The following is a 54,723-nucleotide window of genomic DNA, read 5'->3' as shown; positions in this document are numbered from 1 at the left end:
GATCGAAGAGCTGCGCCTGGTGGGCAACGACAACTCGCTGAACATCAGCGATGAAATTGCCCGTCTGCAGGACAAGAGCAGCACCCTGACCGAGAGCATCTTCGGCAACCTGACCAGCTGGCAGATCGCCCGCCTGGCCCGTCACCCGCGCCGTCCGTACACCCTCGACTACATCGACCACATCTTCACCGAGTTCGAGGAGCTGCACGGCGACCGTCACTTTGCCGACGACGCCGCGATTGTCGGTGGCACCGCGCGCCTGAACGACAAGCCGGTCATGGTCATCGGTCACCAGAAGGGCCGTGAAGTACGCGAGAAGGTACGCCGCAACTTCGGCATGCCGCGTCCTGAAGGCTACCGCAAGGCCTGCCGCCTGATGGAAATGGCCGAGCGCTTCAAGATGCCGATCCTGACCTTCATCGATACCCCGGGCGCCTACCCGGGCATCGACGCCGAAGAGCGCAACCAGAGCGAGGCCATCGCCTGGAACCTGCGTGTGATGGCGCGCCTGAAGACGCCGATCATCGCCACCGTGATTGGTGAGGGTGGTTCCGGCGGCGCACTGGCCATCGGCGTGTGCGACCAGCTGAACATGTTGCAGTACTCCACCTACTCGGTGATTTCGCCGGAAGGTTGCGCCTCGATCCTGTGGAAGACCGCCGACCGCGCGGCTGATGCCGCCGAGGCCATGGGTGTCACCGCCGAGCGCCTGAAGAGCCTGAACATCGTCGACAAGGTCATCCCGGAGCCGCTGGGCGGCGCCCACCGTGATCCGGCGAAGATGGCGGCAAGCGTTCGCGCCGACCTGATCGAACAGCTGGACATGCTCGGCAAGCTCGACAACGACGCGCTGCTCAAGCGCCGTTACGATCGCCTGATGAGCTACGGCCTCTGATCGTAGTCTGACGCCCTCGATCGCGGGGCAAGCCCGCTCCCACGTTCTGTAGCGTGGGAGCGGGCTTGCCCCGCGATGCGATTTGAAGAGGGACTACTATGCTCGACCTCACTGCGCAACTCTCTCCCTGGCTCAACGCCCCGGCCTGGTACGTCGCCTTCTCCGGCGGCCTGGACTCCACCGTCCTTCTGCACCAGCTCGCCGATTACACCCGCAACCATTCAACGCCGCCCCTGCGCGCCATCCATGTCCATCACGGCCTGCAAGCCGCCGCCGATGCCTGGCCCGATCACTGCCGAGCGGTGTGTGCCGCCCTGGGTGTCGAACTCGATGTGGTCCCTGTCAAGGTCGCCCCTGGCGCCAGCCTCGAACAGTCGGCCCGCAACGCCCGCTACGGCGCCTTCGAAAAACGGCTGGGCGTAGGCGAAGTGCTGTTCACCGGCCAGCACCGTGACGATCAGGCCGAAACCCTGCTGTTTCGCCTGCTGCGCGGCGCCGGCCTGCGTGGGTTGTCCGCCATGCCGCAACAGCGGCCGCTGGGCCAGGGCAGCCTGGTGCGGCCGCTGCTGAGGCTGTCGCGCCAGCAGTTGCAGGCTTACGCCGACAGACACGGGCTGGTATGGGTCGATGATCCTTCCAACAGCGATACCACCTTCGCCCGCAACTTCCTCCGTGGCGAGGTCTTCCCGATGCTGCGCCAGCGCTGGCCCCAGGCCGAAGCCAATCTGGCGCGCAGCGCCGAACACCTGGGCGAGGCACTGGGCTTGCTGGATGAGCTGGCCGCCAGCGACCTGGCGAGTGCCTGCGACAATGCGCCGCTGTCCTGGCTGGGGTTGGATTCACTCAGCCTCGAGGCGCTCACCGCACTGTCCCCGGCGCGTCAACGCAACGCCTTGCAGTTCTGGCTCAGCCAGCGCACCCGCCTGCCCGACAGCCGCCACTGGGCCGGCTGGAACGATCTGCGCGACGCGGCGGCCGATGCCTGTCCGGTCTGGTGTCTGACCGACGGCGAACTGCATCGCAGCCATGGGCGTATCTGGTGGCTGAGTGGCGATTGGCTGGCTGTGGTGTCGGGTGATTACCCCTGGCTGGACGGTGCGCAACCGTTGCGCCTGCCGGGCAATGGCAGTGTCCGCCTGATGTCGGACTCGCCGGGTAAAGGCCTAAATATCCGCTACCGCCAGGGCGGCGAGATCATGCAATTGCCCGGCCGCGGTCGGCGCGATCTCAAGCGCCTGCTCAATGAACTGCAGGTCCCGCACTTCGTGCGCCCGCGCCTGCCGCTGCTGTATCGCGGCGAGCAGTTGCTGGCGGTGGCCAACCTGCCCGAGCTGGCGCAGGCGGATTGCCAGTTGCACTGGCAGCCGCCGACGAACGTGCAAGGTTTGAGCTGAAGGGTACATTCAGGTAGACTACCCTCCCTTCTTGATACAGCTTCTGTGGGTTGCGCAAAAACACAGGAGTTGCCGATTACCAAGCAGTTTTTTGCTGGGCTGATTTCTTAAAATGACGAGCGAGCTCCATGCCGGGGATACCCCTGGTCTGTACAGACGCGGCAGTTTTTCGAGATGCACTGTGATTGACGCAGGTGATCGGGGGCTTCGGCCTTCCTTCGCTTTCTCCGGCGGCGCTGGCCGCCTTAACGCAGACTTCTAGGGTTTTTCATGACGCGCTACATATTCGTCACGGGCGGTGTTGTTTCTTCATTGGGGAAAGGCATTGCCTCGGCTTCCCTGGCGGCCATCCTGGAAGCGCGGGGGCTCAAAGTCACCATGCTCAAGCTGGACCCGTACATCAACGTCGACCCGGGCACCATGAGCCCGTTCCAGCACGGTGAAGTATTCGTCACCCATGACGGCGCCGAGACCGACCTCGACCTGGGCCACTACGAGCGGTTCATCCGCACCACGATGACCCAGAACAACAACTTCACCACCGGCCGTATCTACGAGCACGTGCTGCGCAAGGAGCGTCGTGGTGATTACCTGGGCGCGACCATCCAGGTCATCCCGCACATCACCGACGAGATCAAGCGCCGCATCATCAAGGGCGCCGGCGATGCCGACGTCGCGCTGGTCGAGATCGGCGGCACCGTGGGTGACATCGAGTCGCAACCGTTCCTCGAGGCGATCCGCCAGCTGCGCGTCGAAGTGGGCTCCAAGCGCGCCATGCTGATGCACCTGACCCTGGTCCCGTACATCGCCACCGCCGGCGAGACCAAGACCAAGCCGACCCAGCACTCGGTCAAGGAGCTGCGCTCCATCGGCCTGCAGCCGGACGTGCTGATCTGCCGCTCCGACCACCCGGTCGATGCCTCGTCGCGTCGCAAGATCGCGTTGTTCACCAACGTCGAAGAACGTGCGGTGATCTCGCTGGAAGACGTCGACACCATCTACAAGATCCCAGGCGTCCTGCACGCCCAGGGCCTGGACGACTTCGTCGTCGAGCGCTTTGGCCTGCAGTGCAACAGCGCCGACCTGTCCGAGTGGGACAAGGTCGTCGATGCCAAGCTCAACCCTGAGCAGGAAGTGACCATCGCCATGGTCGGCAAGTACATGGAGCTGCTGGACGCGTACAAGTCGCTGATCGAAGCGATGAGCCACGCCGGCATCACCAACCGTACCAAGGTCAACCTGCGCTACATCGACTCCGAAGACATCGAGAACCAGGGCACCAGCCTGCTCGAAGGCGCCGATGCCATCCTGGTCCCGGGCGGTTTCGGCCTGCGTGGCGTGGAAGGCAAGATCACTGCGGTGCAGTACGCCCGTGAGAACAAGGTCCCGTACCTGGGCATCTGCCTTGGCATGCAGGTGGCCGTGATCGAGTTCGCCCGTAACGTCATGGGCTGGAAAGACGCCAACTCCACCGAGTTCGACCGCAACAGCGGCCACCCGGTCGTCGGCCTGATCACCGAGTGGGCCGATGCCACCGGCGCGGTCGAGACCCGTACCGAAGCCTCCGACCTGGGCGGCACCATGCGCCTGGGTGCCCAGGACTGCCAGCTGGCGGCCGGCTCCAAGGTTCACGACTGCTACGGCAAGGACGTGATCACCGAGCGTCACCGTCACCGCTACGAGGTCAACAACAACCTGCTGCCGCAGCTGGTCGACGCTGGCCTGGTGGTTTCCGGCCGTTCTGAGGACGGCGCGCTGGTCGAAGTGGTCGAGTCCAAGGAGCACCCATGGTTCGTCGCTTGCCAGTTCCACCCGGAATTCACCTCGACCCCGCGTGACGGCCACCCGCTGTTCAGCGGCTTCGTCAAGGCTGCCCTGGCACAGAAGAACAAGGCCTGATCCATGACTCAGAAGATCATTCGCGTCGGTAACATCGAGATCGCCAACGACAAGCCGTTCGTCCTGTTCGGCGGCATGAACGTCCTGGAGTCCCGTGACCTGGCCCTGAAGGTCTGCGAGGAGTACGTACGGGTGACCGAGAAGCTCGGCATCCCGTACGTGTTCAAGGCCAGCTTCGACAAGGCCAACCGTTCGTCGGTCAACTCGTACCGCGGCCCCGGCATGGAAGAAGGCCTGAAGATCTTCGAAGAGATCAAGCAGACCTTCAACGTGCCGGTGATCACCGACGTGCACGAACCCTACCAGTGCGAGCCGGTGGCCAAGGTCTGCGACATCATCCAGCTGCCGGCCTTCCTGTCGCGCCAGACCGACCTGGTCGTGGCGATGGCCAAGACCGGTGCCGTGATCAACATCAAGAAGGCGCAGTTCCTGGCGCCCCACGAGATGAAGCACATCCTCGCCAAGTGCGTCGAGGCCGGTAACGATCAGCTCATCCTCTGCGAGCGCGGTTCGAGCTTCGGCTACAACAACCTGGTCGTGGACATGCTCGGCTTCGGCATCATGAAAGAGTTCGAGTACCCGGTGTTCTTCGACGTGACCCACTCGCTGCAGACGCCGGGTGGTCGCGCCGACTCCGCCGGCGGCCGTCGCGCCCAGGTCACCGACCTGGCCAAGGCCGGTATGAGCCAGGGCCTGGCAGGCCTGTTCCTCGAGGCCCATCCGGATCCGGACAACGCCAAGTGCGACGGTCCGTGCGCCCTGCGCCTGGACAAGCTGGAGCCGTTCCTGGCCCAGCTCAAGCAACTGGACGACCTGGTGAAAAGTTTTCCGACGGTAGAAACCGCGTAAAGCTCGTTTCTCGGGTAAAGTACCGCCCGTTCCACCCCTGACCTGTCGGTCAGGGGCTCCCTTCGCCAGGCCTGCCCGTGCCATGTCGCCTGGTGAACGGCAAGAATTCCCAAAAGCTGCGTTGTTTTCGTCAATTCTGGAGTGCTTACAACAATGGCAAAGATCGTCGACATCAAAGGTCGTGAAGTTCTCGATTCGCGTGGCAACCCCACCGTGGAAGCCGATGTACTGCTCGACAACGGCATCATCGGCAGCGCCTGCGCGCCGTCGGGTGCCTCCACTGGCTCGCGCGAAGCGCTGGAGCTGCGTGATGGCGACAAGAGCCGTTACCTGGGCAAGGGCGTGCTGAAGGCCGTCGGCAACATCAACGGCCCGATCCGCGACCTGCTGCTGGGCAAGGACCCGGCCGACCAGAAAGCCCTGGACCGCGCCATGATCGAGCTGGACGGTACCGAGAACAAGGCCAAGCTGGGCGCCAACGCCATCCTGGCCGTGTCCCTGGCCGCCGCCAAGGCCGCCGCCCAGGACCTGGACCTGCCGCTGTACGCCCACATCGCCAACCTCAATGGCACCCCGGGCCAGTACTCCATGCCGGTGCCGATGATGAACATCATCAACGGCGGCGAGCACGCCGACAACAACGTCGACATCCAGGAGTTCATGGTGCAGCCGGTTGGCGCCAAGACCTTCTCCGACGGCCTGCGCATGGGCACCGAGATCTTCCACCACCTCAAGGCCGTGCTGAAGGCCCGTGGCCTGAACACCGCCGTCGGTGACGAAGGTGGCTTCGCGCCGAACCTGGCTTCCAACGAAGACGCCTTGGCAGCCATTGCCGAAGCCGTCGAGAAGGCCGGCTACAAGCTGGGCACCGACGTGACCCTGGCCCTGGACTGCGCGGCTTCCGAGTTCTATGAAGACGGCAAGTACAACCTGTCCGGCGAAGGCAAGTCGTTCGACGCCGAAGGTTTCGCCGACTACCTGAAAGGCCTGACCGAGCGCTTCCCGATCATCTCGATCGAAGATGGTCTGGACGAGTCCGACTGGGCTGGCTGGAAGATCCTGACCGACAAGATCGGTGCCAAGGTGCAACTGGTCGGCGACGACCTGTTCGTGACCAACACCAAGATCCTCAAGGAAGGCATCGAGAAGGGCATCGGCAACTCGATCCTGATCAAGTTCAACCAGATCGGCTCGCTGACCGAGACCCTGGAAGCCATCCAGATGGCCAAGGCCGCCGGCTACACCGCGGTGATCTCGCACCGTTCCGGTGAAACCGAGGACTCGACCATCGCCGACCTGGCCGTGGGTACCGCCGCCGGCCAGATCAAGACCGGTTCGCTGTGCCGTTCCGACCGCGTCAGCAAGTACAACCAACTGCTGCGCATCGAAGAGCAACTGGGCGCCAAGGCTGTATATCGCGGCCGTGCCGAGTTTCGCGGCTGAGCAAGAGATGGTAAAAAGGCAGCAGCCGGGGCCGGCTGAACGTTCGCACTGATCGTTCGGTCGTTTCCACGGGTTTCTGTCGACGAAGCCTGGCCTCGGCCAGGCTTCGTGCTATCGGAAGCTCGCTGCGGCGGCCTTTTTTACCCTGGATATCTTCATGCGCAGTCCCTATTGGTTGTTCCTCGTCCTGCTCCTGCTGCTCGGCGGCCTGCAATATCGCCTTTGGGTAGGCAATGGCAGCCTGGCGCAAGTGACCGAACTCAAGCAGCAGATCGCCGACCAGCATGCGGAAAACGAGCGCCTGCTGGAGCGCAATCGCGTGCTTGACGCTGAAGTCCTGGAGTTGAAGAAAGGTATGGAGACCGTGGAAGAACGGGCTCGTCATGAACTGGGGATGGTCAAGGAGGGCGAAACCCTCTACCAGCTGCCGCAGAAATGACACATGAACTGCCGGCCTTCTGGGCCGTGATTCCCGCCGCGGGCGTCGGTGCCCGCATGGCTGCCGACCGTCCGAAGCAGTACCTGCAACTGGGCGGGCAGACGATTCTCGAGCACAGCCTCGACTGTTTCCTCGACCATCCCATGCTCAAGGGCGTGGTGGTCAGCATTGCCGAACAAGACCCTTACTGGCCCGGCCTGCGCTGCGCCAGCGATCCGCGCATCCAACGCGCCCCGGGCGGTCGTGAGCGCGCCGACTCGGTGCTCAACGCGCTGTTGCTGCTGCACGCCCAAGGCGCATCGGATGACGATTGGGTGCTGGTGCACGACGCCGCGCGGCCGAACCTGGCGCGCAGCGATCTGGACAAGTTGCTGTCAGCCCTGGCTGAAGATTCCGTCGGCGGATTGCTCGCCGTTCCCGCCCAGGACACGCTCAAGCGTGCCGACGGCGAGGGCAGGGTGGCGGCCACGGTAGATCGCAGCACCGTCTGGCAGGCCTATACCCCGCAGATGTTCCGCCTGGGCATGCTTCACCGGGCGCTGGCCGAGTGCCTGGTGTCCGATGTGGCGGTCACCGACGAGTCATCGGCCATCGAATGGGCCGGCTATGCGCCGCGCCTGGTCGAAGGGCGCAGCGACAACATCAAGGTGACCCGCCCGGAAGACCTGGAATGGTTGCGCCAGCGCTGGGCCGGGCGCCGCTGATCTCATGCCCTTGTGGTGTTCTCTGGCCTCTTCGCGGGTAAACCCGCTCCCACAGGTGTAGCGCCGAGCTTGAGGGCTGTGTTGTACCTGTGTTGGAGACCTTGAGGCTGGTGCCATCCCTGTGGGAGCGGGTTTACCCGCGAAGAGGCCGGAAAGTGTGGCACATAGGGTTCATGTACCCCGATATTCCGGCAACTGCGCCAACCCTTCCTTCAGGTAATCGACCAACCTGCGCACCTTCGGCGACAGGTGCCGCTGCTGCGGATACAACGCCCACACCGCCGTATTCGGCGGCTGATGCCCCTCCAGCAACGACACCAGCGCCCCGTTGTGCAAATGCTCGAGCACGTAGTAGTCCGGTAACTGGCACAAGCCCATGCCTTGCAGCGCCGCATCCAGCACCGCCTGGCCGCTGTTGCAGCGCCAGTTGCCCTGCACCCGCTGGCTGATCTCGCGCCCCTCCTGCTGCAGCGCCCACAGGTCCGAACTACCCACCAGGCAGTTGTGCCGCGCCAGCTCCGACAGGCTGTGCGGCCGCCCATAGCGCTCCAGGTAAGCCGGCGACGCGCACAGGTACATGCGCCGCGGCGCCAGGCGCGTGGCCACCAGCCGCGAGTCCTGCAAACGCCCCAGGCGAATCGCCAGGTCCATGCCTTCATGCAACAGGTCGAGGGTGCGGTTGCTCAGCTCCACGTCGACCCGCAACTGCGGGTACTGCGCCATGAAGCGTGTCACCAGCGGCACGATGAAGCGTTCGCCATAGGCCACCGCGCAGGTCATGCGCAGCAGGCCCTTGGGTTCGCTGGCCAGGTCGCCCATGGCCCGCAGCGCCTCCTCGCGGCCATCCTGCAGGCGCTGGCAGTGCTGGAGAAAGGTCTGCCCGGCTTCGCTCAGGGTCACCCGTCGCGTGCTGCGGTACAGCAGCCGCGTCTGCAGGCGTTCTTCGAGTCGGGCAATCTGCCGGCTGATGTGCGAGGACGACACCCCCAGGCGCTCGGCGGCGGCGGTGAACTGACCCGATTCGGCCACCGCGACGAACTCGTCGATGCCCTCCCAGCGGCTGCTCATGGATTATCCCTGTATGGCAATAATGTTTTGTGAGTGGCTGGATTATTCATCAAAAGAGGGTGAATTACACTGCAAGCCAGTAACCGACACCTTTTCTGGAGACCTTTGATGATCAAGTCCCGCGCCGCCGTCGCCTTCGAGGCCAAGAAACCCCTGGAAATCGTCGAAGTGGACGTGGCCATGCCCAAGGCCGGCGAAGTGCTGCTGCGCGTTGTCGCCTCGGGTGTCTGCCACACTGACGCCTACACCCTGTCCGGCGCCGACCCGGAAGGCATTTTCCCGTCGATCCTCGGCCACGAAGGCGGGGCAATTGTCGAAGCAGTAGGTGAGGGCGTCACCTCGGTGGCGGTCGGCGACCATGTGATCCCGCTGTACACCCCGGAATGCGGCAAGTGCAAATTCTGCCTGTCGGGCAAGACCAACCTGTGCCAGGCCATTCGCGCCACCCAGGGCAAGGGCCTGATGCCCGACGGCACCACCCGCTTCAGCTACAAGGGTCAGCAGCTGTTCCACTACATGGGCACCTCGACCTTCTCCGAGTACACCGTGCTGCCGGAAATCTCGGTGGCCAAGATCCAGAAGGAAGCCCCGCTGGAGAAGGTCTGCCTGCTCGGTTGCGGCGTGACCACCGGTATCGGCGCGGTACTCAACACCGCCAAGGTCAAGCCGGGTGACACCGTGGCCATCTTCGGCCTCGGTGGCATTGGCCTGTCGGCAGTGATCGGCGCGGTCAAGGCCAAGGCTTCGCGCATCATCGCCATCGATATCAACCCGGCCAAGTTCGAGATCGCCCGCCAGCTGGGCGCCACCGACTGCATCAACCCGAAAGACTACGACCGCCCGATCCAGGAAGTGATCGTCGACCTCACCGACGGCGGCGTCGATTTCTCCTTCGAGTGCATCGGCAACGTGCAACTGATGCGCGCAGCGCTGGAGTGCTGCCACAAGGGCTGGGGCGAGTCGGTGATCATCGGCGTCGCCGGTGCCGGCCAGGAGATCGCCACCCGTCCGTTCCAGCTGGTCACCGGTCGCGTCTGGCGCGGTTCGGCCTTCGGCGGCGTGCGGGGTCGCAGCGAGCTGCCAAGCTACGTCGAGATGTCCGAGAAGGGCGAGATTCCGCTGGACACCTTCATCACCCACACCATGGGTCTGGAGGACATCAACAAGGCCTTCGACCTGATGCACGAAGGCAAGAGCATCCGCAGCGTGATCCACTTCTGAGGACCTCGCCATGACCCTGGAAAACCTCTCCTGCCAGAAGAGCTTCGGCGGCTGGCACAAGCGTTACCGGCACAGCTCCAAGGTGCTCGGCTGCGACATGGTGTTCGCCGTGTACCTGCCGCCCCAGGCCGAGCAGGGCGAGAAGCTGCCGGTGCTGTACTGGCTCAGCGGGCTGACCTGTACCGACGAGAACTTCATGCAGAAGGCCGGTGCCCAGCGCCTGGCCGCGGAGCTCGGGCTGATCATCGTCGCCCCGGATACCAGCCCGCGTGGCGAGCAGGTGCCGGGCGATCCGGATGGCGCCTGGGATTTCGGCCTGGGCGCGGGGTTCTACCTCAACGCCACCCAGCAGCCCTGGGCCCAGCATTACCGGATGCACGACTACGTGGTGGAGGAGTTGCCGGCCCTGATCGAGGCGCACTTCCCGGCGTCCGACCAGCGCAGCATCAGCGGTCATTCCATGGGCGGCCATGGCGCGCTGGTCTGCGCCCTGCGCAACCCCGGGCGCTACCGTTCGGTGTCGGCGTTCTCGCCGATCAGCAACCCGATGGATTGCCCCTGGGGCGAGAAGGCGTTTTCCCGCTACCTGGGCGAGGACCGTGCGCGCTGGCGCGAGTGGGACGCCAGCGTGCTGCTGGCCGAGGCCGGGCAGTGCCCGCCGTTGCTGGTGGACCAGGGCGATCGCGATGATTTCCTCGACAAGCAGCTCAAGCCGCAAGCTTTGGAGCAGGCGGCGCGCAAGGGTGGCCATGCGCTGACCCTGCGCCTGCAGCCGGGCTATGACCACAGCTACTACTTCATCGCCAGCTTCATCGAGGAACACCTGCGTCATCATGCGGTGGCGCTGGGCAGGGTTTAAAGGTCGATGGCTGAGCGGCCCAATACTGCATGAAAGCAGGTAGAATCACGCCCTGACTCAATCAGGGCGTTTTTCTATGCGTATTGGCCACGGCTACGATGTCCACCGTTTCTGCGACGGTGATTTCATTACCTTGGGCGGGGTGCGTATCCCCCACAAGTTCGGCCTGCTGGCCCACTCCGACGGTGACGTGCTGCTGCACGCCCTGAGCGATGCCCTGCTCGGCGCTGCGGCGCTGGGCGACATCGGCAAGCATTTCCCCGATACCGACCCGCAGTTCAAGGGCGCCGACAGCCGTGTTCTGCTGCGCCACGTGGTCGCCGTCGTGCGCCACAAGGGCTGGAAGGTCGGCAACGTCGACGCCACCATCGTCGCCCAGGCGCCGAAGATGGCCCCGCACATCGAGACCATGCGCCAGCAGATCGCCGCAGACCTGCAGGTCGAACTCGACCAGGTCAACGTCAAGGCCACCACCGAAGAAAAGCTGGGCTTCACCGGCCGCGAGGAGGGCATCGCCGTGCACACGGTCGCCCTGCTGCTGCCAGCATGACCGAGCTCGAACTGCTGGGCCCACGGGCCTCGGGCGAAGCCTTGGGCACCGCAGTGCTCAAGGCGGTGGCCGAAGACTTCCAGGTCGATGAAGTCCTCGATATCCCGCTGTCCGGCCAGGGCGAACACCTGTGGCTGTGGGTCGAGAAGCGTGACCTCAACACCGAGGAGGCGGCCCGCCGCCTGGCCCGCGCCGCCGGCGTGCCGGTGCGCGCCATCAGCTATGCCGGTCTCAAGGACCGCCAGGCCCTGACCCGCCAGTGGTTCAGCCTGCACCTGCCGGGCAAGGCCGACCCCGACCTGTCCCGCGCCGAGGACGACACCCTGCGGCTGCTCAAGCAGGTGCGCCACCAGCGCAAGCTGCAGCGTGGCGCGCATTCGGCCAATGGCTTCACCCTGCGCCTGACCGCCCTGCAGGCTGACCGCCCGGCCCTCGATGCCCGCCTGGAACAACTCAAGCTGCAGGGCGTGCCCAATTACTTCGGCAGCCAGCGCTTCGGCCATGCCGGTGGCAACGTGCACGACGCCCAGGACTGGGCTGCCCGCCAGGCGCTACCCGAGCAGCGCAATGTGCGCTCGCGGCTGCTGTCGGCCGGGCGCAGCTACCTGTTCAACCAGGTGCTGGCCGCCCGGGTGGCCGATGGCAGCTGGCAGCGCGCCCAGGTCGGTGACCTGCTGGCGTTCACCGACAGCCGCAGTTTCTTCCCGGCGGGGGAGGCCGAGTGCAGCGACCCGCGCCTGGCCATTCTCGACCTGCACCCCACCGGCCCGCTGTGGGGCGAGGGGCAATCGCCCTGCGCCGGCGCGACCCAGGTGCTCGAGAGCGAGGTCGCCGCCCGCCATCCGGCGTTGTGCCAATGGCTGGCGCGAGCGGGCATGGATCACGAACGGCGCATCCTGCGGCTCCCTATTGGGCGTCTGTCGTGGCATTATCCCGAGCCTGATATCCTGCAACTGGAATTCGTCCTTCCGGCCGGATGCTTCGCCACCGTGGTGGTGCGCGAACTCGTCGATCTGGTGCCGGCAGGGCAGACGGACAGCCCATGCGTATTCTGATTTCGAATGACGACGGTGTTACCGCACCCGGCATCGCCGCGCTGCATGAAGCGTTGGTTGATTACGCCGAGTGCGTGGTGATTGCCCCGGATCAAGACAAGAGCGGCGCCGGCAGTTCGCTGACGCTCGACCGGCCACTGCACCCGCAGACCCTGGCCAACGGCTTCATCAGCCTCAACGGCACGCCCACCGACTGCGTGCACCTGGGGCTCAACGGCCTGCTGCCGGAAACCCCCGACATGGTGGTGTCCGGCATCAACCTGGGCGCCAACCTGGGGGATGACGTGCTGTATTCCGGCACGGTCGCCGCCGCGCTGGAAGGGCGTTTCCTCGGCGGCACCTCGCTGGCGTTTTCGCTCTTGTCGCGCCTGCCCGACAATCTGCCGACCGCCGCCTATATCGCCCGGCGCCTGGTCGAGGCGCAATCGCGCCTGGAGCTGCCGCCGCGCACCGTGCTCAATGTCAACATCCCCAACCTGCCGCTGGAGCACATCCGCGGTATCCAGCTCACCCGCCTGGGGCACCGGGCACGTGCCGCGGCGCCGACCAAGGTGGTCAACCCGCGCGGCAAGGAAGGCTACTGGATCGCCGTGGCCGGCGATGCCGAGGACGGCGGGCCGGGCACCGATTTCCATGCGGTGATGCAAGGCTACGTGTCGATCACGCCGTTGCAGCTGGACCGCACCTTCAATGATGCCTTCGAGCGCTTCGACGGCTGGCTGGAGGGCGTGCTCTGATGCGCGAACAGGACGATCTGCAGCGTCGCGGCATCGGTATGACCTCCCAGCGTACCCGGGAGCGGCTGATCCAGCGCCTCTGCGAAGAAGGCGTGTCGAACGCCAAGGTGCTCGAGGCCATTCGCCGTACCCCGCGCCATCTGTTCGTCGATGAAGCCCTGGCCCATCGAGCCTACGAGGACACGGCGCTGCCGATCGGCCACAACCAGACGATCTCCCAGCCGTTCATGGTCGCCCACATGAGCGAGCTGTTGCTGGAGGCCGGGCCCCTGGACAAGGTGCTGGAGATCGGCACCGGCTCGGGCTACCAGACGGCGATCCTGGCCCAACTGGTGGAACGGGTGTTTTCGGTGGAGCGGATCAAGGTCCTGCAGGACCGGGCCAAGGAGCGCCTGGTCGAGCTCAACCTGCGCAACGTGGTGTTCCGCTGGGGCGACGGCTGCGAAGGTTGGCCGGCGCTGGCGCCGTACAACGGCATCATCGTCACCGCGGTTGCACCCGAGGTGCCCCAGGCACTGCTCGACCAGCTGGCGCCGGGTGGACGCATGGTGATCCCGGTCGGTCCGGCGGGGGAAACCCAGCAACTGATGCTGATCGTGCGCGAAGAACATGGCTTCTCGCGCCGGGTGCTCGGGGCCGTGCGCTTCGTGCCCCTGCTCAACGGCCCGCTGGCCTGAGCTGCGCAACGGAATATTTGCGCCAGCGACGAATTCTTGCGCCTGGCCCCTGTCTATCTGGCGTGGCGTTTTTCGTACACCGATCAGGCCAATTGCGAGTCACCCCTGGCAGGGTGGCTCGGTTATAATTGAAACAATATTGCATTTTGTATCGTCATTATTTGACAGCATGAGGGGAGCGCGGGTGGGGCACACAGGCATGCGGCAGCGCAAGGAACGGTCGGTATTGAAGCTTCTGGTGATTGCGCTGGCCATGGGCACCCTGCTGGCTGGCTGTTCCAGCACCAGCTCCAACGGCGCACGCGTGGTCGACCGCAACAACGCCGCGCCCAAGCGCCCGACCGTCACCTCGGGGCAGTACATCGTCAAGCCCGGCGACACGCTGTTCTCCATCGCCTTCCGCTATGGCTGGGACTACAAGGAGCTGGCGGCGCGCAACAGCATTCCCGCCCCCTACACCATTCGCCCGGGCCAGCCGATTCGTTTCAGCAGCGGCGCGGGGGGTAGCACCACGGTTGTCAGCAGCCCTTCTTCGTCGAGCAAGACCACCGTCATCCGCCGACCGGTCGCGACCACCGCGCCGGCGACCGGTAATGGCAAAAGTGCCACTACTGCCTCTTCCACCACCTCGCAAACGGTTGCCCAGGTGCCCGCCGCAGAGCGCGCCGTCGGCGGTTGGACGTGGCCGGCGAACGGCGTGCTGATTGGTAAATTCGCTTCAAACGGTAGTTTGAATAAAGGCATTGATATCGCCGGTGATTTGGGACAGCCTGTTTTTGCTGCGTCTGATGGAGCGGTGGTCTACGCCGGCAGTGGCTTGAGGGGCTATGGCGAGCTCATCATCATCAAACACAGCGATACCTACGTCAGTGCCTACGGTCACAACCGCAGGCTTTTGGTTCGGGAGGGGCAGCAGGTCAAGGCAGGGCAGACGATCGCAGAAATGGGGTCCACGGGCACTGATCGGGTGAAGCTGCATTTCGAGATTCGCCGCCAGGGCAAACCCGTCGATCCTCTCCAGTTCCTGCCACGCCGTTGATCATTGTCCCGGCCTGTTCCTTGGATGTAGAGGGGACAGGCTCCAGCGCTGCCATGGAAGGGTGACGCTCGAGTCTGAGTTCGAACTCAGCAAAGGACTATAACAATGGCTCTCAGTAAAGAAGTGCCGGAGTTTGACATCGACGATGACCTCCTTCTCATGGAGACTGGCATCGTTTTGGAAACGGATGTGGTGTCAGACGAACCTGCTGTACCTTCGGTTCGGACCAAGTCGAAACAGGGCGCGTCGCTCAAGCAGCACAAGTACATCGACTACAGTCGCGCACTTGATGCCACCCAACTGTATCTGAATGAAATCGGCTTCTCGCCCCTGCTTTCGCCAGAGGAAGAAGTGCATTTCGCGCGCCTGTCGCAAAAAGGCGACCCGGCCGGTCGCAAGCGCATGATCGAAAGCAACCTGCGCCTGGTGGTCAAGATCGCCCGCCGTTACGTCAATCGCGGCCTGTCGTTGCTCGACCTGATCGAGGAAGGCAACCTGGGCCTGATCCGTGCGGTGGAGAAATTCGACCCCGAGCGGGGCTTCCGCTTCTCGACCTACGCGACCTGGTGGATCCGCCAGACCATCGAGCGGGCGATCATGAACCAGACCCGTACCATTCGCCTGCCGATCCACGTGGTCAAGGAGCTCAACGTCTACCTGCGCGCTGCCCGCGAGCTGACGCAGAAGCTCGACCACGAGCCGTCGCCGGAAGAAATCGCCAGCCTGCTGGAGAAGCCGGTGGCCGAGGTCAAGCGCATGCTCGGCCTGAACGAGCGGGTGTCCTCGGTGGATGTCTCGCTCGGCCCTGACTCCGACAAGACGTTGCTCGACACGCTCACCGACGATCGCCCCACCGATCCGTGCGAACTGCTGCAGGACGACGACCTGTCGCAGAGTATCGACCAGTGGCTGGGCGAGCTGACCGACAAGCAGCGCGAGGTGGTGGTGCGGCGTTTCGGCCTGCGCGGACATGAAAGCAGCACCCTCGAGGATGTCGGCCTGGAGATCGGCCTGACCCGCGAGCGTGTGCGGCAGATCCAGGTCGAAGGCCTCAAGCGCCTGCGCGAGATTCTCGAGAAGAACGGCCTGTCCAGCGAGTCGCTGTTCCAGTAGTCACTGACGTGCACAACGCAAACGCCCCGACTTGTTCGGGGCGTTTGCGTTCTGGCGTAGGCGGCAATCTCATTGGCTGATCTGACGCCATCGCGGGGCAAGCCCGCTCCCACGCTGCTTTTCGGGGCTGGACGCGAAACCTGTAGGAGCGGGCTTGTCCCGCGAAGGCGTCCTCGGCCCCAACCTCATAGCCTGCTCCTGACAGCCCCCCAAAGTATTTATTTCTCCACCCTCGTAGTATCGCGTGTAAGCATTCGCTTACTCGTCATGTAAGTGATCGCTGTAGGGATCAGTAAATCAATGTCGTTTTCAGTGGCGTACTTTTTCTAACTATATGAAATATATGAACTTTATAAATATCAAAAGATGTGTCGCCTGAATCATCCTGAGATATTCGTCGCTTGTTCCGTACCGGGGAATCGCTAGTATTCGAACTGTGTCAAGGGACAGACACAGGCCTTCAAGGATGACGGCCAGGGACATCGCGGGACGCGATTCATCAGGATGATGATTGGGACATACAGGGACTACGGAAAAAATGTGGGCGGGTCAAACCGCCCCTTTTTTTTGCCCGTCGGAAATGAAAAAAGGCCCTTTCGGGCCTTTTTCGCAACTGGGCGCGATCAGCGCTCCAGGTCGGCAATCTTGCCCGTCTTGCCATCCCACTCTTCGGCGTCCGGCAGGGCGTCTTTCTTCTCGGTGATGTTCGGCCAGATCTCCGCCAGCTCGGCGTTCAACTCGATGAAGTTCTCCATGCCGGACGGCACTTCGTCTTCCGAGAAAATCGCCTGGGCCGGGCACTCCGGCTCGCACAGCGCACAGTCGATGCACTCGTCCGGGTGAATCACCAGGAAGTTCGGGCCTTCGTAGAAGCAGTCCACCGGACAGACTTCCACGCAGTCGGTGTACTTGCATTTGATGCAGTTGTCGGTGACGACGAAGGTCATTTCTAATTCTCTCCTCAGGCGACGGCAGCTTACCCTTCCTTACCAGGGCAGCGCGGTTCACGGTGCTGGCTGCAGGCCAGGCTAATAACCTGCAGTGCTCGCAAACCGCGCCGGATTCTACCAGCTTGCGCGGTGGGCCGTTATAACAGGTTTTTCAGTTGATATAGCATTTCGATAGCTTGGCGCGGCGTCATGTCGTCCAGGTCCAGCTTGCCCAGCTTCTCGATGGCTGGGTGTGGCAGGCTGGCGAACAGGTCGCTCTGGTGCGGCACGTGAGGCATGTTGTCGCGGGTTGGCGTGACCGGCGCCTCGTGGGGCAGGCTGGCGGTTTCCAGTCGGCCCAGATGCTCGCGGGCACGCTGGATCACCGCCGCCGGCACGCCCGCCAGCTGCGCCACGGCCAGGCCATAGCTCTGGCTCGCCGGGCCCGGCAGGACGTGGTGCAGGAACACGATGCGTTCGTTGTGCTCGGTGGCGTTCAGGTGCACGTTGGCCACCAGCGGCTCGCTGTCCGGCAGCACGGTCAGTTCGAAGTAGTGGGTGGCGAACAGCGTGTAGGCGCGCAGCTGGGCCAGGCGCTCGGCGGCGGCCCAGGCCAGCGACAGGCCATCGAAGGTACTGGTGCCGCGGCCGACTTCGTCCATCAGCACCAGGCTGCGGTCGGTGGCGTTGTGCAGGATGTTGGCGGTCTCGCTCATCTCGACCATGAAGGTCGAACGCCCGCCGGCCAGGTCGTCGCTGGAGCCGATACGGGTGAAGATGCGGTCGACCGGCGACAGTTCGCAGGCGGCGGCCGGGACGAAGCTGCCGATATGCGCCATCAGCACGATCAGGGCGGTCTGGCGCATGTAGGTGGACTTACCGCCCATGTTCGGGCCGGTGATGATCAGCATGCGCGTGCTGTTGTCCAGGCCCAGGTCGTTGGCCACGAACGGCGTGGTCAGCACCTGCTCGACCACCGGGTGACGGCCCTGCTCGATGCGCAGGCACGGCTCTTCGACGAAGCTTGGGCAGTTCAGGTCCAGGTTCAGGGCGCGCTCGGCCAGGTTGCTCAGCACATCCAGCTCGGCCAGGGCGGCGGCGCTGTCCTGCAGTGGCGCCAGGTGCTCGATCAGGGTTTCGAGCAGGGCGTCGTAGAGCATCTTCTCGCGGGCCAGGGCGCGGCTCTTGGCCGACAGCGCCTTGTCCTCGAACGCCTTGAGCTCGGGGGTGATGAAGCGTTCGGCGCCCTTGAGCGTCTGCCGGCGGATGTAGTCGACCGGCGCCTGCTCGGCCTGCTTGGTCGGCAGCTCGATGAAGTAGCCGTGCACGCGGTTGTAGCCGACCTTGAGGTTGGCCAGGCCCGTGCGGGCCTTCTCGCGGGCTTCCAGGTCGATGAGGAACTGGCCGGCGTTCTCGCTGATCGCCAGCAGCTCGTCCAGCTCGCTGTCGTAACCGGTCTTGAGCACGCCACCGTCGCGGATCACCGCCGGCGGGTTGTCGATGATCGCCCGCTCCAGCAGGCCGGCCAGCTCCGGGTAGGTGCCGGTGATCGCGGCCAGGCGTGCCAGGTGCGGCGCCTCCAACTCGGCCATGGCGTTCTGCAGCTCGGGCAGGGCGCCGAGGGCGTCGCGCAGGCGCGCCAGGTCACGGGGGCGGGCGTTGCGCAGGCCGATCCGCGCGAGGATCCGCTCGATGTCGCCGATTTCCTTGAGCTGCGGCTGCAGCTTCTCGAAGCGGTAGCCGTCGAGCAGGCAGCGAATCGAGTCCTGGCGTGCCTTGAGCACCTTCAGGTCGCGCAGCGGGCGGTTCAGCCAGCGGGTCAGCAGGCGGCTGGCCATGGCGGTCTGGCAACGGTCGATGACCGATTGCAGGGTGTTGTCGCGGCCACCGGCCAGGTTGATGTCCAGCTCCAGGTTGCGGCGGCTGGCGGCATCGAGGATGACCGTGTCGTCCATGCGCTCGTGGCGCAGGCTGCGCAGGTGGGGCAGGGCGGTGCGCTGGGTCTCCTTGGCGTAGGTCAGCAGGCAGCCGGCGGCGCCTATGGCCAGGGTCAGCTTGTCGCAGCCAAAGCCCTTGAGGTCCTGGGTGGCGAACTGCTGGCAGAGGCTCTTGCGTGCCGTGTCGCGGTCGAAGTCCCACGGTGCGCGGCGACGGGCGCCGGGGCGCTTCTCGGCCGGCAGGCCCTGCGGCCAGTCGTCGGGGATCAGCAGTTCCACCGGGTTGATGCGCTCGAGTTCGGCCAGCAGGTTCTCCCAGCCCTTGATCTCCTGCACGCTGAAGTTGCCGCTGGTGATGTCCAGCACCGCCAGGCCGAACAGGCGCTCGTCACCGAGCAGGGCGGCGATCAGGTTGTCGCGGCGCTCGTCGAGCAAGGCCTCGTCGCTGATCGTGCCCGGGGTGATGATGCGCACCACCTGGCGTTCCACCGGGCCCTTGCTGGTAGCCGGGTCGCCGATCTGCTCGCAGATCACCACCGACTCGCCGAGCTTGACCAGCTTGGCCAGGTAGCCTTCCAGCGAGTGGAACGGAATCCCGCACATGGGAATCGACTGGCCCGCCGACTGCCCGCGGGCGGTCAGGGTGATATCCAGCAGTTTCGCGGCTTTCTTCGCATCTTCGTAGAAGATCTCGTAGAAATCGCCCATGCGGTAGAACATCAGCTGGTCCGGGTGCTGGTTCTTCAGCTTCCAGTACTGCTGCATCATCGGGGTGTGTGCGGAGAGATCAGACATTCAGGGCCTTACAGCGGGTGGTCTGGTGGCAAATTTCGAAACCGCTAATGGTACAGGCTTTTTCCGGTCGACGCAGGCCGGATGGGTGGGGCAAATCTGCGCAGGTTGACTGTGGCGGGCGTCAATCCCGGTGGCCGAAGAGCTGGTTCAGAATAATCAGCTCCAGAACCGCGACCAGCACGCAGAACATCACGAAGCCCCGGCTGAAGACGCGTCGGGGCTGTTCAAAGGAAGGCCAGTGCTGGATGTTCAGCGCGACCATGATCGCCATGATCAGCCAGGTGAGCAGTTGCGCGGGCCAGCGGCGTCGGGGCGAGAGGTCCATGCCGTTTTCCGATCCTTGTCGAGGGAACCGCGACGATAGCGATGGCCGGGGAGCGGGGCAAATATTCATTTCTCGTTGCAGGGGGCATTGCATTTGCGCTTTCGCGGTTGCATTATGCGCATTATGCAAAAACGCAACGTAGCCTCCGTACTCAGAGAACTGCTCGCCCGCCACGATCTGTCCCCAACAGAGCTGCATCGGCGCACGGGCGTGCCTCAATCCACCCTGTCGCGGATTCTCAGCGAGAAGATCGTCGATCCTTCGGACAAGCACGTCTCGAAGATCGCCGAATACTTCGGCGTGAGCACCGACCAGTTGCGCGGCCGTGTCGAACTGGGCGAGTCCCGCGACGCGGCCCCGCTCGCCCAGGGCCATGCGGCCCTGAGCGATATCAGCCTGTGGGACGATGAAACCCCCGTCGAGGACGACGAGGTGTCCGTTCCTTTTCTTCGTGAGGTCGAGTTGGCAGCAGGATCAGGAAGATTCGTCATCGAGGAAAGCGAGAATGCTCGCTTGCGCTTCGGCAAACGCAGCCTGCGCCACAATGGCGTGCAGTTCGACAACGCCAAGTGCGTGACGGTGCGTGGCAATAGCATGCTGCCGGTGCTGCGCGATGGCGCCACGGTCGGGGTCAATACCGGTAAAAGCACCATCGGCGACATCATCGACGGTGACCTTTATGCCATCAATCACAATGGCCAGCTGCGGGTGAAACAGGTGTACCGCCTGCCTACCGGCATTCGCCTGCGCAGCTTCAACCGCGACGAGCACCCCGACGAGGACTACAGCTTCCAGCAGATGCAGGAAGAACAGATCAGCCTTCTTGGCCACGTCTTCTGGTGGGGCATGTACGCCCGTTGATCCCAAGCCCTCGATAAAAACCCGCTCCGGCGGGTTTTTTTTCGTCCTCAGAAATCCCCTACATCCACGTCAGATCAGGCCTCCATGCATAGGAGCAAAAGCTGATGCATAAATTTTTGAATTTGTGCATTGACTGCATATGCATTAATGCATAAAATGTATCCCAAGCCGGACGCAAACCGGTTGAGATACAGGCAGCGATGAACAGGCCTCGACTGTTCAGAGGGTTGGCAACTGGCCCGGGTGTGCAGCGTAAAGCACCACGATCAGTTATCCGGCGGGCAGGCGGCCGCGGTCGGAGTCATCAATTTGAAGCGCAACCGCACGGCGTCACCAGTCGTGGCCGGCGGTTACACCGCGCATTACTGAAAAGCCTGCGGAGCGGGCTTTTTGGAATGCCGAGTCAAGCCAATCACGATCCGCCGGCCTGTCGCTGGCGGGCAACACACAGGAGACAGGAACGTGACGAACGAGCAACAGACGTTGCTGGAGATGCCGCTCTGGCTGGTGATCCTCCTGGCATTGCTGGGCGGACTTTCCGGCGAGATGTGGCGCGCCGACAAGGCCGGTGCCCGCGGCTGGGGGCTGCTCAGGCGGCTGGCGCTGCGCTCCGGGGCCTGCATGGTCTGCGGGGTGTCGACGGTCATGCTGCTGTACGCCAGCGGCATGTCGATCTGGAGTGCCAGCGCCTTTGGTTGCCTTACTGCCATGGCCGGCGCCGACGTGGCCATCGGTCTCTATGAGCGCTGGGCCGCTCGGCGGCTGGGGTTAGGCGAGCAGCCTGCGGCTGTGCGCCAGGACGAAGAATGAACGCGGTAACAAGGAAGAAAAGCGGATGTTCAACGAGTTTCGCTGCGGTAAATGCAACCGCTTGCTGGCCCGCATCGGCGGGTCGGCGTTGGTCCAGATCAAGTGCTCGCGTTGCGCGACCTTGAACCACATGAAGGCCACGGGCCTCGACAACGTGCCGACGAGCGATCAGGACGGGTCGCAGGGCCCGGCTCCCGCTCAATCGATCCAGTAGGAGAGGCCCTCATGGCAGGTCGTACCCGCATTCAAGGAGCACAATCATGAGCGAACTGGCCCAGTTGTACGCGGCCGTCACCTCCACCCTGAGGGCGGCGTTGCCGGCCTTCGCCACGGTCGCCACGGAGGGCGACGCCACGCTCGAACCGGCCCTGCCGGCCTTGGTGCATGGCGTGTTACGCATGCGCGGCGACGAGGCGCTGCGTGACGGTCGCTCATTGCTGATGGCGACCTTCGAGGCCCGCGTCACCGCCCAGGGCACCCCCGCGCAGGCACGGACGCAGGCCGGCGTGCTGGCGGCGCAGCTGATCGATGTGCTGCGCCAACAGTCCTGGGGGCTCGATTACGTCGAGGGCGCACGGGACATCCTCGCCGAAGCCGAGGGCACCACCTGGCGGGTGCAATGGGAACAACCGGTCCTGCTGGGGACTGTCCATTGGCCCTGGCCCGACCAGCCCCCGGGCAGCCTGATGCTGGGCTTCGCCCCGGACACCGGGCCCGGCAACCAGGACAAGTACCTGTCACCGGAGGACCTGGCATGAGCTACGCCAGCGCCATGCACGATCGCATGCTGGCCAGCCTGGTGATCCCCTGTCGGGTGGTGGCGGTGGACCTGGCCGCGGCGCGGGTGCGGGTGTCCGACGGCGGCGGCTGGACCAGCGCCTGGGTGCGCTGGCATGCCCAAGCTGCTGGCAAGGCCCGCCACTGGCGGGTACCGAGCCTGGACGAGCAGGGCGTGCTGATCAGCCCCAGCGGCGAACCAGCCCTGGGCACCTTCGTCCCGGGGTTGTACGGCAATGCCGGGACGGCGCCGGACAACCGCGACCATGTCGAGGTCTGGCGCTTCGACGACGGCGGCTCGCTGGCCTACGACTGGCAGGCCAAACGCTATGACATCCAGCTGCCCAGCGGCCAGGCCACGGTCAAGGTCGGCGCCAGCACCCTGGTGGTCAGCGACAACGCCATCACCCTCGACGCCGCTTCGATCACCCTGACCGGCACGGTCGCCATCAACGGCCCGCTGACGGTCAGCGGCGACATCAACGGTGGTGGCCGGATTATCGATACGGCCGGCAACACCGCCAACCACAAGCACTGAACCAAGGCCTGTACGAAATGTGTCTGCGCGAAGGCCAGACAAGGCGAAACGGGGGGAGGAAGCGGAGTGTACTGGAGTACATGAGCATTCCGAGCCCCGTTTCAACGCAGTATGGGCGAGTGCAGATACATTTCGTACAGAGCCTAAGGCCTTGAGCCCAGCAAGATCGCCATTGAGCGACATGAACGCGGCGTGTGCCGCGACCCATCATTTCGACTCAAAAGGTAAAGCAACATGGAAGCAGTAAAAGTAGGCAAGCATTTCTTCAACGCCCACCCAACCGCCGTCAGCCAGGTCTTCAGCGCCGCGGACAACAAGGATGGCGTGTACCTGCGCACCGCCACCCTGTGCACCGGCGGCGGCATCCTCAACCTGTACACCGGCCCGAAGGCGCCGGCCTACCTCGGTGACATGAGCGTCCACGCCATCATGGGCGGGATCAACGGCGGCATCGATTCGCAGTACACCCTGCCTTATCAGCTGTTCATCCCGGCGGGTTACGGCCTGTGGACCGTCGCCAACAACGCCACGGCGGCCGTCGCCCTGACCTACGACTTCGTCTCCTGAAGCGGCTGCCCGGCTTGTCCGGGCAACCCTTTCCTGCCTGCCAGGTGATAACCATGCGCTATCCGAACAGGCTACCTGGAGCCTCAATTCCAGGAGGTGCCCCATGATCGGCATGGACCGCCGCACCGGCCAGCCCCTGTCGGGCGTGGCCCACCTGCGTCAATCCATCGAGGACATCCTCACCACGCCGCTGGGCAGCCGGCGCATGCGCCCGGAGTACGGCAGCCAGCTGCGCCGCTACGTCGACCTGCCGGTCAACGAAGGCTGGAAGAGTGCGGTGCAGGCCGAGGTGGCCAGGGCCCTTGGGCGTTGGGAGCCGCGGCTGAAGCTGGAGCGGGTCAAGGTCGTCGCCGTGCTCGACGGCCAGGTCAGCCTGGCCTTGAGCGGTCGTTACCTGGGTGATGACGCCCTGGTGGAGGTGACCGTATGAGCCAGGTCGACCTGTCGAAACTGCCTGCCCCGCAATTGCTTGAGGACCTCGATTTCGAGGCGTTGTACCAGGAGGACCTGGCCAGCTTCCGCGCCCAGTTGGGCGACGGCTGGACCGCCAACCTAGAAAGCGACCCGGTGACCAAGCTGCTCGAGGTCGGCGCCTACCGCAAGCTGCTCAACCGGGCACGGATCAACGACGCGGCCAAGGCCCTGTTGCTGGCCTACGCCCAAGGCAGCGATCTCGACCAGCTGGCGGCCAACGTCAGCCTGCAACGCCTGGTGATCCAGGCCGCGGACCCAAGCACGATTCCACCGACCGAGGCCGTGCTCGAATCCGACGACGCCCTGCGCGAACGGGTGCAACTGGTCTACGAAGGCCTGACCACCGCCGGCCCGCGCAACAGCTACATCCTCCATGCCCGCAACGCTTCGGGGCGGGTCGCCGACGCGACCGCCGAGAGCCCGTCGCCGGCGGTGGTGGATGTCACTGTGCTGAGCCTGGACAACGACGGCGTGGCCAGCCCCGAGTTGCTGGCGCAGGTCAACGCCTACCTCAACGACGACGATATCCGCCCGGTCGCCGACCGGGTCAATGTGCGCAGTGCCGAGGTGTTGCCGTACCGCGTCGAGGCGGTGCTGCACATGGCCGACAACGGCCCGGAGTTCGAGGCGATCCTCAACGAGTGCCGGCGCCGTCTCCAGGCCTGGGTCAATCCACGTCGACGCCTTGGCGTCGAGGTCGCCCGCTCCGGGATCGACGCACAGTTGCACATCGATGGCGTGAGCCGTGTCGAGCTGGTCGGCTGGAGCGACATTCGCCCGAGCAAGGCCCAGGCCGCCTGGTGCACCGGCATCGAACTGCGGCGGGGGGGCTGACATGCAGAGCCTTCTGCCGCTCAACCGCACGCCGCTGGAGCGGGCCATCGAGGTGGCGGCCGACGAGGACCTCAAGGTCACGTTGCGCACCCTCTACAACCCCTACACCTGCCCTGCGCACCTGCTCTACCAGCTGGCCTGGGCCTGGTCGGTGGACCGCTGGGACGATAGCTGGAGCGAGGCGATCAAGCGCTCGGTGATCCGCTCGGCGTTCTTCGTCCATGCCCACAAGGGCACCCTCGGCGCCCTCCGGCGGGTGGTCGAGCCGTTCGGCTACCTGATCGAGGTGCAGGAATGGTGGCAGACCCAGCCTGCCGGGGTGCCGGGGACGTTTGCCCTGAAGGTCGGGGTGACCGACACCGGCATCAGCGAGGAAACCTACAACGAACTGTCGTCGCTGATCGACGACGCCCGGCCGGTCAGCCGCCACATGACCGGTCTGGCGATCAGTCTCGAAAGCCGTGGCGGTCTCTATTTCGGCTGCGCGCTGCAGGATGGCGACGAACTCGACGTCTATCCGCCGGCAGCCCCTGGCCTGATCGTCAGTGGCGCCATTGGTCGCGGCGGCCGGGAACACACAATCGATACCTTGGACATTGCACATGGTTGACCAGAATTCCCAGTTCTACGCCATCCTCACCAACGTGGGCGCGGCGAAACAGGCCAACGCGGATGCCTTGGGCATCCCGTGGAAAATCACCCAGATGGGCGTGGGCGACGCCAATGGCGCCGACCCCACCCCCAACGCCACCCAGACCAGCCTGATCAACGAATGGCGCCGGGCGCCGCTGAACCAGCTGAAGGTGGACGACAAGAACAGCGCGATCATCGTTGCCGAGCAGGTCATCCCGGCGGATGTCGGCGGCAAGTGGATCCGCGAGATCGCGCTGTACGACGCCGATGGCGACATGGTCGCCGTGGCCAACTGCGCGCCGACCTACAAACCGTTGCTCAGCCAGGGCTCGGGGCGCACCCAGGTGGTGCGCATGAACCTGATCGTCAGCAGCGCCAGCAACGTGCAGTTGAAGATCGATCCGGCGGTGGTCCTGGCCACGCGCGAGTGGGTCACCGAGGAGCTGGCGGGGCAGGACTTCAAGCATTCGGTGCAGGTCGCGACCACAGCCTCCATTACCCTGAGCGGCTTGCAGACGGTGGATGGCGTTGCGCTTTCAGCAGGTATGAGGGTCCTGGTGAAGAATCAGGCCGCAGCCAAAGACAATGGTCTGTACACCGTTGTCGCTGGTGGGCCTTGGACGCGCTGCACAGATGCCGACTCCAGCGCCAAAGTCACTCCAGGCTTGTTGGTATTGGTTGAGCGCGGCGCCGTCAACGCGGACGGAGCGTGGCAGCTGGTGAGTGATGGACCAATCACGCTGGGGGTGACGGCGTTAGGTTTCGAAATGGCGTTCGGCCGAACCGGCGTGGCAGCGGGCACTTATCGCAGTGTACAGGTGGACACTTACGGTCGGGTACTGTCCGCGAGCAACCCGACTACGGTAGCTGGCTATGGACTGACGGATGTCTATACCAGAAGCGAAGTCGACCAGGCCATGGTGCTCAAGGCACCGGTGAGAAACCCTGTGTTTGAAGGCGTGCCGAAGGTCCCAACCGCAGTAGTGGGTGACAACAGTCTGCAGGCAGCCAGTACTGCCTATGTAATAAGGGCCATCAATGCCTTGGTGAACGCAGCACCGGGAACACTGGACACGCTGAAGGAACTGGCCGATGCCCTTGGCAATGATCCGAGCTTTGCCACAACAGTGACCAATTCTCTTGCTCTCAAGGCACCGTTGGCCAGCCCTGCATTTTCGGGCACACCGCTGGTACCAACTCCTACGACGGGCAACAAAAGCAAGCAAGCGATCAACTCCGAGTTTCTGCGTGCCACACTGGACAAGTACGGCCTGGGTGCCACTCAGACCGGTGATGTTAGTTCGGCTGCTCAACTGCCGACCTTGCCTTCGGGGCACTATTACTACGACTCGAGCTTTTCTCCTTATGGGAGTTATGCATTCGTTCAGCGTACTACGTACAACGGGGCGGCTGGCTTTGAAGTGGCGAATATTCCATACACGGACCGATTATTTGCACGGGCAAGCAATGCTGATGGTACCTGGCGGGTACCTTTCGAGCTGGCGAAACTCAATAGCCCATCCTTCGTAGGCGTTCCTATTGCACCCACTGCTGCCTCAGGCACCAACAGCCAACAGTTGGCCACGACTGCATTTGTGCAGACAGCTGTGGGAGATAGGCTGAAAGTCAGCGGTGTGAGTCAGCAGCGTCCGCAACTAGCTTCGGCTGTAAATACGGCGGACTGGCGCTCCACCGGGCTGGAGCTCCGAGAAGTTCAGCAGGTGGGAGAATGGGCTCCCGCCGAGGTGCGGGACGAATATGGCCCAGGTCTCGCCTTTCATTGGGCTGGCAAATACGCAGCAAAGCTCCACATGGACGTTGGCGGCCAACTGAAGTGGAACGGCTACCCGTTGGCGTCCCTGGCCAACCCGGTGTTTACCGGTGCTCCCAAGGCAGACACAGCCCCTTACGGTGATGACACTACGCGACTTGCCAACACCAGCTTTGTACAGAGCGCTTTGAGGAATGCTGTCTCGCTTACGCTTGGGGTGGGGCAGACCTGGCAGGACGTCAGGGTCTCGAGGGCTGCGAATACTACTTACACAAATACTACGGGGCGCCCGATTGTGGTGACGCTCTCTCAAGTGAACCACTTGGGATTGGTATTGAAGTATTTCGTTAATGGGTTGGAAGTTTGCTGGTCGAGTAGTGGCGTCCAAACCGGCATTAGCGATTCTGTGTCATTTATCGTGCCCCATGGAGTGACCTATTCCTGCAACTTCCAGCCAACGACCTGGCTGGAACTTCGATAAGGAACATGCATGAAGTACTACAAAGACCCCAGCATTGGAACCGTATTCGCCTATGAGGCCGATGGCTCGCAGGATGATCATATTCCACAACACTTAGTTGCGATCACACAAGACGAGGCGACGGATCTAACGCGAGCTGTCCACGATGAAACGTCCCTCTGCAGGTGGCTGGATGCGGTAACTGACGCCGCCCGTGTTGCCGTGGTCGGTGATCCACTACGTGTCATTGAATACGCGCGGGCTGCCGCTGAAGCTACGGCTTTTGCAGCAGCCGGCTACGCGGGCGATATTCCTCCGATGATCGCTGCCTGGGCTATCAATGGCCGCACGTCGCAACAGGCGGCCGATGAGATTTTGCGGGAGTCAGCCCGGCATGACGTAGCGTTGTTACGACTGCGCGAATTGCGTCTACAGGCCAAGGAGCAGATTCGCTGCGAGTGCTCAGCCGGCCGCATTCTCGAAGCTCAAACTATCGCAGAGGACGCGATATCAGCGATTCAGTCCGTTGCACCGATTCGGTAAAGCCGTGCACTGACGGAGCTTTTCTTTTTCATCCTATTCCTGGCCTCGCGATGCGAGGCCTTTTCATATCTGGAGATTTTATGAGCGGATTCTTCCACGGCGTCACCGTGACCAACGTCGACACCGGCGCCCGCAGCATCGCGCTGCCGTCGTCCTCGATCATCGGCCTGGTCGACACCTTCACCGAAGGCCCGGGCGTCACCGCCAAGGCCAATGACCTGATCCTGATCACCAGCGAGCGCGAAGCGGTCGCGGCGTTTGGTCAGAACGCGGCGATCACCAAGGCGTGTCGCGCCATCTACAGCCGCGCCAAGGCGGTCATCGTCGCCTGCGGCGTGGCCAAGCTCGAAGACGCCGCCGAGCAGACCTCGGCGATCATCGGCAACCAGCTGGCCGACGGCAAGCGCACCGGCCTGCAGGCGCTGCTCGACGGCAAGAGCCGTTTCAACGCCCAGCCGCGCCTGCTGGTCACCCCCAAGCACAGTGCCACCCAGGCCGTCGGCACCGCCCTGGTGGCCTTGGCCGACAAGCTGCGCGCCATCGCCATCATCGACGGCCCCAACACCACCGATGAAGCGGCCATCGCCTACGCCAAGAACTTCGGTGCCAAGCGCGCCTTCCTGGTCGATCCGGGCGTGCGCTACTGGGACAACGCCGAAGAGGCCACCGTCGACGCGCCGGGTTCGGCCTGGGTCGCCGGCCTGTTCGCCTTCACCGACCGCGAGTACGGCTTCTGGGCTTCGCCTTCGAACAAGGAGTTCGTCGGCATTACCGGTACCACCCGTGCCGTGGAGTTCCTCGATGGCGACGACACCTGCCGCGCCAACCTGCTGAACAACGCCAACATCGCCACCATCATCCGCGACGACGGCTTCCGCCTGTGGGGCAACCGCACCCTGTCGAGCGACCCGAAATGGGCCTTCGTCACCCGCGTGCGGACCATGGACATCGTCATGGACGCGATCCTCTACGGCCACAAGTGGGCCGTCGACCGCTCCATCACCGCCACCTACGTCAAGGATGTCACCGAGGGCCTGCAGGCCTTCATGCGCGACCTGAAGAACCAGGGCGCGATCATCAACTTCGAGGTCTTCGCCGATCCGGAGCTGAACACCACCAGTCAGCTGGAGCAGGGCAAGGTGTACTGGAACATCCGCTTCACCGATGTGCCGCCTGCCGAAAACCCCAATTTCCGCGTCGAAGTCACCAACCAGTGGCTGACCGAAGTCCTCGATTCCGCCGCTTAAGGAGCGTATCCACATGGCAATGATTCCCGAAACACTGGCCAACCTGAACCTGTTCGTCGATGGCGTCAGCTTCCAGGGCGACGTGCCCAGCCTGACCCTGCCCAAGCTCACCCTGAAGATGGAAGAGCACCGTCCCGGCGGCATGGACATGCCGGTCGAGATGGACCAGGGCATGGAGAAGCAGGAAGCCGCCTTCACCACCACCGGCGTGCGCCGCGAGTCGCTGAAGTTCTTCGGCCTGGCCGACGGCACTGCCTTCAACGGCACCTTCCGCGGCGCCTTCAAGGGCCTGAAGGGCAAGATCAACCCGGTCATCGTCACCCTGCGCGGTTCGCTGAAAGAGATCGACATGGGCGACTGGAAGTCCGGTGACAAGGCCGAGATCAAGCACAGCGTCGCCGTCACCTACTACAAGCTCGAAGTCGATGGCCGCCTGGTCTACGAAATCGACGCCCTGGGCATGAAGCGGGTGATCGACGGCGTCGACCAACTGGCCGCCCAGCGCGCCGCCCTGGGTCTTTAAGGAGAACGCTCGATGGCTCAAGCGAAGAAACTTCCACAATGGCTGACCGTCGACGCCGAGCGCGTGACCGTGCGCCTGTCGCGCCCCAGCGAAGCCAACGGCGTGCAGGTCGACAGCCTGTCGCTGCGCGCCCCGACCGTGCGTGACATCCGCAATGCCCAGGCTGGTGGCGTGGGCGATGACGAGCAGCGCGAGCTGAACCTGTTCGCCTCGCTCGCCGAAGTCGGCGTCAAGGACCTCGAGGGCCTGGCCCTGAAGGACTACAGCCGCCTGCAGACTGGCTATTTTCGCCTGGTGCAGGACGACGAGGTTTGACCCTGCCCGGCAGAAGGCCGCCGCCAGGCGGCTGGCCAAGGAGCTGAACTTTTCCGCCAGCGAGATCATGACCATGTCGTACAGCGACATGGTCTGGTGGCTGGCGGAGTGACAAGGAGCAAGCCATGGCGAACACACAGGTGTTCACCCTCGGCGTCACCAGCGACCAGGCATTGGGCAGGACCGTCGACAGCTTGCGTGGCCAGGTCGAGCGCCTGCGCAGGCAAGCGGACGGTACCCGGCTCGGGCGGTTGATCGGCGAGGTCATCCGCCTGGGGCTCGAACTGGACAAGGTGGGCCAGGCCGAAAGGCAGCTGGATAACGACCAGGCATGGGCACATGAGGCGCAGATCGACCGATTGCGCCGTGAGGGGAACGAGGTCGAGCGCTTGCGCAGGCTTTACCTGTCACTTGGGCGCAAGCCGCTGGAACTGCGTGCGATGGTGGTGGCCTCGAGCGCGGCCGCCGCCAAGGAATCACCAGCCCCTACGTTGGAGCAGCGCAAGGCGGCCTTGCTGGAGGGGACGAGCCCCGCGCCACGGCCGGCCCGGGGTGATCCGCCCGAGGCGCGCAGTGTGGAGCAGGGGCGTGTGCCTCTGGAATCGGCGAATGCGGGTTTGGCGGTGCTCAAGGCTGGAGCGGTCGGTGCCGGTACTGTCGCTGTAGCCGCTGGCACTGCCTGGGGAGCCCGTTCGTATTATCAAAGCCGAACGCCCGAAAGACAAAGCGAGATAACCAAGGGCCTGAAGGAGAACGGTGGCAAGGCTGCCGCTAAAGGCCTCACCAAGCTTGGCTTGGTCATGCTCAAGGACAAGGGCGAGGACAAGGCCGAGGCTGCAGGCGCAGCGCTTGGAGGCGTACTCGGCAACCTGGGAGCGGAGCTCCTGGGCGGACTGACCAAGAACAAGCAGATCCAGAAGTACGGTGGTGAGATCGGCGAAATGATCGGTGAAGGTCTCGGCGGCCTGGCTGGCAAGACGCTCCATGGATTGTTCTCTGACAAGCCCGCCGCCAACGAGGCTCCTGCCGACAAGGCCAAGACTCCCACGACTGCCGCTCGCATGCCGAAAGCGGGTGACGATGCCGAGGAGCCGGAGGAAGAGGAGGAGGAAGAAGAGGTCGACGAAGCCGAGGACGAGGCGGCCTTCTTCGAGGGGCAGGAGGCTGTTCCGGACAGCCCGTCAGCCGCCGCATCGGCAGCCAGCGCTATTGGGCTCGCCGGTACTGCGGTCACGGGCCAGGTGGGTAGGGCGGTGGCCGGCAATGCCGGCGCCTCGGTGGCAAGGCGAGTGTTCAGGCGCATTCCTGGTGCCAACTTGCTCGACACCGGTATGCAACTTGCCGAGACCTACAACAGCGATGCCACCCCCGAGCAGAAACTCGAAGGATATGGCACCGCCGTCGGAGGCCTGGGAGGCGGCCTGGCCGGTGCTGCGGCAGGTGCCGCCATCGGGTCGGTGGTACCGGTGATCGGCACCGCGATCGGTGGCCTGATCGGTGGCGTGCTGGGCAGCATGGGAGGTGAAAGTATCGGTGGCTGGCTGGGCAAGGCGCTGGGTTCGGGCAAGGAAGAGCCCGCCGCCAAGCCGGGCCTGGGAGAGGCGGCACGGGCAATGGATAGCCCCGCAGCACAGCCGCCGGCACCTGTACCACCGGTAGCGGTGGCCACGCCAGCGGTCCCCCCCGCGCCGATCAACCAGCAGTTCACCTTCACCGCCAACATGCCGGTCACGTTCAGCAACAGTCTCGATGACCCGTCGGTGTTGCAACAGTTGGAGGCCATCGCTCGTCGTCAGCTCGAGGAACTCATGCGTCAGGCCCGTTCCGCGCAGTTGGCCGACACCCCACATATCGCACTTTAAGGAGGATCCATGACCTATCTGGAGCAGCTGCAAGCCACGCTGCACGCCCTGGTCAAGGCGGGAGAGGCAGGGCGTCGGCGTGCCGACGCCATGCTCGATCCGATGAACGACGCGATCGTCCATATACAGGGCGCGGTGGGTGAGCTGGAAGGTTTGCCGGTGGTCGGCCCGATCATCGGGGCCAAGCTGCAGCGCACCATGCGCGCGATCACCAATGCCCAGGCCCGGGTTGCCAAGGTGGTGGCCAAGTACGACCAGGCGGTGGCGGCGGTGCGTCAGGTGCGTGATCGCATCGACGGCTTCGCCGCTCACGCCGCCAAGGCCGGTGCGGCGATTCGCCGTGTGGTGGGGGAGGTGCGCTCGACCGTCAATGGCGTGCTGTCGACGCTGGGCTTCGCGCCCGACGCGACGCCAGCCGCCGAAGCGGTCAAGCCGTTCCCGCACTTGCTGGTGCTGCAACCGCTCAAGGCGGGCGCGGCGCCGTACTACTTCAACCTCGACACCGCTGCCTTCGACCAGTTGCGCCGGCAGACGCGTTTTCGCTGGGCCGGGCAGGAACGCCTGAGCCGCGAGAGCGCCCAGCAGGCGGTCAGCCTGGGCGAGGAGAGCATCAACATCCGTGGCGCGATCTTCCCCGGGTTCAAGGGCGGGCTCGGTCAGTTGCAGGCGCTGCGCAGCATCGGCCGCCAGCTGCTGCCGCTGTCGTTGACCACCGGCTACGGCGAGGTGCTCGGCACCTGGTGCCTGACCAGCATCGAGGAGGAGCAGAGCGTCCTGCTGGCCGGCGGCATTCCGCGCAAACAAGGGTTTTCACTGGAGTTCGTGAGCTATGGCCAAGACCTGCACAACGTCTGAGGGCGACCTGCTCGATACCCTCTGCCAGCACTATTACGGCCACTTGGCCGGCACGGTCGAGGCCGTGCTGGATGCCAACCAGGGCCTGGCGGACGAGGCGCAGCCGTTTCGCGCCGGGGTGAGGATCCTCTTGCCGGAGCTGCCAATGACGACGAGCACCAGCCTGCAGTTGTGGGATTGACCACTCACCTTTCCTGAACTGCACGTGGGAGCGGGCTTGCCCCGCGATGGCGCCGTCGCGGGGCAAGCCCGCTCCCACGCCGTCCTCGCTACATCAACACAGTGGAGCACCAACCATGCAACCTCAATTCCGCATCATCGCGGACGGCCATGACATCACCACGCTGCTTAACGACCGCCTGTTGCTGTTACGCACCACTGATAAACCAGGCCTGGAATCCGACGAGTTCGAACTGCGCCTCGATGCCCGCGATGGCGCCCTGGCCTTGCCAGCCAGGGGCGCAGTGCTCGAGGTGCACCTGGGTTACGCCGGGCACCCGCTGAACCGCCTGGGCCGCTACACCGTGGATGAGGTCGAGCTGTCCGGCCCGCCGGACACCCTCGTGATCCGCGGCAAGGCCAGCGACCTGCGCGGCAGCGGCAAGACCATCCGCAGTGGCAGTTGGGAGAATGCGACGTTGCAGCGCATCGTCGCCGAGATCGGCGCCCGCAATGGCTGGCAGGCCGTGTGCCCGGTAGCCGTGCAGGTGCCGCGGATCGACCAGTACAGCGAGTCGGACTTCAACTTCATCACCCGCCTGGCACGCCTGCATGACTGCACCGCCAAGCTCGCCAACGGCCAGCTGCTGGTGCTGCCGCGCCAGGGCGGCCAGAGCGCCAGCGGCAAGCCCCTGGGGGTGATCGGCATTGTCCGCAGCGACGTCAGCCAGTGGCAGTTTCGCCTGGCTGACAAGAGTACCCACAAGGCCGTCAGGACCCGCCACCAGGACAGCGCCAGCGGGCGCCTGCAGGCGGTGGAACTGGACAATGGCGATGCGCCGGACGGCCTGCAGCCGGTCTACACCGACCGCCACCTGTATCCCAACCGCGCGGCGGCGGAACAGGCCGCCCGCGCCCGCCTGGCCAGCTTCAACCGCGACACCGCCAGCGTGCGCCTGGACATGCCCGGGCGCACCGACCTGTTCGCCGAGCGCGCCATCGATGTCCAGGGCTTCCTGGCCGGGCTGGATGGCCACTACCTGATCGAGTCGGTCGAGCAGGTGTTCACCAGCAGCGGCTGGCGCACCACCGTGCAGTGCAACGGCGGCCGCCAGGGCAAGGCCAAGGCCAAGGGTTCCGCGCCTCGGCGGGCGGGTTCGCTCAAGGCCTGAGACAGGGCGGTGAGGGTTTCCCGATGCCTGCCGGCGGTGGCGCTCCCTATAGTCGCTGTCAGCCGGCCGCATCACCCTGTTTCAGAGCTCCAGATCAGGTACGGCGCACGCCACATCTTGACCCCTGTGAAAGCCAAGCGCTTCGAGCCATCGCCCATGAGCGAGCCACAGGCGGCACCGGCCGCCTTTCGATCAGACCGCAATGGAGAATGCACCGATGCCGCTCACTGAACAGCAACTCAAGCAGATCTACCCGCTCGCCGGCCAACGCGTCGCCGCCTTCCTGCCGGCGCTGAACACGGCCATGGCCAACTGGGAAATCGACCACCCCAAACGCATTGCCGCGTTCCTGGCCCAGGTCGGCCATGAATCCGGCCAGCTGCGCTACGTCAAGGAACTGGGCAACGATCGCTACCTGGCCCGCTACGACACCGGCACCCTGGCCCTGCGCCTGGGTAACACCCCCGAAGCCGACGGCGACGGCCAACGCTATTGTGGCCGTGGCCTGATCCAGGTGACCGGGCGCAACAACTACCAAGCCTGCAGCCGTGCGCTGTTCGGCGACGAACGCCTGCTGGCGCAACCGCAGATGCTCGAGCAGCCGCGCTGGGCCTGCGAGTCGGCGGCCTGGTTCTGGCACTCGCGCGGGCTCAATGCCCTGGCCGACCAGGGTGAGTTCAACCGCATCACCCGGCATATCAACGGCGGCCTGAACGGCTTATCGGAACGGCTCGAGCTGTGGGCGCGGGCGCGGGAGGTACTGTGCTGAACCGCCTGCAATTGGTGTTGTGCCTCGGCTTGATGGCGCTGTCCGCCGCGTTGGCCTGGCAGCTGCAGGGCTGGCGCCTTGGCCGTCAACTGGCCGAGCAGGAACAGGCGCTGGTGCAGCAGCGCCTGGACCAGGCCGAGGCGCTGCACGGCCTGTTGCTCGCCGAGCGCGATCAGCGCCAGGACCTCGAACAACGCCTGCACGACAGTGAAACGAAGCATTTCCAGGAGCTGACCGATGCCCAACAGACTCAGGCTCGCCTGCGTGACCGCCTTGCTACTGCCGATCTGCGCCTGTCGGTCCTGGTCGAGCGCGACACCGCCTGTGCCCCAATGCCTGCCGCCGCCGGCACCAGCGGCGTGGATCATGGCCCCGTACGCGCCCGACTTGACCCGGCGCATGCTCGACGAATTGTCGCCATCACCGACGACGGCGACCGTGGACTGATTGCCTTGCGGGCGTGCCAGGCCTATATCCGCGCGCTGTCGCCTTGAGCGCTTGCCAGCAGGGGCGGGAGTGGTAGGGTAGGGCGCAGTCTTGCCAGGAGCTAGCCATGGACCCGATCACCGTTCTCTCCACCCGCCTGGGTGAACACCTGCGGCGCTTCAACGCCCAGGTGAGCACCGCCGAATCCTGCACCGGCGGCGGCATCGCCGAGGCGATCACCCGCATCCCCGGCAGCTCGGCCTGGTTCGAGGCCGGCTATGTCACCTATTCCAATGCCCAGAAAACCCGCCAGCTGGGCGTCCCCGAGGCGTTGTTCGCCCAGGTGGGGGCGGTCAGCCAGGAAGTGGTCGAGGCCATGGTGCGGGGCGCCCAGGCCGCCAGCGGAGCGCGCTTTGCGGTGGCGGTCAGCGGCGTGGCCGGTCCCGACGGCGGTTCGCCGGCCAAGCCGGTGGGCACGGTGTGGCTGGCCTGGGCCGACGGAACCCACGTGAGCAGCGAGCGCCGGCACTTCGACGGTGACCGCGAAGCGGTGCGCCGACAGACGGTGATCGCCGCGTTAGACGGCTTGTTACAGCTTGGCGCGGAGTAAATCGCCCGACGGGGGTTTGCGGAAACGAATCGCTGTGGAATAATACTGGCTACTTATACAGTTATTCCGGCCGTCAGGGCCACGTCGAACACGTGAGGATTTCAATGGACGACAACAAGAAGCGCGCCTTGGCTGCGGCCCTGGGTCAAATCGAACGCCAATTCGGCAAGGGCGCGGTCATGCGCATGGGCGACCACGAGCGCCAGGCCATCCCAGCCATCTCCACCGGTTCCCTGGGCCTGGACATCGCCCTGGGCATCGGCGGTCTGCCGAAAGGCCGTATCGTCGAGATCTACGGCCCGGAATCCTCGGGTAAAACCACGCTGACCCTGTCGGTCATCGCTGAGGCCCAGAAGAACGGCGCCACCTGCGCCTTCGTCGACGCCGAGCACGCCCTCGACCCTGAATACGCCGGCAAACTGGGCGTCAACGTCGACGACCTGCTGGTCTCGCAGCCGGACACCGGCGAGCAGGCCCTGGAAATCACCGACATGCTGGTGCGCTCCAACGCCGTCGACGTGATCATCGTCGACTCCGTGGCCGCCCTGGTGCCGAAGGCCGAGATCGAAGGCGAGATGGGCGACATGCACGTCGGCCTGCAGGCCCGCCTGATGTCCCAGGCCCTGCGCAAGATCACCGGTAACATCAAGAACGCCAACTGCCTGGTCATCTTCATCAACCAGATCCGTATGAAGATCGGCGTGATGTTCGGCAGCCCGGAAACCACAACCGGTGGTAACGCCCTGAAGTTCTACGCCTCGGTGCGCCTGGACATCCGCCGTACCGGCGCGGTCAAGGAAGGCGACGAAGTGGTTGGCAGCGAAACCCGCGTCAAGATCGTCAAGAACAAGGTTTCGCCACCGTTCCGTCAGGCCGAGTTCCAGATCCTCTACGGCAAGGGCATCTACCGTAACGGCGAGATCATCGACCTGGGTGTGTCCCAAGGCCTGGTGGAAAAATCCGGTGCCTGGTACAGCTACCAGGGTAACAAGATCGGTCAGGGCAAGGCCAACGCCGCCAAGTACCTGCAAGAGAACCCGGCCATTGGCAGCGAGATCGAGAAGCAGATTCGCGACAAGCTGCTGACCGCTGGTGCCGCCGCCGCTGCTGCAGCTGCCGCCAAGGCCGGTGCAGCCGAAGCCGATGCCGACGACCTGGCTGACGCTGACGCCGGTTATTGATTGGCCCCATGTCCGTCGTACTCGACACCCCCGTCGCCGTTCGGCGGACAGCCATGGACCTGCTCGCACGCCGCGAGCATGGTCGTGTCGAGCTGACGCGCAAGTTGCGTCAGCGTGGTGCACCGGATGAGCTGATCGAGCCTGCGCTTGATCGGCTGGCCGAAGAAGGGCTACTCAGTGAAGCTCGCTATCTGGAAAGTTTCATCCGCTACCGGTCCAGTGCTGGCTACGGCCCCGCGCGAATTCGCGAGGAGCTTGGCCAGCGTGGTTTGAACCGTGGCGATATCGACCAAGCCCTGCGCGACAGCGAAGTGGACTGGGCGACGCAACTGCGCGATGTCTGGCAGCGCAAGTTCGCCGGGCAACGCCCGCAAGACCCACGCAGCCGGGCGCAACAGACGCGCTTTCTCGCCTACCGTGGTTTCCCCATGGACATGATCGGTCGGCTACTCAGCGGTCGCGACCTCGACGATTATTGATGCCCTGTACGGCTGACGCCCATGCGTGTCAGCCGTACAGGGCATTTTGCGTTCAGCTGACTCGCAGCGCTTCCCGGGCGCGCTGGGTGGTGTGCATCGGCTGGGGTTTGGCCCAGTTCTCCGGCAGGTTGATGAAGTCCACCAGTTCGCGCAGGCGGCCCTGGTCGCGGCCGTTGAAGGCGAAGGTCAGGCGCGTCAGGTGGCTGAAGTTGCCTTCCTCATGTTCGGCGCCGCTGTCCGGTTGCTGGTGGTACCTGCCGCTCAGGCGCAGGTCGGCGAAGCCTTCCTCCACATCATGCAGGGCCGCCTCGCTCAAGGGGTGGTGCATGCGGATCACGAACTGGCTCTTCAGCCAGCGGCTGGAGTGGTAGTTGCTGTAGAACTGGTTGATCTCCTCGACCGCCTCGTCGGCGCTGTGCACCAGGCGTACCAGCTTGAGGTCGCTGGGCAGGATGTAGCGGTTCTCTTCGAGTTGGCGGCTGATGAAGCCCAGGGCGTCCTGCCAGAAACTGCCGCCGGGCGAGTCGAGCAGCACCACCGGCACCAACGGGCTCTTGCCGGTCTGGATCAGCGTCAGTACCTCCAACGCCTCGTCGAGGGTGCCGAAGCCACCGGGGCAGAGCACCAATGCGTCGGCTTCCTTGACGAAGAACAGCTTGCGGATGAAGAAAAAGTGGAACGGCAGCAGCTTGTCGGTGCCATTGACCGTGGCATTGGCGTGCTGTTCGAACGGCAGGGTGATGTTGAAGCCCAGGCTGTGGTCGGTGCCGGCGCCTTCATGGGCGGCGGCCATGATCCCGCCGCCGGCGCCGGTGATCACCATCAGGTCCGAACGCGCCAGCGTTGCGCCCAGTTCCCGGGCCAGGGCGTACATAGGGTGTTCCAGCGGCGTGCGCGCCGAGCCGAACACGGTGACCTTACGCCGCCCCTTGTAGTGCTCGAGGGTGCGGAAGGAGTGGTCCAGCTCGCGCAGGGCCTGCAGGGTGATCTTGGCGTTCCAGCGGTTGCGATCGTCGTGGGCCATGCGCAGCACGGTCAGCAGCATGTCGCGGTACAGCGGCAGGTTGGGACTGTTCGGCGCGACCAGTTGCAGTTGCTCGTCGATCTTGCTCAGGTCGATGCCGTTGTCCCTGAAATGGTTGAACAGCAGCTCGTTCGATTGGTAAGGCATTCAACGTCTCCTTCTGCAGCAAAACCTCTGACCGGGTCGATGGCGTGTCCCGGCCGCGACACTGCGTGTGTCGCTGGCTGCTGTGGCTCGAGTGTGCCCCCCGAGCGTTGCAGTAGGCCTTCAAGGCCATGTTGCAGTGGCAATTCCATCGCGTTGTCGTTGTTGTGGGTACTCGTTATCAATCTAGACGCTGGCGCGGCTTCGTGCCGCCACAGGCGCGCACTACCGCCGGTCAGGCGCAAACCAGTGCTGGCGGGACTTTGGTTAACTGGGGACAGTGGGCGATACAGCGAGGTGGCGGTATGCACCGGCTGGTGATCGAGGTGGATGGGCAACTGTTGCAGTTGCTCGAGTACGAGGCCAAGGCTCATCACCTGAGCCTTGAGGGGGAGTGCGTGCGTCGCCTGCAGGGGGCCGAGGCGCATTCGCGTTACCTGCAGGCCCTGCTGGCCGAGTTGCGCGCCGATGATGAGCAGCGGCGCGCCAGAAACAGCGATCAGCTGGCCTGAATCACTTCTTCTTGTTGCCGGCTGTGCAGCTGGCAGCGTCGAACGCCTGGTCCATGACCGGCTGGTTGGTCTTGTAGACGGTGAAGCGGTAGACCATCACGGCGCCCTTGGACATCAGCTGGCGGTAGCCGTTGTTGCGGCACACGCTGTCACCCAGCTGGCTGCGGACCTGCGCAGGATTGGCCTGCATGCGCTGGGCATGCTCCTGGCGCACGCTCAGGTGGTTGACCAGTGCCTTGCCTTCGACGGTGTAGCCCTGGTCGAGGATGTCCTCGTTGATGGCCCGCGGGGTGCCGACGCTGCTTTCCTTGGCGACCTTCTGCAGCATCTGGTTCAGCTCGTATTCCTGCTTGGACGCAGCCTGGGCGGCCAGGGGCAGGGCGAGCAACAGGCTCAGGGTCGGGACGATAAGACGCAGCATGGATCTCTCCTGGTTCGATGACTGGCGCTTTGACCAGCGCCTACGGGCGGCGTTCCATGAAAGCGCAGGGTTTCCAGGCCGCCAGAACCTGCGATTATAAAGGAGCGGCGCCGCTGGCTGCACGGCAAAAGACGTGGGCTCTGGTAGACTGGGCGCTTTGTTTTCATCGAGTCGTCGCCGTGCCCCTCCCACTTCCCTGCCAAGGCCTGCTGCCATGAGCCACGCGGTAGCGCGCCTGCGCGCCGAGCGCCTGGCGCGCAGCATCAAACCCTTTGTCGCCCGAGGCTCGCGCGCCGAGCGCTGCCCGGATTGCCGGGTGATCGCCACGCACTGCCTGTGTGCCTGGAAACCCCGGGTGCCGGCCGAGTCCGGCATGTGCCTGCTGATGCACGACACCGAGCCATTGAAGCCGACCAACACCGGCTGGCTGATCGCCGATGTGATCGAGGACACCTCGGCCTTCGGCTGGTTGCGCACGTCGGTGGACGAGGGGCTGCTGGCGCTGCTGGACGATCCCCGATGGCAGCCCTACATCGTCTTTCCGGGCGAGTTCGTCAAGGAAGAGCGGGTGGTCAGCGAAGTCGTGCGCGAGCCGGGCAAGCGCCCGTTGTTCATCCTGCTCGACGCCACCTGGACCGAGGCGCGCAAGATGTTCCGCAAGAGCCCTTACCTCGATCGCTTCCCGGTGCTGAGCCTGCAACCGGAGCAGATGTCGCGCTACCGCCTGCGCCGTTCCAAGCGCGACGATCACTTCTGCACCGCCGAAGTGGCCGCCATGTGCCTGGAACTGGCCGGCGACGGCCAGGCCTCGCAGGCCCTGGACGCCTACCTGGACGTCTTCAGCCTGCACTACCTGAGCGGCAAGCGGCGCCTGCCGCTGGACGAGCAGGACGAGGTCCACCAGCGTTTGCATACCTTCCTATAGTCCAAGGGGCAGGCGCGACGGATTGGTTCATACTGTCGGGGCTGGCAGCCAGGGTAGGCGGGTTCGACCGGGCAATTGGCTTGACCACCCGGGGCGTGCTCGGCATCCTTGGCGCCGCTTCGGGCACGACGAAGCTGCTGTTACCCCGGACTTCGCCGTGCCATCCCGGCCGGCGGCCCTGCCGTTCGCGCCATGAGTTGCCCGCCAGGCGTCTCCCGTATCCCCTGCGCCTGGCACAGAACAGGATCCTTAGATCGATGGCCACATACGAAATCCTGATTGCCGATGACCACCCGCTGTTTCGCAGCGCACTGCGCCAGGCCGTTACCCTCGGCCTGGGCCCGGACGTGCGCCTGGTCGAGGTGGCGAGCATCGCCGAACTGGAAACCAGCCTCACCGAGAAAGCCGACTGGGACCTGGTCCTGCTGGACCTGAACATGCCCGGCGCCTACGGATTCTCTGGCCTGGTCCTGCTGCGCGGCCAGTACCCGCAGATCCCAGTGGTAATGGTCTCGGCCCAGGAAGAGGCAGCCGTCGTGGTCAAGTCCCGCGAATTCGGCGCCAGCGGTTTCATTCCCAAGTCCAGCGAGCTGAGCAAGATCCAGGAAGCGGTGCGCAACGTGCTCGACGGTGATGTCTGGTGGCCGCCGCAGGCGTTCGACAAGGTCGATGTGTCGGCCGAGGCCAAGGCCGCCAGCGAAGGCCTGGCCAGCCTCACCCCGCAGCAGTTCCGCGTGCTGACCATGGTCTGCGAAGGGCTGCTGAACAAGCAGATTGCCTATGAGCTGAACGTTTCCGAGGCGACCATCAAGGCCCACGTGACGGCGATCTTCCGCAAGCTGGGGGTGCGCACGCGGACCCAGGCGGCGTTGCTGCTGCAACAACTTGAATCGGTTTCGGCCAGCTAAGTACCCGTGCATTCACGCTTTTTTGACTCCGACTGGACTAGCCTGCGGGCCTTTCTCCGGTGAAGTGACGGACACACATGTCGCCATTCAAAGGCCAGACCGGCCTCAAACGTATCGTCAACGCCGCCGGCTACTCGCTGGACGGCCTGCGCACCGCCTTCAAGGGCGAGGCCGCTTTCCGTCAACTGGTGCTGCTCAACGTGGTGCTGGTGCCGCTGGCCTTCTGGCTGCCGGTCAGCCGCGGTGAGCGGGCGATCCTCATTGCCGTGTGCCTGCTGGGGCTGATCGTCGAATTGCTCAATTCGGCGGTGGAGGCGGCCATCGACCGCATCTCCCTCGATCGCCACCCGCTGTCGAAGAACGCCAAGGACATGGGCAGCGCCGCGCAGTTGGTGGCCATGAGCATGGTCGCGGTGGTTTGGGGCGTGATCCTGCTCGGTTGAGCCTTCAGGCGATCGGTGGCAGCACGATCTCGTCGCTGCGCCGAACGCCGGCGGTGAAGCTGCGGCACAGCTCGAGGAACTCGCGCATGGCCGAGGTCTGGTACTTCTGCTTGTGCCAGATGAAGTAGAACTGCCGCGCCAGGTCCAGGGTCGGGGTTTCCACCGGCACCAGGCTGCCGCGGCGGAAGGCGTCACGCAGGGCCAGACGCGAAATGCAGCCGATGCCAAGGCCCGACTCCACCGCGCGCTTGATCGCCTCGGTGTGTTCCAGCTCCAGGCGGATGTTCAGGTTGGCGCGGTGATGGCGCATGGCCTGGTCGAAGGTCAGGCGCGTGCCCGAGCCCTGCTCACGCAGGATCCAGGCTTCATGGGATAACTGCTCGATACTGGCATGGCCGACCTTCGCCAGGGGATGCTGGGGCGCGCAGAACACCACCAGTTCGTCCTCCACCCAAGGCTGCACCTCGAGATCGGGGTGGTTGCAGTCACCTTCGATTAGACCCAGGTCAATTTCATAGTGGGCGACCTGTTGCACGATATGCGCGGTGTTCTGCACATGCAGCTTGACCTGGCTTTCCGGGTGCACCTGCATGAAGCTGCCGATCAGCAGGGTGGCCAGATAGTTGCCGATGGTCAACGTGGCGCCGACAGCCAGCGAGCCGAACCCCGACTTGCCGTTGAGCAGGTCCTCGATCTCCTTGGCCTGGTCGAGCAGGGCCACGGCCTGGGGCAGCAGTTGATGGCCCAGGGCATTGAGGCTCAGGCGCTTGCCGGCGCGGTCGAACAACTGGCAGCTGGATTGGCGTTCCAGTTCGGTGATCGAGGTGCTGGCGGCCGATTGCGACAAGGCCAGCACGCCAGCGGCCCGGGACACGCTCTGGTGCTGGGCGACGGCGACGAAGACCTGGAGCTGACGGAGTGTGAATCGCATATCTATATAACCGATAACACATATCTTGATAATTCAGTTAACAGATATTGTCGCTGCCCCTAAACTATCGCGCAACTGCGCGTCTTGCGCGCGCCGCGTTTTCCTTCAGGAGCCCCATCGATGAGCAACATGAACCACGAACGTGTCCTCAGTGTGCACCACTGGAACGACACCCTGTTCAGCTTCAAGTGCACCCGTGATCCGGGTCTGCGCTTCGAGAACGGTCAGTTCGTGATGATCGGCCTGCAGCAGGACAGCGGCCGTCCGCTCATGCGCGCCTACTCCATCGCCTCGCCGAACTGGGAAGAGCACCTGGAGTTCTTCAGCATCAAGGTGCCGGACGGCCCGCTGACCTCGCAGCTGCAGCACCTGAAGGAAGGCGACGAGATCATCATCAGCAAGAAGCCTACCGGTACCCTGGTGCTCGACGACCTGAACCCGGGCAAGCATCTCTACCTGCTGAGCACCGGCACTGGCCTGGCGCCGTTCATGAGCGTCATCCAGGATCCGGAGACCTACGAGCGCTTCGAGAAGGTGATCCTGGTCCACGGCGTGCGCTACGTCAACGAAGTGGCCTACCGTGAGTTCATCACCGAGCACCTGCCGCAGAACGAGTTCTTCGGTGACGCGGTGCGCGACAAGCTGATCTACTACCCGACCGTGACCCGTGAGCCGTTCGAGAACCAGGGTCGCCTGACCGACCTGATGCGCAGCGGCAAGCTGTTCAGCGACATCGGCCTGCCACCGATCAACCCGCAGGACGACCGCGCGATGATCTGCGGCAGCCCGAGCATGCTCGACGAGACCAGCGAAGTGCTCGACAGCTTCGGCCTGAAGATCTCCCCGCGCATGCGTGAGCCGGGTGATTACCTGATCGAGCGTGCGTTCGTCGAGAAGTAAGGCGAGCGGCAGGCATGAAAAACGCAGGCTTGGCCTGCGTTTTTTTATGCCTGGCATGTGCGTCTGATCGACGTCACATCACTCCAGCATCACCTCCAGCACCCGGATTACATCCGGCTGCGGGTAATGCCAGCGCACCTGCACATCCCAGAACTTCACCCCATACACCCGTTCGGGCGGTGGTACCTGGTAGGCCGGGCGTGGATCCTGGGCCAGGCACTGCTCGATCAGCTCGACCAAGGGTTCGCCCAGGCGCAGTGCGTGGGTGTGTGCCTGGGGCAGTGCGCTCTCGCTCCATTGCACGCTGATCGGCTCCGGCGCATCACTGGCCATCAGGTTCGATGCCTCGGCGACGCTGTCCGCATACGGCACGTAAGGCTTGATATCCAGCACCGGGGTACCGTCCAGCAGGTCGATCCCCGACAGCAGCAAACGCCCCGGCTCGACGCCTTCCAGGCGCACCACCGACTGACCGATGCCATTGGGTCGATGGGTGGCCCGGGTGGCGAACACCCCCATGCTCTTGTTGCCGCCCAGGCGCGGTGGCCGAACCTTCAGGCGTGGCTTGTCTTCCAGTGCCTGGTGGAACAGGAACAGCAGCCATACATGGCTGACCTGTTCCAGCCCTTCGACGGCATCGCTCTGGTCAAAGGGCGACAGCAACTCCAGCACGCCACGGGCGGCCGGCGCCAGCTGGGGCTGGCGCGGGATGGCGAACTTCTCCTTGAAGCAGGAGCGGATGATGCCGACCGGTGAGACGGTATGCTGCATCACGGCTCAGCCGCGCACGCGCAGGGTCAGGCCCTTGAGGAAGTTGCGCAGCAACTGGTCGCCGCAGGGGCGGTAGTTGTCGTGGCCGACCTTGCGGAACAGTGCGCTCAGCTCGGGCTTGGACACCGGGAAGTTGACCGACTTGAGCACTGCGTGCAGGTCGTCTTCCTTCAGCTCGAAGGCCACCCGCAGCTTCTTGAGCACGGTGTTGTTGGTCACCGGCACCTCGATTGGCTGCGGTGGACGGCTGTCGTCACGGCCGCGACGGTGGATTACCAGGCCGTCGAGGAAGTGTGCCATGACCTTCTCCGGGCAGGACACGAAGCCAGGTTCCTCTTCTTTCTTGACGTAGCCGGCGATGGCCTCGGCGGAAACCTCAAGGCCCGAGAGCTTGATGATCTCGGCCAGCTTCTGGTCGTTGGCCTTGAGCATGTAGCGCAGGCTGCGCAGTACATCGTTGTGGTTCATTGCAGCGAATCCTGTTCTGTTGCCGCGTCACTCATTGCGCGGCGGTAATGCTAAAAGCGTTCGGTGGCGGCCACATAGCGCCACTGGCCCACTGGCAGCTTGCCCATCGACACGCCACCCAGGCGAATGCGGCGCATCGCCAGGACCTTGAGGCCAGCGGTCTCGCACAGTTGTTCGATCAACCCGGGCTGCGGGTTTTTCAGGACCATGCGCAGGTGCTGTTCGTTCTGCCAGCTGGCCTTGGCCTTCGGCAGTTCGACGCCCTTGCGCTCGACACCGCGGGCCAGGCGCTCGAGGGCGCCTGGCTTGGCTTGACCGCTGACCTGCACAATGTATTCCTGCTCCATGCGGCGCAGGTCGGCGTCTAGCTTGCGGGTCACCCGCCAGTCTTGGGTGAACAGTTGCAGGCCGCTGGCGCCAGGCAGCAGTGGGGCGACGCAGGCCTGGCGGGCGAAATGCCCGTGAAGCGGGCGCACGCCTTCGCGGTGCGCTTCGCTGAGGCTGGCCATGTTCATGCCCGCCTGGGCGCTGGCGGTGTCCTGCCCGACCTGCTGGTTGAGTAGCAGGGTCACCGGCTCCAGCGTTTCGGCGCGGGCACCCGGGAGCAGTTCGACGCGTTGCCCAGCGACCTTGAACTGTGGCTGCTCGACCACCTCGCCGTCGACCGTGACCCAGCCTCCCTCGATGTACAGTTCGGCCTCTCGGCGGGAGCAGCCAAGCTGTTCGATGAGGCGTTTGGAGAGACGAATGGGTTCGGACATGGACACGGGCATCACGCGGCAGGGAAAGCTTTCATTGTACCTGCCTGCGCGGGGCAGCGGCTGCAAATCGATGTCATTTCCGCCATTTCGGAGCTGAGTGTTGGTTTCCTTGGCTTATGTCCTAGGACGTTGTACGAACTAGCCTCATGTGCAGCAGGGGATAGGGCTGCCCCAGGCCGTCGGTTTCCGAGCGCCCGTACACCTCGAAACCCTCGTGCAGATAGAAGCCCAGGGCCTGGGGGTTCTGCTCGTTGACATCCAGGCGTTCGGCGTTGAGCTCGCTTACCGCGTGCCGCAGCAGGCGCTGGCCGATACCCTGGCCACGGTGCTCCGGCGCGACAAAAAGCATGTCGACACGGCCGTTGGCCACGCCGGCGAAACCGAGGATGCGCCGCCTGGCGTCCTTGCAGCAGACCAGCATCACCGCATCGAGGTACTTGCGCAGTACATGCTCGCGCAGCAGCACGATGTAGCCGTCGGGCAGGAAGTCGTGGGTAGCGCGCACTGACGCCTCCCACACTCGAACCAGTTCGGGGTAGTCGCTCAGGTGGGGCGTTTGCAGCGTGACGGTGGGCGACATCCTGTGATCCTCGGGGCCATTGAGGAAAACATAGATGCAAAAAAATACCCCGCCAGTGGGCGGGGTATCTTCAGGCGATCATCGCTCAGACGGGCTCGGCCCACATGTCGTACTCGTCGGCATCGACGATGCGGCAACGGACCTTGTCGCCCGGCTTGAAGCCGTGGTCGCCGTCGATGAACACGTTGCCGTCGATCTCCGGCGCGTCGAAGAAGCTGCGGCCGACCGAGCCTTGTTCCTCGACCTCGTCGATCAGCACTTCGATCTCCTTGCCGATGCGTTGTTGCAGGCGCGCGGCGCTGATCGCCTGCTGGTGGGCCATGAAGCGGTCCCAGCGCTCCTGCTTGACGTCGTCCGGTACTTCATCCAGGCCCAGGTCATTGGCCGGGGCGCCTTCGACCGGCGAGTACTGGAAGCAGCCGACGCGGTCGAGCTGGGCTTCGGTCAGCCAGTCGAGCAGGTACTGGAAGTCTTCCTCGGTCTCGCCGGGGAAGCCGACGATGAAGGTCGAACGGATCACCAGCTCAGGGCACTGCTCGCGCCAGCTCTTGATGCGCGCCAGGGTGCGGTCTTCGAAGGCCGGGCGCTTCATCGACTTGAGCACCTTGGGGCTGGCGTGCTGGAACGGGATGTCCAGGTACGGCAGGATCTTGCCGGCGGCCATCAGCGGGATCACGTCGTCGACGTTCGGGTACGGGTAGACATAGTGCAGGCGCACCCAGGCACCCAGGCTGCTCAGGGCCTCGCACAGCTCGAGCATGCGGGTCTTGACCGGGCGGCCGTTCCAGAAGTCGGTCTTGTACTTGACGTCGACGCCGTAGGCGCTGGTGTCCTGGGAAATCACCAGGATCTCCTTGACGCCGGCCTTGACCAGGCGCTCGGCCTCGCTCAGCACTTCACCGACCGGACGGCTGACCAGCTTGCCGCGCATCGACGGGATGATGCAGAAGCTGCAGCTGTGGTTGCAGCCTTCGGAAATCTTCAGGTAGGCATAGTGGCGCGGGGTCAGCTTGATGCCTTGCGGCGGCACCAGGTCGATCAGCGGGTTGTGATCCTGGCGTGGTGGCACCACCTCGTGCACGGCGTTGACCACCTGCTCGTACTGCTGGGGGCCACTGACCGACAGCACACTCGGGTGTACGTCGCGGATATTGCCTTCCTCGACACCCATGCAGCCGGTGACGATGACCTTGCCGTTCTCCTTGATCGCCTCGCCGATCACTTCCAGCGACTCGGCCTTGGCGCTGTCGATGAAGCCGCAGGTGTTGACCACCACCACGTCGGCGCCATCGTAGGTAGGCACGACTTCATAGCCTTCCATGCGCAGCTGGGTCAGGATGCGCTCGGAATCGACCAGGGCCTTTGGGCAACCCAGGGAAACGAAGCCGACCTTTGGGGTGGCGGGAGTGGTGGACATGGCTAACCTCGGTATTGAATGCAGTTCGCCCGGCTGGAATCGCGGGCGATCTTGACGGGCGCTTTTTGGCGCCTCTGATCAAAAAGTGCGCAATTCTAGCGAGCGCAAGGTCGCTTTACCAGCAGAAATACGACGAACGCTGCGCTATGCTTCGCGCCGTTGCGCCGGGGCATCCGGGGTGGTCCGGCGCGGGTAGGAATTCAACCGGTCTAGTTGGCCTTCTGCGGGAGTGGTCGATGGTTCAGGCAAGCAGTCACGCCGAAGGCGGGCACGAGGGCAAGCAGGGGGCGGCGAAGTCGCTGGGGCTGCTCGTGGCAGCTGTTGGGGTGGTCTATGGCGATATCGGCACCAGTCCGCTGTACACCCTCAAAGAGGTCTTCACCGGTGGTTACGGCGTGCAGGTCAATCACGATGGGGTGCTGGGCATCCTGTCGTTGATCCTCTGGTCGCTGCTCTGGGTGGTATCGTTCAAGTATGTGATGTTCATCCTGCGCGCCGACAACCAGGGCGAGGGCGGGACCATGGCGCTCACCGCGCTGGCGCGGCGCGCCACGGCTGAATACCCGAAACTGCGGGCACTGATGGTCGGCTGTGGTCTGGTCGGTGCCTCGCTGTTCTATGGCGACAGCATGATCACCCCGGCGGTGTCGGTGCTCTCGGCGGTGGAGGGCATGGGCCTGGCCTTCGAAGGCATCGACCACTGGGTGGTGCCGATCTCGCTGGTGGTGCTGGTGGCGCTGTTCCTGGTGCAGAAGCACGGCACCGAGAAGATCGGCAAGCTGTTCGGCCCGATCATGGTCACCTGGTTCGTGGTGCTGGGGGCGCTGGGGGTACACGGCATCTCGCAGAGCCCGGAAGTGCTCAAGGCCTTCAACCCGGTCTGGGCGCTGAATTTCTTCATCGTTCATCCGGGCATGGGCGTGGCCATTCTCGGCGCAGTGGTGCTGGCGCTGACCGGCGCCGAGGCCCTGTACGCCGACATGGGCCACTTCGGCCGCAAGCCCATCGCCCGCGCCTGGTTCGCCCTGGTGCTGCCGGCGCTGGTGCTCAACTACTTCGGCCAGGGCGCGATACTGCTGCAGAACCCCGAGGCCGCGCGCAATCCGTTCTACTTGCTGGCGCCGAGTTGGGCGCTGCTGCCGCTGGTCGGCCTGGCAACCATGGCCACGGTGATCGCTTCCCAGGCGGTGATCTCGGGTGCCTTCTCCCTGACCCGCCAGGCCATCCAGCTGGGCTACGTGCCGCGTATGCAGATCCAGCACACCTCCAGCGACGAGCAGGGGCAGATCTACATCGGTGCGGTGAACTGGACCCTGATGGTCGGTGTGGTGCTGCTGGTGATCGGCTTCGAGTCGTCCGGCGCCCTCGCTGCGGCCTATGGCGTGGCGGTTACCGGCACCATGCTGATGACCACCATCCTGGTCTCGGCGGTCATGCTGCTGCTGTGGAAGTGGCCACCGGTGCTGGCGGTCCCGCTGTTGGTGGGCTTCCTGTTCGTCGACGGGCTGTTCTTCGCCGCCAACGTGCCGAAGATCGTCCAGGGCGGCGCCTTCCCGGTGCTGGCGGGGATCGTGTTGTTCGTGCTGATGAGCACCTGGAAGCGCGGCAAGCAGATCCTGGTCGACCGCATCGACGAAGGCGCGCTGCCGTTACCGGTGTTCATCGGCAGCATCCGCGTGCAGCCGCCGCACCGGGTCGAGGGCACCGCGGTGTTCCTCACCGCCCGGCCCGATGCCGTGCCCCATGCGCTGCTGCACAACATGCTGCACAACCAGGTTCTGCACAGCCAGGTGGTGCTGCTGACGGTGGTCAGCGAAGATCGGCCGCGGGTGCCGGAGCATGAGCGGTTCGAGGTGGAGGCCTATGGCGACGGGTTCTTCCGGGTGCTGCTGCACTTCGGCTTCATGGACGAGCCGGACGTGCCGGCGGCGCTGAAGCTGTGCCATCTGGATGAGCTGGACTTCAGCCCGATGCGCACCACCTACTTCCTCAGCCGGGAAACGGTGATCGCCTCGCGTCTTGAAGGCATGTCGCGCTGGCGCGGGAACCTGTTCGCGTTCCTGCTGAAGAATGCCAACGGCAACCTGCGGTTCTTCAACCTGCCGCTCAATCGGGTGATCGAGCTGGGGACGCAGGTCGAGATCTGAGGACGAAAGCATCGCGGGGCAAGCCCGCTCCCACAAGGATTACACAGGCCTTGTGGGAGCGGGCTTGCCCCGCGATGGGCCGCACAGCGACCGGTTTACATCATTTCTCAGCGACGTTGGCCTTTCCCTGGCGGGTCTCGATCTCGCCGATCAGGCGCTTGGCCAGCGCCGGGTAGTTCTCGTCGAAGTGATGGCCGCCTGGCAGCTTCATACGCTCGCCCACTGCCGTCTTGTCGGTGCAGCCGCTTTCGTCGGTCTCTTCCACGCCGTAGATGCATACCACCTTCGCTGCCGGCAACCTGGCCATCTCAGGCCCGGTCGGGGCCTCCTGACCTTCCTTGCCCAGCCAGCCTTCCACCTCGATCTCAAAGCTGCCGCTGCGGGCGAAGGCCAACAGGATCACCGCGTCGATGCGCTTCTGGTCTTCCTCGGAGAGGCGGTTGTAGATGGCCGGCAGCACATCGGCGCCAAACGAGTAACCGGTCAGTACGAAGCGCTTGGTGCCCCATTTCTGGCGGTAGTGCTGCATCAGTTCGGACAGGTCGGCGGCACTCTGTTCCGGGGTCTTGTGCTGCCAGTAGTAGCGCAGGGTGTCGATGCCCACCACCGGGTAGCCGAGCTTGGCCATCTCGCCGGCCACGTCGCGGTCCAGGTCGCGCCAGCCGCCGTCGCCGGAAAGGAACAGGGTCACGGTGTCGGTGGTCTGCCCAGCCGGGACTTCCACTACCGGGATCGCCAGGGCGTTGCCGTCGTGGCCGACCAGGGCCTGGGTCAGCTGCGCCTTGAGCACCTGGGGCAGGTGGATGTCGTAGTCGGCGATGCTGGTCTCGGCGTTGGCTTGGTCGCGCACGAAGGCGGCGCTGGCGTCATCCGGGTTGTCGTTCCAGGCCACGTTCCAGTGGCCATGGGCGGCGGACTTGGGCAGGGCGGCCTGGCAACCGGGTTGCTCGAGGGTGAAGTCCACCGAGATCGCCCGGGCCTTGTCGTCGCCCTGCGCGGCCAGCCAGCGCCAGGCCTGGGCCGCGCCCGGACCGATGCCGGCGACCAGGGTCGGCTTGTCAGCCAGGCGGGTGAGGGCCTGGTCCATCGCCGCCTGCTGCTTGGCGCAATCGGCGGGTGGCAGGATCACCTGCACCAGCTGGGCCTCGCCGGCCTGGCTCAGGTCGAGCAGCTGCTTGTCGGTCAGGGCCTGGTCCTGGGGCACGCCGATGGCCACCCGGGCCTTGGCGTGCACGCCGGGGGTGGCGCGGGTCAGGGCGCTGCCGTCGTCGAGGGTGAGGTGCTCCAGGCGCGCCTCGGGCGCCGGCCGGGTCCACAGCCAGAAGGCCGCGCCGCCGGCCAGCACGGCCAGCAGCAGGGGAATCAGTACGTACAACCAATAGCGTCGGATCATCAACGTTTCACCAATCCAGTCAGGCCGCCAGCGATCAGGGCGGCGGTGTCAGCCAGTGCCACCAGCGGGTCGAGCCCGGCCGGCACGGCCATGTAGCGGGGTTCCCAGTCCGGCTGGAACTTGTCCTTGAAGCGCCGCAGGCCCTGGAAGTTGTAGAGCTGCTCGCCGCGCTGGAACACCATCGAGCCCAGGCGCTGGGTCAAGGGGGCGCCACGGCGCGGCTGCAAGCCGGAGAGGGGGACCATCCCCAGGCTGAAACGGCCATAGTCATGGCTCTTGTAGTGCAGGATCAGGCCGACCATCATGAATTCCATGGTCAGCTTCGGCGCTTCCGGGTGCGCGCGCATCAGGTCGAGACTGGCCAACTCGTTGCTGTGGGTTTCCAGCAGGTTGGCGAAGGCCACCGGGCGGCCCTGGAAGCGGATCAGCGCGATGCGGAAATGCTGCAGGTACTCGGGGCTGAAGCGGCCGAGGGAGAAGCCTTTCTCGCGCACGTTCTTGCCGCCGAGCCAGGCGTCGGAGATTTCCTTGAGCTCGGCCAGCGGTGCCTGGCCGGGCTCATGGATCTCCAGGGCCAGGCCATCGCGCCCGCCCCGGTTCCAGGTGTAGCGCAGGTCCTTCATCTCCTTGCCCTTGGCCTCGATGTCGAAGCGCCGCAGGTCGACCCGGGCTTCTTCGCCGAGCTTGATCGCGGTCAGGCCGATGTCCATGTAGAAAGGCAGATTCTCCGCCCGCACCTGGTAGAACACCGGGCGCGCATGGTGCAGGTCGCACAGGTCGCGGAACTGCCAGATCATCTCGGCGCGCTCCTGGGCCGGCCCGATCGGATCGTACAGGGCCACCAGGCTGCGACCGCGGCGGGCGTACATGAGGAAGGCGTTGTCGTTGGGGTGGAACAGCAGCGCCTTGTCACCGGTCAGGGCCAGGCCGCCGTCGGGCTGGTCGGAGGCCAGCAGGATGCGGTTGGCGCGTTGCAACTCGTCCTCGGTCGGCAGGTGGATGACCGGGCGGGCGGTGCGCAGCAGCCAGGTCAGGGCAACGATCACCAACAGCACGGCGCTGCCGAGGGCGGCACGCAGGCCGCGCGGCGCGTCGGCGTCGAGGGTGAACTGCCACCACAGCTTGTGGGTGTAGGGCACGTCCTGGTAGGCGAACAGCAGCAACCACACCGAGGCGCCGACCACGCAGGCGCTGGCCACCAGGTATACCGGCGAGAACGGCAGCTCCAGCAGGCGGCTGGGGCGGTAGAACGAGCGGCGGAACAGGGCGAGCAGGGCGGCGGTGAAGCACATCAGGCTGGCTTCTTCCCAGTCGAAGCCCTTGAGCAGCGACAGCACCGCGCCCACCAGCAGCAGCACCGTGGTCAGCAGCCAGGCAGCCGACAGTCGCCGGCGCAGGCCCTGGGCGAGCAGCAGGCAGAGCACGCCGATCAGGCTGGCGCCGAAGTGCGAGGCATCGATCAGGCGGTGCGGAATCAGGAAGCCCATGTGTTCCAGGCGGCTGTCGATTTCCGGGGTGGCGCCGGAAAACAGCAGCACCACGCCGGAGAGGAACACCAGGATCGCCAGCACCGGCGCGGCCAGCCCCGAGGCGGCGCGGATCGCCTGTTGGGTGACCATCAGGCGGCGGGCCTCGTTGGCCAGTAGCAGCACACAGGCCACCAGCAGCGGCATGACCACGTAGATCAGCCGGTACAGCAGCAGCGCGGCGGCCAGCGGCGCGGCCCCCAGCTGGTTGGCGAAGGCCGCCAGCAGGATCGCCTCGAACACGCCGACGCCACCCGGCACATGGCTGAGCACGCCGGCGGCGAGGGCGAGCAGGTAGACCAGCACGAAGGCGCCGAACGGCGGTGCTTCTGGCAGCAGCAGGTAGAGCACGGTGGCGGCGGCGGCGACATCCAGCGCGGTGATCAGCAGTTGCAGCGCGGTCAGTCGGGCGCCCGGCAGGCGCAGGGTGCGGCGGCCGAACTGCACCAGCAGACTGTCGGCCAGCGGTTGTTCGGGCAGGCGACGACGATACAGGCCCATCACCAGGGCGGTGGCCACCACCAGCACGGCGACTGCGATACCGCCCAGCAGCGGTGCTTGCAGGCGCAGTGCGGTTGCCGCCGCCGGCAGATCGCTCAGGGTGGCCAGTGCCGCCAGGGGCGGGAGGGCACAGCCCAGCGAGAGACTGGCAAAGACCGTCATGCGCGCGACTTCCGCGGCGCCCAGGCCTTGGCGCGCGTAGAGGCGATAGCGTACTGAACCGCCAGACAGCATCGACAGGCCAATGGCGTTGCCGATGGCGAAGGCACTGAAGCCGCCCAGCACCAGGGTGCGGGGTGGCAGTTGCACGGCCGCGTAGCGGCTGGCCGACCATTCATAGCCCAGCAGGATGACGAAACCGACCACGGTGGCCAGGACCGCGCCGAGCAGTGCATTGGCCGGTACGCTGAGCATGGCATCGTGCAGGGCATAGATGTCCAGTTCGCTCAGCAGGTGGCGACAGGCGATCAGGCCCATGGCGAACAACACCAGGGTCACTGCCAGCCCCAGCGGTTGGCGGTACTTGCTCAGGCGCTCCAGCCAGGGCAGGCGCTGGGCAGCCGTTGGCAAGGCCGCCGTCAGCGGTGCCTGGGTTTCGGGAGTGGGGGCGGTCATGGGGTGCCTCGTGCGGTCTGCGCGAGGTGAAGGCAAGGTACGGCCAAGTGAAAGTCCCTTTGGAAAAACGTATCCGAATATTACTCCGGGCCGACGGCTTAATCTGTTTCAGGATAGTTAAAGATAGTTCATTCAGCCGCAGGGGCGCGGCAAGGGAGGCAGGTAGCGGGGAAGGGGCAATTGGCTTTTACGGAGCCTGAATGCAACAAGCCCCGCACTATCTTGCGATAGGCGGGGCTTGTTCTGACGAATATGGTTGCGGGAGCCGGATTTGAACCGACGACCTTCGGGTTATGAGCCCGACGAGCTACCAGGCTGCTCCATCCCGCGCCTGTGGGGCCGAATTCTACGGATTTTGTACTGGGAGTCAAGCGTTACTGTTTGATTTTTCGAAAGTTTTTACTGATCGATAATCAAGAGACAATAAAAAAGGCCACTGTCTCGACAGTGGCCTTTTCTTGAATCTGGTTGCGGGAGCCGGATTTGAACCGACGACCTTCGGGTTATGAGCCCGACGAGCTACCAGGCTGCTCCATCCCGCG

At 64.6% G+C, this 54,723-nt stretch carries 57 protein-coding genes, 2 tRNA genes and 1 pseudogene (1 of these 60 only partly in view); 44 read left to right on the top strand and 16 right to left on the bottom strand.

All coding sequences use genetic code 11. From position 1 onward, the window contains the following. From HU735_RS18400 to ispD, 7 genes are all read left to right on the top strand, one after another. Window positions 1–895 carry the 3' portion of an acetyl-CoA carboxylase carboxyltransferase subunit alpha gene (locus HU735_RS18400; protein WP_186714672.1) on the top strand. 53 nt of this gene lie to the left of the window's left edge, so only the last 895 of its 948 coding nucleotides appear in the window; its start codon lies off the left edge, out of view; the stop codon is at window positions 893–895. 98 nt (window positions 896–993) lie between these two features. Further along, entirely contained in the window at window positions 994–2,289 is a 1,296-nt protein-coding gene (tilS, locus tag HU735_RS18395) for a tRNA lysidine(34) synthetase TilS (protein WP_186714671.1), read from the top strand. Window positions 2,290–2,559: 270 nt separating this feature from the next. Then, window positions 2,560–4,188, top strand: a complete 1,629-nt coding sequence (locus HU735_RS18390) for a CTP synthase (protein WP_186714670.1) — start codon at window positions 2,560–2,562, stop codon at window positions 4,186–4,188. A gap of 3 nt (window positions 4,189–4,191) precedes the next feature. Next, complete coding sequence (kdsA, locus tag HU735_RS18385; protein WP_110701896.1) at window positions 4,192–5,037, top strand: 3-deoxy-8-phosphooctulonate synthase; 846 nt, start codon at window positions 4,192–4,194, stop codon at window positions 5,035–5,037. 153 nt (window positions 5,038–5,190) lie between these two features. Beyond that, the gene (gene eno / locus HU735_RS18380) at window positions 5,191–6,480 is read left to right on the top strand and encodes a phosphopyruvate hydratase (protein ID WP_050704422.1); all 1,290 of its coding nucleotides are present in this window, start codon (window positions 5,191–5,193) and stop codon (window positions 6,478–6,480) included. A gap of 157 nt (window positions 6,481–6,637) precedes the next feature. Then, entirely contained in the window at window positions 6,638–6,919 is a 282-nt protein-coding gene (ftsB, locus tag HU735_RS18375; RefSeq protein WP_011535259.1) for a cell division protein FtsB, read from the top strand. Further along, complete coding sequence (gene ispD, locus HU735_RS18370; RefSeq protein ID WP_186714669.1) at window positions 6,916–7,623, top strand: 2-C-methyl-D-erythritol 4-phosphate cytidylyltransferase; 708 nt, start codon at window positions 6,916–6,918, stop codon at window positions 7,621–7,623. Before ftsB ends, ispD begins: the two co-directional genes overlap by 4 nt. Window positions 7,624–7,794: 171 nt before the next feature. Here the strand turns inward: ispD and HU735_RS18365 are convergent, their stop codons facing one another. After that, window positions 7,795–8,691 (bottom strand): LysR substrate-binding domain-containing protein, encoded by an 897-nt coding sequence (locus HU735_RS18365; RefSeq protein WP_186714668.1) that lies wholly within the window; start codon window positions 8,689–8,691, stop codon window positions 7,795–7,797. A gap of 108 nt (window positions 8,692–8,799) precedes the next feature. Here HU735_RS18365 and HU735_RS18360 point away from each other — a divergent pair, with 108 nt between their 5' ends. The 8 genes from HU735_RS18360 to rpoS all read left to right on the top strand — a co-directional run bounded on the left by HU735_RS18360 (window position 8,800) and on the right by rpoS (window position 15,942). Next, the gene (locus HU735_RS18360) at window positions 8,800–9,912 is read left to right on the top strand and encodes an S-(hydroxymethyl)glutathione dehydrogenase/class III alcohol dehydrogenase (RefSeq protein ID WP_016712915.1); all 1,113 of its coding nucleotides are present in this window, start codon (window positions 8,800–8,802) and stop codon (window positions 9,910–9,912) included. 10 nt (window positions 9,913–9,922) lie between these two features. After that, a complete protein-coding gene (fghA, locus tag HU735_RS18355) occupies window positions 9,923–10,771 on the top strand; it encodes an S-formylglutathione hydrolase (protein ID WP_186714667.1) in 849 nt (282 codons plus the stop codon). 76 nt (window positions 10,772–10,847) lie between these two features. Further along, window positions 10,848–11,321 carry a 2-C-methyl-D-erythritol 2,4-cyclodiphosphate synthase gene (ispF, locus tag HU735_RS18350; RefSeq protein ID WP_186714666.1) on the top strand — a complete coding sequence of 158 codons (474 nt, stop codon included), beginning with the start codon at window positions 10,848–10,850 and terminating at the stop codon, window positions 11,319–11,321. Then, entirely contained in the window at window positions 11,318–12,376 is a 1,059-nt protein-coding gene (gene truD, locus HU735_RS18345; protein WP_186714665.1) for a tRNA pseudouridine(13) synthase TruD, read from the top strand. Before ispF ends, truD begins: the two co-directional genes overlap by 4 nt. Next, window positions 12,364–13,113: a 5'/3'-nucleotidase SurE gene (surE, locus tag HU735_RS18340; protein WP_186714664.1), complete on the top strand. Its 750-nt coding sequence runs from the start codon at window positions 12,364–12,366 to the stop codon at window positions 13,111–13,113. Before truD ends, surE begins: the two co-directional genes overlap by 13 nt. 38 nt (window positions 13,114–13,151) lie before the next feature. Further along, the gene (locus HU735_RS18335) at window positions 13,152–13,790 is read left to right on the top strand and encodes a protein-L-isoaspartate(D-aspartate) O-methyltransferase (protein WP_186714697.1); all 639 of its coding nucleotides are present in this window, start codon (window positions 13,152–13,154) and stop codon (window positions 13,788–13,790) included. A gap of 184 nt (window positions 13,791–13,974) precedes the next feature. Then, a complete protein-coding gene (locus tag HU735_RS18330) occupies window positions 13,975–14,829 on the top strand; it encodes a peptidoglycan DD-metalloendopeptidase family protein (protein WP_186714663.1) in 855 nt (284 codons plus the stop codon). A gap of 105 nt (window positions 14,830–14,934) precedes the next feature. Then, window positions 14,935–15,942, top strand: a complete 1,008-nt coding sequence (rpoS, locus tag HU735_RS18325) for an RNA polymerase sigma factor RpoS (RefSeq protein WP_011535249.1) — start codon at window positions 14,935–14,937, stop codon at window positions 15,940–15,942. 623 nt (window positions 15,943–16,565) lie between these two features. Here rpoS and fdxA read toward each other — a convergent pair. The 3 genes from fdxA to HU735_RS18310 all read right to left on the bottom strand — a co-directional run bounded on the left by fdxA (window position 16,566) and on the right by HU735_RS18310 (window position 19,928). Continuing rightward, window positions 16,566–16,889: a ferredoxin FdxA gene (fdxA, locus tag HU735_RS18320; protein WP_050704429.1), complete on the bottom strand. Its 324-nt coding sequence runs from the start codon at window positions 16,887–16,889 to the stop codon at window positions 16,566–16,568. A 140-nt stretch (window positions 16,890–17,029) separates the two neighbouring features. Beyond that, window positions 17,030–19,603 carry a DNA mismatch repair protein MutS gene (gene mutS / locus HU735_RS18315; RefSeq protein WP_186714662.1) on the bottom strand — a complete coding sequence of 858 codons (2,574 nt, stop codon included), beginning with the start codon at window positions 19,601–19,603 and terminating at the stop codon, window positions 17,030–17,032. Window positions 19,604–19,724: 121 nt separating this feature from the next. Then, window positions 19,725–19,928 carry a hypothetical protein gene (locus HU735_RS18310; RefSeq protein ID WP_186714698.1) on the bottom strand — a complete coding sequence of 68 codons (204 nt, stop codon included), beginning with the start codon at window positions 19,926–19,928 and terminating at the stop codon, window positions 19,725–19,727. A gap of 114 nt (window positions 19,929–20,042) precedes the next feature. Between HU735_RS18310 and HU735_RS18305 the strand changes: the two genes are divergently transcribed. The 23 genes and pseudogenes from HU735_RS18305 (at window position 20,043) to recX (ending at window position 37,794) form a co-directional block, all read left to right on the top strand. Continuing rightward, entirely contained in the window at window positions 20,043–20,789 is a 747-nt protein-coding gene (locus tag HU735_RS18305) for an XRE family transcriptional regulator (RefSeq protein WP_186714661.1), read from the top strand. Between the two features lie 462 nt (window positions 20,790–21,251). Further along, on the top strand, window positions 21,252–21,599 hold the full coding sequence (locus HU735_RS18300; RefSeq protein WP_186714660.1) for a phage holin family protein: 348 nt from the start codon (window positions 21,252–21,254) through the stop codon (window positions 21,597–21,599). A gap of 25 nt (window positions 21,600–21,624) precedes the next feature. Further along, window positions 21,625–21,813 carry a Com family DNA-binding transcriptional regulator gene (locus tag HU735_RS18295; RefSeq protein ID WP_186714659.1) on the top strand — a complete coding sequence of 63 codons (189 nt, stop codon included), beginning with the start codon at window positions 21,625–21,627 and terminating at the stop codon, window positions 21,811–21,813. A 46-nt stretch (window positions 21,814–21,859) separates the two neighbouring features. Then, on the top strand, window positions 21,860–22,357 hold the full coding sequence (locus HU735_RS18290; protein WP_186714658.1) for a hypothetical protein: 498 nt from the start codon (window positions 21,860–21,862) through the stop codon (window positions 22,355–22,357). Continuing rightward, the gene (locus HU735_RS18285; protein ID WP_110738422.1) at window positions 22,354–22,914 is read left to right on the top strand and encodes a phage baseplate assembly protein V; all 561 of its coding nucleotides are present in this window, start codon (window positions 22,354–22,356) and stop codon (window positions 22,912–22,914) included. Before HU735_RS18290 ends, HU735_RS18285 begins: the two co-directional genes overlap by 4 nt. Window positions 22,915–23,148: 234 nt before the next feature. Next, window positions 23,149–23,481: a hypothetical protein gene (locus tag HU735_RS18280; RefSeq protein ID WP_050704437.1), complete on the top strand. Its 333-nt coding sequence runs from the start codon at window positions 23,149–23,151 to the stop codon at window positions 23,479–23,481. A gap of 103 nt (window positions 23,482–23,584) precedes the next feature. Next, on the top strand, window positions 23,585–23,911 hold the full coding sequence (locus HU735_RS18275; RefSeq protein WP_028690641.1) for a GPW/gp25 family protein: 327 nt from the start codon (window positions 23,585–23,587) through the stop codon (window positions 23,909–23,911). Further along, entirely contained in the window at window positions 23,908–24,789 is an 882-nt protein-coding gene (locus HU735_RS18270; protein WP_186714657.1) for a baseplate J/gp47 family protein, read from the top strand. Before HU735_RS18275 ends, HU735_RS18270 begins: the two co-directional genes overlap by 4 nt. Window position 24,790: 1 nt before the next feature. Beyond that, window positions 24,791–25,399, top strand: a complete 609-nt coding sequence (locus HU735_RS18265) for a phage tail protein I (RefSeq protein WP_186714656.1) — start codon at window positions 24,791–24,793, stop codon at window positions 25,397–25,399. Continuing rightward, a pseudogene (locus HU735_RS18260) lies at window positions 25,392–26,189 on the top strand (phage tail protein); the annotation flags it as partial. The gene HU735_RS18265 and the pseudogene HU735_RS18260, both read left to right, overlap by 8 nt. A 1,494-nt stretch (window positions 26,190–27,683) precedes the next feature. After that, on the top strand, window positions 27,684–28,196 hold the full coding sequence (locus HU735_RS18255) for a phage tail protein (RefSeq protein WP_186714655.1): 513 nt from the start codon (window positions 27,684–27,686) through the stop codon (window positions 28,194–28,196). A gap of 80 nt (window positions 28,197–28,276) precedes the next feature. Then, window positions 28,277–29,443 (top strand): phage tail sheath family protein, encoded by a 1,167-nt coding sequence (locus tag HU735_RS18250; RefSeq protein ID WP_186714654.1) that lies wholly within the window; start codon window positions 28,277–28,279, stop codon window positions 29,441–29,443. 13 nt (window positions 29,444–29,456) lie between these two features. Then, entirely contained in the window at window positions 29,457–29,966 is a 510-nt protein-coding gene (locus tag HU735_RS18245) for a phage major tail tube protein (RefSeq protein ID WP_023628885.1), read from the top strand. A gap of 12 nt (window positions 29,967–29,978) precedes the next feature. Beyond that, window positions 29,979–30,281, top strand: a complete 303-nt coding sequence (locus HU735_RS18240) for a phage tail assembly protein (RefSeq protein ID WP_028690637.1) — start codon at window positions 29,979–29,981, stop codon at window positions 30,279–30,281. A gap of 125 nt (window positions 30,282–30,406) precedes the next feature. Next, window positions 30,407–32,143 carry a hypothetical protein gene (locus HU735_RS18235; RefSeq protein ID WP_186714653.1) on the top strand — a complete coding sequence of 579 codons (1,737 nt, stop codon included), beginning with the start codon at window positions 30,407–30,409 and terminating at the stop codon, window positions 32,141–32,143. Between the two features lie 9 nt (window positions 32,144–32,152). Then, window positions 32,153–32,998, top strand: a complete 846-nt coding sequence (locus HU735_RS18230; RefSeq protein ID WP_186714652.1) for a phage tail protein — start codon at window positions 32,153–32,155, stop codon at window positions 32,996–32,998. Further along, entirely contained in the window at window positions 32,973–33,179 is a 207-nt protein-coding gene (locus HU735_RS18225) for a tail protein X (RefSeq protein WP_050704448.1), read from the top strand. Before HU735_RS18230 ends, HU735_RS18225 begins: the two co-directional genes overlap by 26 nt. Before the next feature lie 115 nt (window positions 33,180–33,294). Then, the gene (locus HU735_RS18220; protein ID WP_186714651.1) at window positions 33,295–34,329 is read left to right on the top strand and encodes a contractile injection system protein, VgrG/Pvc8 family; all 1,035 of its coding nucleotides are present in this window, start codon (window positions 33,295–33,297) and stop codon (window positions 34,327–34,329) included. A 217-nt stretch (window positions 34,330–34,546) separates the two neighbouring features. Next, complete coding sequence (locus HU735_RS18215; RefSeq protein WP_186714650.1) at window positions 34,547–35,098, top strand: glycoside hydrolase family 19 protein; 552 nt, start codon at window positions 34,547–34,549, stop codon at window positions 35,096–35,098. A gap of 32 nt (window positions 35,099–35,130) precedes the next feature. After that, window positions 35,131–35,592, top strand: a complete 462-nt coding sequence (locus tag HU735_RS18210; RefSeq protein ID WP_186714696.1) for a lysis system i-spanin subunit Rz — start codon at window positions 35,131–35,133, stop codon at window positions 35,590–35,592. A gap of 59 nt (window positions 35,593–35,651) precedes the next feature. Then, on the top strand, window positions 35,652–36,134 hold the full coding sequence (locus HU735_RS18205) for a nicotinamide-nucleotide amidohydrolase family protein (RefSeq protein ID WP_028690617.1): 483 nt from the start codon (window positions 35,652–35,654) through the stop codon (window positions 36,132–36,134). Between the two features lie 104 nt (window positions 36,135–36,238). Beyond that, window positions 36,239–37,315: a recombinase RecA gene (gene recA, locus HU735_RS18200; RefSeq protein ID WP_028690616.1), complete on the top strand. Its 1,077-nt coding sequence runs from the start codon at window positions 36,239–36,241 to the stop codon at window positions 37,313–37,315. 8 nt (window positions 37,316–37,323) lie between these two features. Further along, window positions 37,324–37,794 (top strand): recombination regulator RecX, encoded by a 471-nt coding sequence (recX, locus tag HU735_RS18195; protein WP_028690615.1) that lies wholly within the window; start codon window positions 37,324–37,326, stop codon window positions 37,792–37,794. Between the two features lie 52 nt (window positions 37,795–37,846). Here recX and HU735_RS18190 read toward each other — a convergent pair whose 3' ends face one another. Beyond that, complete coding sequence (locus HU735_RS18190) at window positions 37,847–38,965, bottom strand: LOG family protein (protein WP_186714649.1); 1,119 nt, start codon at window positions 38,963–38,965, stop codon at window positions 37,847–37,849. A 302-nt stretch (window positions 38,966–39,267) separates the two neighbouring features. Here HU735_RS18190 and HU735_RS18185 point away from each other — a divergent pair, with 302 nt between their 5' ends. After that, a complete protein-coding gene (locus tag HU735_RS18185) occupies window positions 39,268–39,474 on the top strand; it encodes a hypothetical protein (RefSeq protein ID WP_186714648.1) in 207 nt (68 codons plus the stop codon). 1 nt (window position 39,475) lies between these two features. Here the strand turns inward: HU735_RS18185 and HU735_RS18180 are convergent, their stop codons facing one another. After that, window positions 39,476–39,895 carry a quorum-sensing-regulated virulence factor family protein gene (locus HU735_RS18180; RefSeq protein ID WP_186714647.1) on the bottom strand — a complete coding sequence of 140 codons (420 nt, stop codon included), beginning with the start codon at window positions 39,893–39,895 and terminating at the stop codon, window positions 39,476–39,478. A 214-nt stretch (window positions 39,896–40,109) separates the two neighbouring features. Between HU735_RS18180 and HU735_RS18175 the strand changes: the two genes are divergently transcribed. The 3 genes from HU735_RS18175 (at window position 40,110) to HU735_RS18165 (ending at window position 42,171) form a co-directional block, all read left to right on the top strand. Further along, complete coding sequence (locus HU735_RS18175) at window positions 40,110–40,820, top strand: tRNA-uridine aminocarboxypropyltransferase (RefSeq protein WP_186714646.1); 711 nt, start codon at window positions 40,110–40,112, stop codon at window positions 40,818–40,820. Between the two features lie 257 nt (window positions 40,821–41,077). Continuing rightward, window positions 41,078–41,728 (top strand): response regulator transcription factor ErdR, encoded by a 651-nt coding sequence (gene erdR / locus HU735_RS18170; RefSeq protein ID WP_028690610.1) that lies wholly within the window; start codon window positions 41,078–41,080, stop codon window positions 41,726–41,728. 77 nt (window positions 41,729–41,805) lie between these two features. Beyond that, a complete protein-coding gene (locus tag HU735_RS18165) occupies window positions 41,806–42,171 on the top strand; it encodes a diacylglycerol kinase (protein ID WP_050704455.1) in 366 nt (121 codons plus the stop codon). 4 nt (window positions 42,172–42,175) lie between these two features. On the opposite strand, the gene finR is transcribed toward HU735_RS18165, so the two are convergent. Beyond that, the gene (gene finR, locus HU735_RS18160; RefSeq protein WP_186714645.1) at window positions 42,176–43,102 is read right to left on the bottom strand and encodes a LysR family transcriptional regulator FinR; all 927 of its coding nucleotides are present in this window, start codon (window positions 43,100–43,102) and stop codon (window positions 42,176–42,178) included. A 120-nt stretch (window positions 43,103–43,222) separates the two neighbouring features. Here finR and fpr point away from each other — a divergent pair, with 120 nt between their 5' ends. Continuing rightward, window positions 43,223–44,002, top strand: coding sequence for a ferredoxin-NADP reductase (fpr, locus tag HU735_RS18155; RefSeq protein WP_028690607.1), 780 nt, complete (start codon window positions 43,223–43,225; stop codon window positions 44,000–44,002). Between the two features lie 78 nt (window positions 44,003–44,080). Here fpr and tsaA read toward each other — a convergent pair whose 3' ends face one another. The 5 genes from tsaA to rimO form a co-directional block, all read right to left on the bottom strand. After that, window positions 44,081–44,773 (bottom strand): tRNA (N6-threonylcarbamoyladenosine(37)-N6)-methyltransferase TrmO, encoded by a 693-nt coding sequence (tsaA, locus tag HU735_RS18150; RefSeq protein WP_186714644.1) that lies wholly within the window; start codon window positions 44,771–44,773, stop codon window positions 44,081–44,083. 6 nt (window positions 44,774–44,779) lie between these two features. After that, complete coding sequence (locus tag HU735_RS18145) at window positions 44,780–45,241, bottom strand: DUF1456 family protein (protein ID WP_186714643.1); 462 nt, start codon at window positions 45,239–45,241, stop codon at window positions 44,780–44,782. A 50-nt stretch (window positions 45,242–45,291) separates the two neighbouring features. After that, the gene (locus HU735_RS18140; RefSeq protein ID WP_186714642.1) at window positions 45,292–46,002 is read right to left on the bottom strand and encodes an rRNA pseudouridine synthase; all 711 of its coding nucleotides are present in this window, start codon (window positions 46,000–46,002) and stop codon (window positions 45,292–45,294) included. Between the two features lie 121 nt (window positions 46,003–46,123). Further along, window positions 46,124–46,582, bottom strand: a complete 459-nt coding sequence (locus HU735_RS18135; protein WP_186714641.1) for a GNAT family N-acetyltransferase — start codon at window positions 46,580–46,582, stop codon at window positions 46,124–46,126. Between the two features lie 85 nt (window positions 46,583–46,667). Then, entirely contained in the window at window positions 46,668–47,999 is a 1,332-nt protein-coding gene (gene rimO, locus HU735_RS18130) for a 30S ribosomal protein S12 methylthiotransferase RimO (RefSeq protein ID WP_050704462.1), read from the bottom strand. A 236-nt stretch (window positions 48,000–48,235) separates the two neighbouring features. On the opposite strand from rimO, the gene HU735_RS18125 reads away from it, so the two are divergent. Next, window positions 48,236–50,146: a potassium transporter Kup gene (locus HU735_RS18125; RefSeq protein WP_186714640.1), complete on the top strand. Its 1,911-nt coding sequence runs from the start codon at window positions 48,236–48,238 to the stop codon at window positions 50,144–50,146. 100 nt (window positions 50,147–50,246) lie between these two features. On the opposite strand, the gene HU735_RS18120 is transcribed toward HU735_RS18125, so the two are convergent. From HU735_RS18120 to HU735_RS18105, 4 genes are all read right to left on the bottom strand, one after another. Then, window positions 50,247–51,539, bottom strand: a complete 1,293-nt coding sequence (locus HU735_RS18120; protein ID WP_186714639.1) for a virulence factor family protein — start codon at window positions 51,537–51,539, stop codon at window positions 50,247–50,249. Continuing rightward, a complete protein-coding gene (mprF, locus tag HU735_RS18115) occupies window positions 51,539–54,181 on the bottom strand; it encodes a bifunctional lysylphosphatidylglycerol flippase/synthetase MprF (RefSeq protein WP_186714638.1) in 2,643 nt (880 codons plus the stop codon). The genes HU735_RS18120 and mprF overlap by 1 nt, the downstream gene beginning before the upstream one ends. Window positions 54,182–54,434: 253 nt before the next feature. Beyond that, window positions 54,435–54,511 (bottom strand) — tRNA-Met (locus tag HU735_RS18110). Window positions 54,512–54,646: 135 nt separating this feature from the next. Next, window positions 54,647–54,723, bottom strand: a tRNA-Met gene (locus HU735_RS18105).

The sequence above is a fragment of the Pseudomonas sp. BW16M2 genome (assembly GCF_014268865.1).
In the GTDB taxonomy this organism is placed as follows: Bacteria; Pseudomonadota; Gammaproteobacteria; order Pseudomonadales; family Pseudomonadaceae; genus Aquipseudomonas; species Aquipseudomonas peradeniyensis.
This window is presented reverse-complemented; position numbering and strand designations above follow the sequence as displayed.

Coding starts and splice junctions, on each gene's coding strand:
- HU735_RS18120 (WP_186714639.1), bottom strand. CDS start 51,539: ATGATCCGACGCTATTGGTTGTACGTACTGATTCCCCTGCTGCTGGCC.
- surE (WP_186714664.1), top strand. CDS start 12,364: ATGCGTATTCTGATTTCGAATGACGACGGTGTTACCGCACCCGGCATC.
- fghA (WP_186714667.1), top strand. CDS start 9,923: ATGACCCTGGAAAACCTCTCCTGCCAGAAGAGCTTCGGCGGCTGGCAC.
- HU735_RS18185 (WP_186714648.1), top strand. CDS start 39,268: ATGCACCGGCTGGTGATCGAGGTGGATGGGCAACTGTTGCAGTTGCTC.
- finR (WP_186714645.1), bottom strand. CDS start 43,102: ATGCGATTCACACTCCGTCAGCTCCAGGTCTTCGTCGCCGTCGCCCAG.
- HU735_RS18265 (WP_186714656.1), top strand. CDS start 24,791: ATGCAGAGCCTTCTGCCGCTCAACCGCACGCCGCTGGAGCGGGCCATC.
- HU735_RS18365 (WP_186714668.1), bottom strand. CDS start 8,691: ATGAGCAGCCGCTGGGAGGGCATCGACGAGTTCGTCGCGGTGGCCGAA.
- HU735_RS18240 (WP_028690637.1), top strand. CDS start 29,979: ATGGCTCAAGCGAAGAAACTTCCACAATGGCTGACCGTCGACGCCGAG.
- HU735_RS18190 (WP_186714649.1), bottom strand. CDS start 38,965: ATGCCTTACCAATCGAACGAGCTGCTGTTCAACCATTTCAGGGACAAC.
- tilS (WP_186714671.1), top strand. CDS start 994: ATGCTCGACCTCACTGCGCAACTCTCTCCCTGGCTCAACGCCCCGGCC.
- HU735_RS18145 (WP_186714643.1), bottom strand. CDS start 45,241: ATGAACCACAACGATGTACTGCGCAGCCTGCGCTACATGCTCAAGGCC.
- HU735_RS18215 (WP_186714650.1), top strand. CDS start 34,547: ATGCCGCTCACTGAACAGCAACTCAAGCAGATCTACCCGCTCGCCGGC.
- HU735_RS18225 (WP_050704448.1), top strand. CDS start 32,973: ATGGCCAAGACCTGCACAACGTCTGAGGGCGACCTGCTCGATACCCTC.
- mutS (WP_186714662.1), bottom strand. CDS start 19,603: ATGTCTGATCTCTCCGCACACACCCCGATGATGCAGCAGTACTGGAAG.
- HU735_RS18180 (WP_186714647.1), bottom strand. CDS start 39,895: ATGCTGCGTCTTATCGTCCCGACCCTGAGCCTGTTGCTCGCCCTGCCC.
- HU735_RS18295 (WP_186714659.1), top strand. CDS start 21,625: ATGTTCAACGAGTTTCGCTGCGGTAAATGCAACCGCTTGCTGGCCCGC.
- HU735_RS18175 (WP_186714646.1), top strand. CDS start 40,110: ATGAGCCACGCGGTAGCGCGCCTGCGCGCCGAGCGCCTGGCGCGCAGC.
- truD (WP_186714665.1), top strand. CDS start 11,318: ATGACCGAGCTCGAACTGCTGGGCCCACGGGCCTCGGGCGAAGCCTTG.
- ispD (WP_186714669.1), top strand. CDS start 6,916: ATGACACATGAACTGCCGGCCTTCTGGGCCGTGATTCCCGCCGCGGGC.
- mprF (WP_186714638.1), bottom strand. CDS start 54,181: ATGACCGCCCCCACTCCCGAAACCCAGGCACCGCTGACGGCGGCCTTG.
- ispF (WP_186714666.1), top strand. CDS start 10,848: ATGCGTATTGGCCACGGCTACGATGTCCACCGTTTCTGCGACGGTGAT.
- HU735_RS18205 (WP_028690617.1), top strand. CDS start 35,652: ATGGACCCGATCACCGTTCTCTCCACCCGCCTGGGTGAACACCTGCGG.
- recA (WP_028690616.1), top strand. CDS start 36,239: ATGGACGACAACAAGAAGCGCGCCTTGGCTGCGGCCCTGGGTCAAATC.
- HU735_RS18275 (WP_028690641.1), top strand. CDS start 23,585: ATGATCGGCATGGACCGCCGCACCGGCCAGCCCCTGTCGGGCGTGGCC.
- fdxA (WP_050704429.1), bottom strand. CDS start 16,889: ATGACCTTCGTCGTCACCGACAACTGCATCAAATGCAAGTACACCGAC.
- erdR (WP_028690610.1), top strand. CDS start 41,078: ATGGCCACATACGAAATCCTGATTGCCGATGACCACCCGCTGTTTCGC.
- HU735_RS18305 (WP_186714661.1), top strand. CDS start 20,043: ATGCGCATTATGCAAAAACGCAACGTAGCCTCCGTACTCAGAGAACTG.
- rpoS (WP_011535249.1), top strand. CDS start 14,935: ATGGCTCTCAGTAAAGAAGTGCCGGAGTTTGACATCGACGATGACCTC.
- HU735_RS18125 (WP_186714640.1), top strand. CDS start 48,236: ATGGTTCAGGCAAGCAGTCACGCCGAAGGCGGGCACGAGGGCAAGCAG.
- tsaA (WP_186714644.1), bottom strand. CDS start 44,773: ATGCAGCATACCGTCTCACCGGTCGGCATCATCCGCTCCTGCTTCAAG.
- HU735_RS18165 (WP_050704455.1), top strand. CDS start 41,806: ATGTCGCCATTCAAAGGCCAGACCGGCCTCAAACGTATCGTCAACGCC.
- HU735_RS18235 (WP_186714653.1), top strand. CDS start 30,407: ATGGCGAACACACAGGTGTTCACCCTCGGCGTCACCAGCGACCAGGCA.
- HU735_RS18250 (WP_186714654.1), top strand. CDS start 28,277: ATGAGCGGATTCTTCCACGGCGTCACCGTGACCAACGTCGACACCGGC.
- HU735_RS18245 (WP_023628885.1), top strand. CDS start 29,457: ATGGCAATGATTCCCGAAACACTGGCCAACCTGAACCTGTTCGTCGAT.
- HU735_RS18310 (WP_186714698.1), bottom strand. CDS start 19,928: ATGGACCTCTCGCCCCGACGCCGCTGGCCCGCGCAACTGCTCACCTGG.
- HU735_RS18220 (WP_186714651.1), top strand. CDS start 33,295: ATGCAACCTCAATTCCGCATCATCGCGGACGGCCATGACATCACCACG.
- kdsA (WP_110701896.1), top strand. CDS start 4,192: ATGACTCAGAAGATCATTCGCGTCGGTAACATCGAGATCGCCAACGAC.
- fpr (WP_028690607.1), top strand. CDS start 43,223: ATGAGCAACATGAACCACGAACGTGTCCTCAGTGTGCACCACTGGAAC.
- recX (WP_028690615.1), top strand. CDS start 37,324: ATGTCCGTCGTACTCGACACCCCCGTCGCCGTTCGGCGGACAGCCATG.
- rimO (WP_050704462.1), bottom strand. CDS start 47,999: ATGTCCACCACTCCCGCCACCCCAAAGGTCGGCTTCGTTTCCCTGGGT.
- HU735_RS18285 (WP_110738422.1), top strand. CDS start 22,354: ATGAGCTACGCCAGCGCCATGCACGATCGCATGCTGGCCAGCCTGGTG.
- HU735_RS18255 (WP_186714655.1), top strand. CDS start 27,684: ATGAAGTACTACAAAGACCCCAGCATTGGAACCGTATTCGCCTATGAG.
- HU735_RS18140 (WP_186714642.1), bottom strand. CDS start 46,002: ATGTCCGAACCCATTCGTCTCTCCAAACGCCTCATCGAACAGCTTGGC.
- HU735_RS18280 (WP_050704437.1), top strand. CDS start 23,149: ATGGAAGCAGTAAAAGTAGGCAAGCATTTCTTCAACGCCCACCCAACC.
- ftsB (WP_011535259.1), top strand. CDS start 6,638: ATGCGCAGTCCCTATTGGTTGTTCCTCGTCCTGCTCCTGCTGCTCGGC.
- HU735_RS18230 (WP_186714652.1), top strand. CDS start 32,153: ATGACCTATCTGGAGCAGCTGCAAGCCACGCTGCACGCCCTGGTCAAG.
- HU735_RS18210 (WP_186714696.1), top strand. CDS start 35,131: ATGGCGCTGTCCGCCGCGTTGGCCTGGCAGCTGCAGGGCTGGCGCCTT.
- HU735_RS18335 (WP_186714697.1), top strand. CDS start 13,152: ATGACCTCCCAGCGTACCCGGGAGCGGCTGATCCAGCGCCTCTGCGAA.
- HU735_RS18290 (WP_186714658.1), top strand. CDS start 21,860: ATGAGCGAACTGGCCCAGTTGTACGCGGCCGTCACCTCCACCCTGAGG.
- HU735_RS18390 (WP_186714670.1), top strand. CDS start 2,560: ATGACGCGCTACATATTCGTCACGGGCGGTGTTGTTTCTTCATTGGGG.
- HU735_RS18270 (WP_186714657.1), top strand. CDS start 23,908: ATGAGCCAGGTCGACCTGTCGAAACTGCCTGCCCCGCAATTGCTTGAG.
- HU735_RS18360 (WP_016712915.1), top strand. CDS start 8,800: ATGATCAAGTCCCGCGCCGCCGTCGCCTTCGAGGCCAAGAAACCCCTG.
- eno (WP_050704422.1), top strand. CDS start 5,191: ATGGCAAAGATCGTCGACATCAAAGGTCGTGAAGTTCTCGATTCGCGT.
- HU735_RS18135 (WP_186714641.1), bottom strand. CDS start 46,582: ATGTCGCCCACCGTCACGCTGCAAACGCCCCACCTGAGCGACTACCCC.